This window comes from Streptomyces sp. NPDC054794, assembly GCF_053611585.1.
In genome coordinates this window covers 113,598-171,268 of the sequence record NZ_JBSHAQ010000009.1, presented here as the reverse complement: position 1 = coordinate 171,268, position 57,671 = coordinate 113,598, and the positions used below count along the sequence as shown (strand labels likewise).

General features: G+C 69.7%; 51 protein-coding genes and 2 tRNA genes (1 of these 53 only partly in view). 20 read left to right on the top strand and 33 right to left on the bottom strand.

Translation table 11 applies throughout. The annotated features are described in order from the left end of the window. The 4 genes in view from ACWGKT_RS12260 to ACWGKT_RS12245 are tightly spaced (at most 22 nt apart) and all read right to left on the bottom strand, a layout consistent with a single transcriptional unit that may run on beyond the window. Positions 1 to 346, bottom strand: partial view of an aminodeoxychorismate/anthranilate synthase component II gene (locus ACWGKT_RS12260; RefSeq protein ID WP_235451784.1) — the 5' portion only. 293 nt of this gene lie to the left of the window's left edge; 346 of the gene's 639 nt are visible here — the first part of the coding sequence; its start codon is at positions 344 to 346; its stop codon lies beyond the left edge, outside the window. After that, a complete protein-coding gene (locus ACWGKT_RS12255; RefSeq protein WP_235451783.1) occupies positions 343 to 540 on the bottom strand; it encodes a hypothetical protein in 198 nt (65 codons plus the stop codon). The genes ACWGKT_RS12260 and ACWGKT_RS12255 overlap by 4 nt, the downstream gene beginning before the upstream one ends. Before the next feature lie 16 nt (positions 541 to 556). After that, entirely contained in the window at positions 557 to 1,246 is a 690-nt protein-coding gene (locus ACWGKT_RS12250; protein WP_356146280.1) for a class E sortase, read from the bottom strand. Positions 1,247 to 1,268: 22 nt separating this feature from the next. Continuing rightward, complete coding sequence (locus tag ACWGKT_RS12245; protein ID WP_453273500.1) at positions 1,269 to 2,057, bottom strand: DUF881 domain-containing protein; 789 nt, start codon at positions 2,055 to 2,057, stop codon at positions 1,269 to 1,271. A gap of 141 nt (positions 2,058 to 2,198) precedes the next feature. Here ACWGKT_RS12245 and crgA point away from each other — a divergent pair, with 141 nt between their 5' ends. Then, on the top strand, positions 2,199 to 2,453 hold the full coding sequence (gene crgA / locus ACWGKT_RS12240) for a cell division protein CrgA (protein WP_356146285.1): 255 nt from the start codon (positions 2,199 to 2,201) through the stop codon (positions 2,451 to 2,453). Between the two features lie 272 nt (positions 2,454 to 2,725). Here crgA and ACWGKT_RS12235 read toward each other — a convergent pair whose 3' ends face one another. Continuing rightward, the gene (locus ACWGKT_RS12235) at positions 2,726 to 3,610 is read right to left on the bottom strand and encodes a rhomboid family intramembrane serine protease (RefSeq protein ID WP_453273553.1); all 885 of its coding nucleotides are present in this window, start codon (positions 3,608 to 3,610) and stop codon (positions 2,726 to 2,728) included. A gap of 135 nt (positions 3,611 to 3,745) precedes the next feature. After that, positions 3,746 to 4,279 carry a peptidylprolyl isomerase gene (locus ACWGKT_RS12230; RefSeq protein ID WP_453273499.1) on the bottom strand — a complete coding sequence of 178 codons (534 nt, stop codon included), beginning with the start codon at positions 4,277 to 4,279 and terminating at the stop codon, positions 3,746 to 3,748. A gap of 291 nt (positions 4,280 to 4,570) precedes the next feature. Between ACWGKT_RS12230 and ACWGKT_RS12225 the strand changes: the two genes are divergently transcribed. Then, complete coding sequence (locus ACWGKT_RS12225) at positions 4,571 to 5,266, top strand: DUF5324 family protein (RefSeq protein WP_356146291.1); 696 nt, start codon at positions 4,571 to 4,573, stop codon at positions 5,264 to 5,266. Between the two features lie 77 nt (positions 5,267 to 5,343). Here ACWGKT_RS12225 and ACWGKT_RS12220 read toward each other — a convergent pair whose 3' ends face one another. Both ACWGKT_RS12220 and ACWGKT_RS12215 read right to left on the bottom strand, forming a co-directional pair. Then, positions 5,344 to 6,459: a Ppx/GppA phosphatase family protein gene (locus tag ACWGKT_RS12220; RefSeq protein WP_453273498.1), complete on the bottom strand. Its 1,116-nt coding sequence runs from the start codon at positions 6,457 to 6,459 to the stop codon at positions 5,344 to 5,346. Between the two features lie 501 nt (positions 6,460 to 6,960). After that, positions 6,961 to 7,033, bottom strand: a tRNA-Ala gene (locus ACWGKT_RS12215). A gap of 179 nt (positions 7,034 to 7,212) precedes the next feature. Here ACWGKT_RS12215 and ACWGKT_RS12210 point away from each other — a divergent pair. Next, the gene (locus ACWGKT_RS12210; RefSeq protein ID WP_356146296.1) at positions 7,213 to 7,761 is read left to right on the top strand and encodes a helix-turn-helix domain-containing protein; all 549 of its coding nucleotides are present in this window, start codon (positions 7,213 to 7,215) and stop codon (positions 7,759 to 7,761) included. Positions 7,762 to 7,910: 149 nt separating this feature from the next. Further along, complete coding sequence (locus tag ACWGKT_RS12205; RefSeq protein ID WP_453273497.1) at positions 7,911 to 9,446, top strand: serine/threonine-protein kinase; 1,536 nt, start codon at positions 7,911 to 7,913, stop codon at positions 9,444 to 9,446. Here ACWGKT_RS12205 and ACWGKT_RS12200 read toward each other — a convergent pair. Together ACWGKT_RS12200 and ACWGKT_RS12195 are read right to left on the bottom strand one after the other, a co-directional pair. Then, the gene (locus ACWGKT_RS12200; RefSeq protein ID WP_453273496.1) at positions 9,410 to 10,840 is read right to left on the bottom strand and encodes a hypothetical protein; all 1,431 of its coding nucleotides are present in this window, start codon (positions 10,838 to 10,840) and stop codon (positions 9,410 to 9,412) included. The genes ACWGKT_RS12205 and ACWGKT_RS12200 overlap by 37 nt on opposite strands. 208 nt (positions 10,841 to 11,048) lie before the next feature. After that, entirely contained in the window at positions 11,049 to 11,177 is a 129-nt protein-coding gene (locus ACWGKT_RS12195) for a DLW-39 family protein (protein WP_003999697.1), read from the bottom strand. A 348-nt stretch (positions 11,178 to 11,525) separates the two neighbouring features. Here ACWGKT_RS12195 and ACWGKT_RS12190 point away from each other — a divergent pair, with 348 nt between their 5' ends. From ACWGKT_RS12190 to ACWGKT_RS12180, 3 genes are all read left to right on the top strand, one after another. After that, a complete protein-coding gene (locus ACWGKT_RS12190) occupies positions 11,526 to 11,858 on the top strand; it encodes a DUF6344 domain-containing protein (protein WP_356146304.1) in 333 nt (110 codons plus the stop codon). A 174-nt stretch (positions 11,859 to 12,032) separates the two neighbouring features. After that, positions 12,033 to 12,821 (top strand): GntR family transcriptional regulator, encoded by a 789-nt coding sequence (locus tag ACWGKT_RS12185; protein WP_453273495.1) that lies wholly within the window; start codon positions 12,033 to 12,035, stop codon positions 12,819 to 12,821. 8 nt (positions 12,822 to 12,829) lie between these two features. Beyond that, positions 12,830 to 13,594, top strand: a complete 765-nt coding sequence (locus tag ACWGKT_RS12180; RefSeq protein ID WP_453273494.1) for a glycosyltransferase family 2 protein — start codon at positions 12,830 to 12,832, stop codon at positions 13,592 to 13,594. 9 nt (positions 13,595 to 13,603) lie between these two features. On the opposite strand, the gene ACWGKT_RS12175 is transcribed toward ACWGKT_RS12180, so the two are convergent. Further along, positions 13,604 to 13,816, bottom strand: a complete 213-nt coding sequence (locus ACWGKT_RS12175; RefSeq protein WP_356146312.1) for a ferredoxin — start codon at positions 13,814 to 13,816, stop codon at positions 13,604 to 13,606. 29 nt (positions 13,817 to 13,845) lie between these two features. Then, complete coding sequence (locus tag ACWGKT_RS12170) at positions 13,846 to 15,057, bottom strand: amidohydrolase family protein (RefSeq protein ID WP_235451768.1); 1,212 nt, start codon at positions 15,055 to 15,057, stop codon at positions 13,846 to 13,848. Between the two features lie 170 nt (positions 15,058 to 15,227). Between ACWGKT_RS12170 and ACWGKT_RS12165 the strand changes: the two genes are divergently transcribed. The 3 genes from ACWGKT_RS12165 (at position 15,228) to ACWGKT_RS12155 (ending at position 21,224) form a co-directional block, all read left to right on the top strand. Further along, entirely contained in the window at positions 15,228 to 15,713 is a 486-nt protein-coding gene (locus ACWGKT_RS12165) for a hypothetical protein (protein ID WP_453273493.1), read from the top strand. Between the two features lie 802 nt (positions 15,714 to 16,515). Continuing rightward, positions 16,516 to 20,502 carry an nSTAND1 domain-containing NTPase gene (locus ACWGKT_RS12160; protein WP_453273492.1) on the top strand — a complete coding sequence of 1,329 codons (3,987 nt, stop codon included), beginning with the start codon at positions 16,516 to 16,518 and terminating at the stop codon, positions 20,500 to 20,502. Positions 20,503 to 20,858: 356 nt separating this feature from the next. Next, positions 20,859 to 21,224: a hypothetical protein gene (locus ACWGKT_RS12155; protein WP_453273491.1), complete on the top strand. Its 366-nt coding sequence runs from the start codon at positions 20,859 to 20,861 to the stop codon at positions 21,222 to 21,224. 44 nt (positions 21,225 to 21,268) lie between these two features. Here the strand turns inward: ACWGKT_RS12155 and ACWGKT_RS12150 are convergent, their stop codons facing one another. From ACWGKT_RS12150 to dnaA, 10 genes are all read right to left on the bottom strand, one after another. After that, complete coding sequence (locus ACWGKT_RS12150; protein WP_453273490.1) at positions 21,269 to 21,439, bottom strand: hypothetical protein; 171 nt, start codon at positions 21,437 to 21,439, stop codon at positions 21,269 to 21,271. Positions 21,440 to 21,511: 72 nt separating this feature from the next. After that, positions 21,512 to 21,588 (bottom strand) — tRNA-Ile (locus tag ACWGKT_RS12145). Positions 21,589 to 21,709: 121 nt separating this feature from the next. Further along, positions 21,710 to 22,498, bottom strand: a complete 789-nt coding sequence (locus ACWGKT_RS12140; protein WP_453273489.1) for a DUF3566 domain-containing protein — start codon at positions 22,496 to 22,498, stop codon at positions 21,710 to 21,712. A gap of 18 nt (positions 22,499 to 22,516) precedes the next feature. Next, positions 22,517 to 25,114, bottom strand: coding sequence for a DNA gyrase subunit A (gene gyrA / locus ACWGKT_RS12135; protein ID WP_356146327.1), 2,598 nt, complete (start codon positions 25,112 to 25,114; stop codon positions 22,517 to 22,519). A 42-nt stretch (positions 25,115 to 25,156) separates the two neighbouring features. Beyond that, positions 25,157 to 27,217, bottom strand: coding sequence for a DNA topoisomerase (ATP-hydrolyzing) subunit B (gene gyrB, locus ACWGKT_RS12130; protein WP_453273488.1), 2,061 nt, complete (start codon positions 27,215 to 27,217; stop codon positions 25,157 to 25,159). A 409-nt stretch (positions 27,218 to 27,626) separates the two neighbouring features. Continuing rightward, a complete protein-coding gene (locus ACWGKT_RS12125) occupies positions 27,627 to 28,160 on the bottom strand; it encodes a DUF721 domain-containing protein (RefSeq protein WP_453273487.1) in 534 nt (177 codons plus the stop codon). Next, positions 28,157 to 29,278 (bottom strand): DNA replication/repair protein RecF, encoded by a 1,122-nt coding sequence (recF, locus tag ACWGKT_RS12120; protein ID WP_453273486.1) that lies wholly within the window; start codon positions 29,276 to 29,278, stop codon positions 28,157 to 28,159. The genes ACWGKT_RS12125 and recF overlap by 4 nt, the downstream gene beginning before the upstream one ends. Positions 29,279 to 29,330: 52 nt before the next feature. After that, on the bottom strand, positions 29,331 to 30,206 hold the full coding sequence (gene gnd, locus ACWGKT_RS12115; RefSeq protein WP_356143704.1) for a phosphogluconate dehydrogenase (NAD(+)-dependent, decarboxylating): 876 nt from the start codon (positions 30,204 to 30,206) through the stop codon (positions 29,331 to 29,333). Between the two features lie 149 nt (positions 30,207 to 30,355). After that, the gene (dnaN, locus tag ACWGKT_RS12110) at positions 30,356 to 31,486 is read right to left on the bottom strand and encodes a DNA polymerase III subunit beta (RefSeq protein ID WP_235451758.1); all 1,131 of its coding nucleotides are present in this window, start codon (positions 31,484 to 31,486) and stop codon (positions 30,356 to 30,358) included. A gap of 984 nt (positions 31,487 to 32,470) precedes the next feature. Further along, positions 32,471 to 34,408, bottom strand: coding sequence for a chromosomal replication initiator protein DnaA (dnaA, locus tag ACWGKT_RS12105; RefSeq protein ID WP_453273485.1), 1,938 nt, complete (start codon positions 34,406 to 34,408; stop codon positions 32,471 to 32,473). Between the two features lie 397 nt (positions 34,409 to 34,805). Between dnaA and rpmH the strand changes: the two genes are divergently transcribed. The 9 genes from rpmH (at position 34,806) to ACWGKT_RS12060 (ending at position 41,709) form a co-directional block, all read left to right on the top strand. After that, positions 34,806 to 34,943, top strand: a complete 138-nt coding sequence (rpmH, locus tag ACWGKT_RS12100; protein WP_015659252.1) for a 50S ribosomal protein L34 — start codon at positions 34,806 to 34,808, stop codon at positions 34,941 to 34,943. Positions 34,944 to 34,964: 21 nt separating this feature from the next. Next, positions 34,965 to 35,336 (top strand): ribonuclease P protein component, encoded by a 372-nt coding sequence (gene rnpA / locus ACWGKT_RS12095; protein WP_235451756.1) that lies wholly within the window; start codon positions 34,965 to 34,967, stop codon positions 35,334 to 35,336. Continuing rightward, positions 35,333 to 35,686, top strand: coding sequence for a membrane protein insertion efficiency factor YidD (gene yidD / locus ACWGKT_RS12090; RefSeq protein WP_235451755.1), 354 nt, complete (start codon positions 35,333 to 35,335; stop codon positions 35,684 to 35,686). The genes rnpA and yidD overlap by 4 nt, the downstream gene beginning before the upstream one ends. A 3-nt stretch (positions 35,687 to 35,689) precedes the next feature. Next, positions 35,690 to 36,946: a membrane protein insertase YidC gene (yidC, locus tag ACWGKT_RS12085; RefSeq protein WP_356143699.1), complete on the top strand. Its 1,257-nt coding sequence runs from the start codon at positions 35,690 to 35,692 to the stop codon at positions 36,944 to 36,946. Between the two features lie 15 nt (positions 36,947 to 36,961). Beyond that, positions 36,962 to 37,474 (top strand): Jag family protein, encoded by a 513-nt coding sequence (locus ACWGKT_RS12080; RefSeq protein WP_235451753.1) that lies wholly within the window; start codon positions 36,962 to 36,964, stop codon positions 37,472 to 37,474. Between the two features lie 117 nt (positions 37,475 to 37,591). Further along, a complete protein-coding gene (gene rsmG / locus ACWGKT_RS12075) occupies positions 37,592 to 38,308 on the top strand; it encodes a 16S rRNA (guanine(527)-N(7))-methyltransferase RsmG (protein ID WP_356143696.1) in 717 nt (238 codons plus the stop codon). 262 nt (positions 38,309 to 38,570) lie between these two features. Further along, positions 38,571 to 39,644: a ParA family protein gene (locus tag ACWGKT_RS12070; RefSeq protein WP_453273552.1), complete on the top strand. Its 1,074-nt coding sequence runs from the start codon at positions 38,571 to 38,573 to the stop codon at positions 39,642 to 39,644. Then, positions 39,641 to 40,747, top strand: coding sequence for a ParB/RepB/Spo0J family partition protein (locus ACWGKT_RS12065; RefSeq protein WP_453273484.1), 1,107 nt, complete (start codon positions 39,641 to 39,643; stop codon positions 40,745 to 40,747). The genes ACWGKT_RS12070 and ACWGKT_RS12065 overlap by 4 nt, the downstream gene beginning before the upstream one ends. A 344-nt stretch (positions 40,748 to 41,091) precedes the next feature. Continuing rightward, a complete protein-coding gene (locus ACWGKT_RS12060; RefSeq protein WP_453273483.1) occupies positions 41,092 to 41,709 on the top strand; it encodes a GNAT family N-acetyltransferase in 618 nt (205 codons plus the stop codon). Positions 41,710 to 41,776: 67 nt separating this feature from the next. Here ACWGKT_RS12060 and trxA read toward each other — a convergent pair whose 3' ends face one another. From trxA to ACWGKT_RS12025, 7 genes are all read right to left on the bottom strand, one after another. Beyond that, positions 41,777 to 42,109, bottom strand: a complete 333-nt coding sequence (trxA, locus tag ACWGKT_RS12055) for a thioredoxin (protein ID WP_235451749.1) — start codon at positions 42,107 to 42,109, stop codon at positions 41,777 to 41,779. Between the two features lie 43 nt (positions 42,110 to 42,152). After that, positions 42,153 to 43,121, bottom strand: coding sequence for a thioredoxin-disulfide reductase (gene trxB / locus ACWGKT_RS12050; RefSeq protein WP_453273482.1), 969 nt, complete (start codon positions 43,119 to 43,121; stop codon positions 42,153 to 42,155). 185 nt (positions 43,122 to 43,306) lie between these two features. Then, complete coding sequence (locus ACWGKT_RS12045; protein WP_453273481.1) at positions 43,307 to 44,242, bottom strand: anti-sigma factor family protein; 936 nt, start codon at positions 44,240 to 44,242, stop codon at positions 43,307 to 43,309. Further along, positions 44,239 to 44,964: an RNA polymerase sigma factor SigM gene (gene sigM, locus ACWGKT_RS12040; RefSeq protein WP_453273480.1), complete on the bottom strand. Its 726-nt coding sequence runs from the start codon at positions 44,962 to 44,964 to the stop codon at positions 44,239 to 44,241. Before sigM ends, ACWGKT_RS12045 begins: the two co-directional genes overlap by 4 nt. Before the next feature lie 21 nt (positions 44,965 to 44,985). Beyond that, complete coding sequence (locus ACWGKT_RS12035) at positions 44,986 to 46,680, bottom strand: protein kinase family protein (protein WP_453273479.1); 1,695 nt, start codon at positions 46,678 to 46,680, stop codon at positions 44,986 to 44,988. A 118-nt stretch (positions 46,681 to 46,798) separates the two neighbouring features. After that, the gene (gene murJ / locus ACWGKT_RS12030; RefSeq protein ID WP_453273478.1) at positions 46,799 to 49,192 is read right to left on the bottom strand and encodes a murein biosynthesis integral membrane protein MurJ; all 2,394 of its coding nucleotides are present in this window, start codon (positions 49,190 to 49,192) and stop codon (positions 46,799 to 46,801) included. Positions 49,193 to 49,238: 46 nt separating this feature from the next. After that, entirely contained in the window at positions 49,239 to 51,608 is a 2,370-nt protein-coding gene (locus ACWGKT_RS12025; RefSeq protein WP_453273477.1) for a DUF6049 family protein, read from the bottom strand. 255 nt (positions 51,609 to 51,863) lie between these two features. On the opposite strand from ACWGKT_RS12025, the gene ACWGKT_RS12020 reads away from it, so the two are divergent. Continuing rightward, a complete protein-coding gene (locus tag ACWGKT_RS12020) occupies positions 51,864 to 53,306 on the top strand; it encodes a CCA tRNA nucleotidyltransferase (protein WP_453273476.1) in 1,443 nt (480 codons plus the stop codon). Between the two features lie 102 nt (positions 53,307 to 53,408). Here the strand turns inward: ACWGKT_RS12020 and ACWGKT_RS12015 are convergent, their stop codons facing one another. The 4 genes from ACWGKT_RS12015 to ACWGKT_RS12000 all read right to left on the bottom strand — a co-directional run bounded on the left by ACWGKT_RS12015 (position 53,409) and on the right by ACWGKT_RS12000 (position 57,171). Next, complete coding sequence (locus tag ACWGKT_RS12015; RefSeq protein ID WP_453273475.1) at positions 53,409 to 53,858, bottom strand: LppU/SCO3897 family protein; 450 nt, start codon at positions 53,856 to 53,858, stop codon at positions 53,409 to 53,411. 125 nt (positions 53,859 to 53,983) lie between these two features. Next, positions 53,984 to 55,267, bottom strand: a complete 1,284-nt coding sequence (locus tag ACWGKT_RS12010) for an MFS transporter (RefSeq protein WP_453273474.1) — start codon at positions 55,265 to 55,267, stop codon at positions 53,984 to 53,986. A 94-nt stretch (positions 55,268 to 55,361) separates the two neighbouring features. Then, positions 55,362 to 56,444, bottom strand: a complete 1,083-nt coding sequence (locus tag ACWGKT_RS12005) for an inositol-3-phosphate synthase (protein ID WP_356143672.1) — start codon at positions 56,442 to 56,444, stop codon at positions 55,362 to 55,364. A gap of 43 nt (positions 56,445 to 56,487) precedes the next feature. Beyond that, positions 56,488 to 57,171, bottom strand: coding sequence for a helix-turn-helix transcriptional regulator (locus ACWGKT_RS12000; protein WP_453273473.1), 684 nt, complete (start codon positions 57,169 to 57,171; stop codon positions 56,488 to 56,490). Between the last annotated feature and the right edge of the window lie 500 nt (positions 57,172 to 57,671).

The following is a 57,671-nucleotide window of genomic DNA, read 5'->3' as shown; positions in this document are numbered from 1 at the left end:
CCTTGCCCTCGTGCTCGACCAGCGAGGTCTTGCCGTGCAGCAGCTCCGGGGCGCGGTCCACCACACCGCCGTACGCCACCTGCATCGACTGCATGCCGAGGCAGACGCCGAAGACCGGGACACCCGTGTCGGCGCAGTGGCGGACCATGTCCACGCAGACGCCGGCGTGCTCCGGGGTGCCGGGGCCCGGCGACAGCAGCACGCCGTCGAAGCCGTCCTGGGCGTGCGCCGTCGACACCTCGTCGTTGCGCAGCACCTCGCACTCGGCGCCCAGCTGGTACAGGTACTGGACCAGGTTGAAGACGAAGCTGTCGTAGTTGTCGACGACGAGAATCCGCGCACTCACTGGTTGTCCACCGTCACATCGTTGAAGGGCAGCAGCGGTTCGGCCCACGGGAAGACGTACTGGAACAGGGCGTAGATCACGAACAGGACCAGCACGAGTGCGATCAGCGCCCTCACCCACACGTTGCCCGGCAGATGCCGCCAGATCCAGCCGTACATGCCGTCCCTTCCGTCGTGCCACGGCACCTGACTCACGCCGTACGGCACCAGACTAACGGCGTAGAGCCTTCGGTTTGCCTGTCTCCACAGGCTGTGTGGAGTCCAGATGTGCCCAGACGATCAGCCTGTGGCTGTGCCCCCATTCCGGATCGCACGTGGTCAGGGTGAGATAGCGGCCCGGGCGCGTATACCCCGACTTACGTGGGACAGGGTCGATCACTTCAACGTCGCTCGGAACTGTTTTGTAGGGCCCTTTGTCGATCCGATACGTGAACCAGGTCGTCCCGTCCGTCAGCACCACCGCGTCACCCGGCCGCAGCCTGGGGAAGTCCTTGAACGGATCGCCGTACGTGCGCCGGTGACCGGCGATCGCGAAGTTGCCCCGCTGGCCCAGCCTGGCGGTGCGGGCGTAGTGGGCGAGGCCCTTCTTCAGCACGTCCGTACCGGTGCCTTCGAGCACGGGTTTGTTCCACGTGAAACCGAGCCGCGGGATGTACATGATCGCGAACGGCTTGCCGTAGTGGTACGGCGCCGGCTCCTTGGGAGCGGCCGAGGCTCCGGGGCCACCGACCGTGTGCCCCACACGGCCCTGCGCCCACTGCTGTTGCAACTGGTCGATCTGGTCGTTCATGACGCTGTCGGCCTGCACGCCGGTCCAGAACAGCACGTAGACCACGAACAGCACGATCAGGGTGCCGACGGTGATGCAGAGCTCGCTGACGGTCCTGACGATCACGCGCACCGGCGGCTCCTGGGCGGGCTGGCTACTGCACGGGCTTCGCGTAGTGCAGATCCACTGTGCCCGAGTAGCCGGGCAGAGTCACCGTCCCGTCCTCGGCGACTTTCCAGCCCAGCCCGTAGACGTTGACGTACACCATGTAGTTCTGGATCGCCGGGTTCTTCGCGAGCGCCTTCTGCAGCGCGTCCGGGTCGCCGACGGCCGTGATCTTGTACGGCGGTGAGTAGACCCGGCCCTGGAGGATCAGGGTGTTGCCCACGCAGCGCACCGCGCTGGTGGAGATCAGCCGCTGGTCCATGACCTTGATGCCCCGGGCGCCGCCCTGCCACAGCGCGTTCACCACCGCCTGGAGGTCCTGCTGGTGGATGACGAGGTAGTCGGGCTGCGGCTCGGGGTAGCCGGGGAGTTTGGCGGTGGCGTTCGGCGGGGCGTCGTTCAGCGTGACCGTGATCGCCTTGCCGGTCAGCTTCTGGGTGCCCGCGTTCTTCTCCAGCGCGGCCAGCTTCTTGTCCTGCGCGTCGGTGCTGCCGTCGTCCTGCTCGGCGAGCGACTCCACGTTGTCGCGCAGGGCCGCGTTGGACTCGTCCAGCCCCTTGTTCTTGTGGCTGCGCTCCTGGATCAGGTCGGAGAGCTTCAGCAGCGAGGCGTCCGTACGGATGTCGGTGCCCTTGGCCGTGTTGAAACTCGTGAAGAAGATGAGACCGGCCAGGGCGAAGACGGCACCCGTGAGAACCCGCACCGGCCGGACACGGGGCCTGCGGTCGGGGGCGGTACCCGTTGAATCCGTCCCGGGGGAGTCGGCAGAATTGCTCAACGTACCCTTATCTCCTTCGGCGCCGCGGAAGCACTACGCTAACGGACGCCCGGGGGAGCACTCAGTGTCCCCTTGTACGCTGCCCCGGAGCCCGACCAGTTCCCTGCGCGGCCACGCAGCGCATCGACAGGAGAGACCCTCGTGCCGAAGTCACGTATCCGCAAGAAGGCCGACTACACGCCGCCGCCGGCGAAGCAGACGACCGCGATCAAGCTGAACAACCGTGCCTGGGTCGCGCCCGTCATGCTGGCCATGTTCCTCATCGGTCTGGCCTGGATCGTCGTCTTCTATGTGACCGACGGTTCACTGCCCATCGACCAGCTGGACAACTGGAACATCGTGGTCGGCTTCGGCTTCATCGCGGCGGGATTCGGCGTCTCGACGCAGTGGAAGTAACGACCGCCTGCGGGTGAACACACCTCTGCCCAGGGGTATCCGCTGAGTTATCCACAGCCTCGACGAGATTTCCACAATCTGCTTGGGGAAAAGAAACGACGATCTGTGGATAACCCGCCGGATGTTGACGCCGGTACGACTGACACATCGGCCCGCACAAACCCCTTCGCCCCCTGTCTGACCTGGGAAAACACACCTGAGCGGCAGGGGGCACACCTGTATCCGCACGGTATGCACAAGATCCGCCACAGGCTGTGGACAACGGTTCGATATCAGGTGAGCTGAGCGGTCCTGACGAGGGTCAGAGCCACGGTCACGACCAGGATCAGCGCACAGGTCCCGAACTGGATCAGGGCCCGGTTCTTGCGCGGGGCGTGGACCATGGCGTAGCCCGCCACGACACCCGCGACCAGGCCGCCGATGTGGGCCTGCCACGCGATGCCGCTCCAGCTGAAGGTGAAGATGAGGTTGATCACCAGCAGGGCGATGATCGGGCGCATGTCGTAGTCGAGCCGGCGCAGGAGGATGGCGGTGGCCCCGAAGAGACCCCAGATCGCGCCGGAGGCACCGAGTGAAGCCTGAGACGGCGCGGCCAGCAGATAGGTCAGGGCGCCGCCCGCCAGACCCGAGACCAGGTAGAGCGTGAGATAGCGGGCCCGGCCGAGGGCGGCTTCCAGCGGGCCGCCGATCCACCACAGACTCAGCATGTTGAAGGCGATGTGCCAGATGGCCTCGTGGGTGAACATCGACGTCACCAGGCGGTACCACTCGCCCTCCGCGACACCCATGGTCGGGGTGAAGGGCTTCGGCGGCCACGTGCCGACGAGCAGCAGATGGTCCAGGAGCGAGGACTGGACGCGCACCGCGATGAACACCGCGATGTTGATCCCGATGAGGATCTTGGTGACCAGCCGCGGATCGGCGCTGACCGTGCCGCCCGCGAGCGTACGGGGCTGGGAGGCGGCCGGGGGGTGACCCGTGCCGGAGCCGCCGCGGACGCAGTCGGGGCACTGGAAGCCCACGGAGGCGCTGACCATGCAGTCGGGGCAGATCGGACGGTCACAGCGGGTGCAGTGGACGCCGGTCTCGCGGTCCGGGTGCCGATAGCACACGGGCACGCTCCGGGCGTCCCGTGCGCTGTTCGCGGCCTGGTCCATGAGATCCCCTCGGTGGTCGTGGACGGCGGCGTGCGTCATGACACCGCCCCGCTCATCCTTACGGACGAGCGGGGCGTTTGGTTCCCTCCGGGAGAAACCGGCGAGCCGCCGGACGGCCGGCGCGCACTCCCGGGCTCAGCGGTCGCGCTTTTCGATCACGACCGACTCGATGACGACGTCGTTGACGGGCCGGTCGTTGGGGCGGGTGGTCGGCACGTTGGAGACGGCGTCCACGACCTTCTGGCTGGCCGGGTCGACGACCTCGCCGAAGATGGTGTGCTTGCGGTTCAGCCACGTGGTGGGGCCCATGGTGATGAAGAACTGCGAGCCGTTGGTACCCGGGCCCGCGTTGGCCATGGCGAGCAGGTACGGCTTGTTGAAGGAGAGGTCGGGGTGGAACTCGTCCTCGAACTCGTAACCGGGGCCGCCAATGCCCGTGCCCAGCGGGTCGCCGCCCTGGATCATGAAGCCACTGATCACACGGTGGAAGACGGTGCCGTCGTAGAGCTTGTCCGTGCTCCTCACGCCGGTCGCCGGGTGCTCCCACTCACGCTCACCCTGGGCGAGCTCGACGAAGTTCTTGACCGTCTTCGGCGCGTGGTTCGGAAAGAGCCGGATCTCGATGTCGCCGTGGTTGGTCTTCAGGGTGGCGTAAAGCTGCTCGGCCACGGTGTGCCTTCCGTCGTCCTTGTGTGATCCCACGATCCTCGCACGGCCCGCCTCGCACGTCCCCGGGCCGTGCCCCGACCGGACGCATCCTCACGAATCGCTTGCGGAAAACCGGGCGAGTCCCCTCGCGACGGGAGCGCGCGACGGCGATCCGTGGCATTGTCGTCGACGAGCGCCTTGCCCCGTATTACCCGTATGCCCGCCCTCGGATGCCCCGCCGACGGTTGGCAGGCATGATCCGTAAAAGGGTGGAAAGTCGAATTACCGTACGCCACCGAGGAGGAGGATCCCGTGACCCGCATCGACAGCGTGCGCGCCGCGACCGGCTCGGCGAAGGGCAGCGTGCTGCACGCCGCGGAAGTGGTGGCGCCCTACGCCGACACGGCCAAGGAGCGTGCCGCGCAATACGCGCAAGAGGCACGCGTACGGCTCGCGCCCATGGTGTCGCAGGCCGCCGAACAGGCCCGCGTCCAGTACGACGCCCGTCTCGCGCCGCGTCTGGAACAGGCGCGCTCCCATGTACCGCCGAAGGTCGACCAGGCGGCGCACGACGCCGCCGTCATGACCCGGAAGGCCGCCCAGCAGGCCGCCGACTACTCCCGGCCGAAGATCGAGCAGGCCGTGGCCGCCGCGGGACCGATGCGCGAGGAGGCCGTCGCTCGCGGCGCCGCCGCGCTGGCCGCGCTGCGCGGCCAGGTGACGCCCGAGGAGATCCACAGGCTGGTCCGCAAGCACGAGCGGCGGGCCAAGGCCGGCCGCGTCGTGAAGGTGCTGGCCGTGCTGGGTGCCCTCGCGGGCGGCGCCTTCGTCGTCTGGCAGTGGTGGGACAAGCAGGCCAACCCCGACTGGCTGGTCGAGCCGCCGGCCCCGACCGAGGTGCCCGAGTCCGGCCGGCTGGGCTCGGTGGACAGCAGCCCCCTCGATCCCGAGGTGCAGGCGAAGGAGGCCGAGGAGCGGGCCGCGAAGGACGACAAGAACCGTCCCTGACGTCGGGGGCCGAACGTGAGCGCGGGGCAGGGGACTTGAGGGTCTCCTGCCCCGTGGCGATGTCGCACGGCGATATCTCACAGCGATGTTTCACGTGGAACCGGGGACCGTCCGACGCCCGGCTGGACGGACGGGGTGGTGGCGATACGGAGGGGACCTGACGGGGCGGACGGGGCTGTGACGACCCCGTTGGTCTCCCTGGCCGTGACGGTCTCCGTGCTTCCCACGACCGTGCCGGCCTCGGCGTTCTCCGTGGTCGCCGCCCACCAATCGGCGCCGTCCTCGATGGCGCGCAGCAGGACGCCTTCCCTGATGGCCCAGGGGCAGACGGTGACCCGGCGCAGGCCCATCAGTTTCATGGCGGTGTGCCCGACCAGGGCGCCGGCCAGGCTCTGCGCGGCGCGGGGCGCGGAGATCCCCGGCAGCTGGGCGCGCTCGGCGGCGGGCAGGGCGGCGAGGACGTCGATGGTCTCGCGCAGGTCCTTGCGGAGCATGTGGCGCTGCACGAACGGGCCGTGCCGCCCGGGAGCGGCCCCGCACACGCGCGCCAGCTGCTGGAAGGTGCGTGAGGTCACGGCGGCGGTGCGCGGACCTTCCCAGCGGACCCGGGCGGCGGCGTCTCGCAGCTCGTGACGGACCCTGCGGCGCAGCTCCTTCAGCTCGGCCTGGGCCGGCGGGTCCTGGGCATCCAGGAACTCCCGGGTCAGACGGCTCGCGCCGAGCGGCAGGGAGACGGCGAAGTCGGGCAGCCGGCCGCGCCCGAAGGCCACGTCCAGCGAGCCGCCCCCGATGTCGAGCAGGGCGAGCGGCCCGGCCCGCCAGCCCATCCAACGACGGGCCGCCAGGAAGGTCAACTGGGCCTCCGTCTCCCCGGGCAGGGTGCACATCCGGATGCCCGTCTCCGCCCGGACCCGCTCCAGCACCTCCTGCCGGTTGGGCGCGTTGCGCACCACGGCGGTCGCGAAGGCCAGCGGACCCGTCGCTCTCCATTGCCGGGCGGTGTCGCCCGCCGCGGCCACCGCCTTCACCAGCCGGGAGACCGCGTCCTCCTCGATGGTCCCGTCGGGCCCGAGGTGTTCGGACAGGCGCAGCCGCCACTTCGCCGTGTGCACCGGCAGCGGAACCCCGCCCTCGGCGTCCGCCACCACCAACCGGACCGTGTTCGACCCCGCATCCACCACACTCAGCCGCATGGCCTGGGACTACCCCGTCCACTGCGAAACACCCAAGGGCGCCCGGAGGGCGCGGGAATCGGCCATCCGACGGCACTGGTTTGCTGCCGTAAAACCGTCTGAGCGATCGGTCTGGTGATGGTGTGTCACCGCGAGCCACGGTCGGCGATCGAACCGTTGCAGACGGGACGACAGACAGGAATCGGCCTCCGGCGGCCTACCGGCACCCGGCCCACCGGACCCCCACGGCACCGCGGCCGCGGACCGCCCCGGGCCCGCTCCGGACTACCCCGGGCCTCCCCGGCCCGCCGTGGACCGCCGTGGACGAGGGCCGCTCGCCCGCGGAGCTCCGCGCCCACGTGCGCCGAGCCGCCGCCCGTCCGCCGCGGCCCGACCCCCGCCCACGCCCACGGCCGCCGCGACCTCGCGAACGCACCGGCCACGGGAGCACCGGGGCGGACGCGCTCCGGAACGAAAAACCCCTCCAACCGCGTTTCCGCAGGTCAGAGGGGTATCTGAGAGTGGAGCCTAGGGGAGTCGAACCCCTGACATCTGCCATGCAAAGACAGCGCTCTACCAACTGAGCTAAGGCCCCATGAGGGAAGCCACCGCCGGAAGAACCACACTCCGGAGGACGCCGCAGACCAGACTACCGGGTCACCCCGGGGATCTCGCAAAAAAGTTGGGGGTCCCCGTGGACGACCACTCTCCGTAAGATGCTCGACGTGGTTCGCTAGAGCGAACCACGTTTTGGGGAAGCGATGGGGAGACGCAATGGACGCCGCACAGCAGGAAGCCACCGCAAGAGCGCGGGAGCTGCAGCGGAACTGGTACGGAGAACCGTTGGGGGCGCTCTTCCGTAAGCTCATCGACGATCTTGGTCTCAACCAGGCTCGTCTCGCGGCGGTACTGGGCCTGTCCGCGCCGATGCTCTCGCAGCTGATGAGCGGCCAGCGCGCGAAGATCGGTAATCCCGCCGTGGTCCAGCGGGTTCAGCTGCTGCAGGACCTGGCGGCACAGGTCTCGGACGGGAGCGTCAGCGCGGCCGAGGCGACCGACCGCATGGAGGAGATCAAGAAGTCGCAGGGGGGCTCCGTGCTCAGCAATACCACGCAGACGACGAGCAGTTCGGGGGCGCCCACGGTCAAGCGGGTGGTCCGCGAGATCCAGTCGCTGCTCCGCTCGGTGGCCGCCGCCGGCGACATCATCGACGCGGCCGACACCCTCGCCCCGAGCCATCCGGAACTGGCAGAGTTCCTCCGGGTGTACGGCGCGGGCCGCACCTCCGACGCCGTCACGCACTACCAGTCCCACCAGAGCTGAGTCCCCGTCCGGTCCGTCGGAGGGGGCCCGGCGGACCGGGACCGGGACGAGCGGGGGATGCGCGGGGGCACGGAGGGGTCGTATCGCTCATCACGGGGGAAGCAAGGGGAGGCAAGGGGGTAACCGAGGGGGAGGAGTGACGCACAGCCATGGGTGAGGTCTTCGCCGGCCGGTACGAACTGGTCGACCCGATCGGCCGGGGCGGGGTCGGCGCCGTCTGGCGCGCCTGGGACCACCGCCGCCGCCGCTATGTGGCCGCCAAGGTGCTCCAGCAGCGCGACGCCCACTCGCTCCTGCGCTTCGTACGGGAGCAGGCGCTGCGCATCGACCACCCCCATGTGCTCGCACCGGCCAGCTGGGCCGCCGACGACGACCAGGTCCTGTTCACCATGGACCTGGTCGGCGGCGGTTCGCTGGTCCACCTGATCGGGGACTACGGCCCCCTGCCGCCCTCGTTCGTGTGCCTCCTGCTCGACCAGCTGCTGTCGGGGCTCTCCGCCGTGCACGCCGAAGGTGTGGTGCACCGGGACATCAAGCCCGCCAACATCCTGCTCGAAGCCACCGGTACCGGTCGCCCGCGGCTGCGTCTGTCCGACTTCGGCATCGCGATGCGGCTGGGCGAACCGCGGCTGACGGAGACCAACCTCGTGGTGGGGACGCCCGGTTACCTCGCGCCCGAGCAGATGCTGGGCGCCGAACCGGACTTCCCCGCCGACCTGTTCGCCGTGGGCCTGGTCGCCCTGTATCTCCTGGAGGGCGCCAAACCCGACGCCAAGGCGCTGGTCGAGTACTTCGCCGAACACGGCACACCGGGTGCCCCCAAGGGCATCCCCGAACCGCTGTGGCAGGTCGTGGCCACGCTGCTCCAGCCGGATCCGCATGCGCGCTTCCGCACCGCGACAGGGGCGCGCAAGGCGCTCGCCTCGGCAGTGGAACTGCTCCCGGAGCCCGGCCCCGACGACGAGTTGATCGAGATATTCGACCAACTGGGGCCGCTGCCACCGGGCTTCGCCCCTTCCGGGCCCCTGCAGCGGGCTTCTGGAGTGGATTCGGGAGTGCTCAGGCAGGCGGACGCCGGGGCGGAGATGGGGACGGGGACGGACGACGCTCCGGGTGCAGGGCACGCAATCCCCCGCGCCGGAGGCGACGCCGGGGCGGCGGCCGCCGGCGCGCCGGACACCGGCACGGGAAGCGCCACCGGCACCGGAAGCACCGCCGGGCAGGCGGCAGTTGAGCAGCGGCAGAACACCGGCCCGCGCCACGGCACCGGCCCACAGCCCTCGCCGCCTCAGTCGCCGTCGCTGCCGCCCATGTCCGACACGGGCAGCTTCCCGCTGCCGCCGCCGCAGCCGCCCCTGCCCCGGCACCAGCCGGAAACGCCCACCCCGCAGACGTACGCCCACGCCGTGGAGCACACCTACCCCCTGCGCACGGTCGCTCCCCAACCGCACGGCACGCCCTGGACGCAGGCTCCGACTCCGGCGCCGCAGCAGCAGCAGCAGCAGGGTGATCCCTCCACCGCTTCCTACACCGCGCAGGAAATCCCCCAGCACCCCGCCCGACGCCGCACGCACCGCGCCGCCCGGTCCGCCCGCCCCGGCCCTCCGGCCAAGGCGGCGATCCCGATCCTGCTGCTCGCGCTGGCCTGTTACGCCGTGGGCTTCTGGGCGCTGACCCGCATCTGAGCGTTGGCGCGGCGCCGGGCCGTCACCGTCCACACCAGGAGCACGACGAGCAGCGCGGTGCCGGTCCCGATGCCGCCCACCGCGATCGCCTTCATCGCGCCGCTGTCGTCGCCCGGGGCACCGCCCGAGGCACCGTCCGGAGCGCCGCCCGCCGCGCCCGCCGCAGCCGCCGCCCGGTCCCGGTCCGTCACCTCGAACAGGCCTCGCGGCGCGGACTGCCCGGAGTATCCCGGGGCGGCCTGCGCGGTGCCGCTGACCCGTACCCGCAGCGTCAGCCCGTACGGCCCCTGCCCGAACGTGTCGGCCATCTGCCCGTTGAGGTGCACGACGAGGTAGTAGGCGCCGGCGAAGCGCATGGTCCGCACCTTGTCGATGACCGTGTACCGGTTGCGGTACGCGACCGGCGGCAGGGGATCGACGGCGGCCGCCGTCGGCCGGCCGGAGTAGCTGCGGGCCACGTCGTCGACGTCCGCGCGGACGGGGTTGTACACGGACAGGCCGAGCGCGCCGCTGACATAACCGCCGTCGGCGCTCGAACCGTCCAGTTCGGCGGTGGCGTACAGCTGTTGGCCCCAGTCGACCGGCACCCGGTAGAAGAGCGTCTGTCCGGGCGCGATACCGGTCCGCCAGACGCCTTGTCCCAGCGTCCGTGCCGTGGCGAAGCCCGCTCCGCCGGCGCGGCGCCGCGGCTCGCCGGTGACGGCCTCGGGCGAGGCGGAGTTCCAGACCTCGGGAGCCTTCGTGGGCCCGGTCCGCGCCGGCGGCGGCTCGGTGACCGGCGCGAGCTCCAGGCCCCAGGCGTCCGACCCGGATCCGGTCGCGTCCCGCCGCTCGACCCGTACGTAGTACGTGCCGCCTGCCCGGCAGCTCGCCCTGTTGGTCTCGCGCATCCCGAGCGCCGTGACGGGGCGGGGGCTCAGCCCGGCGCCGAAGCCGGCACTGGTGAGGGAGCAGGGGGCGCCGGCGGCGTTCTGCACCGACACCTTGATGCCGTCGGTGGCGGCGACCTTGGCGTCGGCGGGGGGTACGGCGGTGACCGGGACGTACGCGGTCGAGGTGGCGTCGAGTTCGACGCGGTAGTAGAGCGTGGCGTGGCGCCGGATGGAGCTTCGATAGGTCTCGCCCGGCTTCAGCGCTACGGCGTCGGCGGTGGTCGCCGCCCCGTCGACGGGCCGGTCGTCCTCGTCGTAGGCAAAGGTGCTGTCGTCGTGGGCAAAGGTGCTGTCGTCGTGGGCAAAGGCGCTGTCCCCGTGGGCCGAGGTGCCGGCGCCGTAGGCAGGGGAGCCGCCCAATACACCGGCCGCCGCCGTCGCGCCACTTGTCGGCAGTGTCCCGACCGTGCACAGCACCGCGCCGACCACGGCGGCCCGCCACCACGCCGTACGCCGCCTCATCACGCGTCACCCCTCGTCGTCGTACACCCGCTGCTGTAACCGTGCAGTACCGGAACGTGGCCATCCTGCCCCGCCCGTCCCGGCGCCACCCGCGCATTTCGCGCAGGCGTCCGAAACGCCCGACTCACCCCCGCGGTCCACGCCCCGGGAAACACAAAACCCCGACCGCGAGGGCGGTCGGGGTCTGATCAGATTCCGGTATCGGTACTCACGAACCCGTGGGCACGGAGTCAGTCGCCTCCGTCCACAGATCCTGCTCGGCGCGATCCGCCTGGATCTGGCGGTACACGAGGAGCCCGCCGATGGCGGCCAGTGCGACCAGGAGAAGCTTCTTCACCGCGCGACCTCGTCTTTCCTTGACGTAGGGGACCTCTGGCGCCCGACTATACACACCGACCGATACCCAACGGTGACCTGCGTCGGAGCCCAACTCCCGCCCCGCACCGGCGCCGTGGGCGCGGCCCATGCCGTCCGATCGGAGGGTGATCACACCTCCACGGACGGTCACTTTGCCCTCTCTTCGCTGCATGTCGCCTGATTATCAGAAATTTACGGCCCCCTTCCGTCCATCCGAGTGGTGTTGATCTGAACATCGACGCGCCACGGGCTCAGGTCCACCACTTCGCGGCCCCCATACACATGATGAGCAAAGTACGCAAATCGCCCGACCCGAAAGTGAGGGGCCATGGCCCGGAACAAGGTCATGAAGCTGTGGACCGCCATCGTCACCGCCTTCCTCGCGCTGTGCACGGCGCTGGGACTCGTCACCGCGACCAGCACGACCGCAGTAGCGCAGAGCGAGACACCGCGCAACCGGATCGCGTACCCGACGCTCCCGACGATGGCCCACTGGTCCTGGCCACGGTCCTGGTCCCACGCCATGGCCCTGCCCCCCACGATGAAGCAACGCATCGGAGCCGAGGCCCACGGAAAGTCCCCCAGCTGCCGCCACCGCCCCGACGCCGAGGCCACGGAGGCGGACGTCCCGGCCGAAGTCACGGCACCGCTGACCTGCTGACAGCGGGACGCGACACCCCACGACCACGACGTAACGGCGAACTTGCGTACCAGCGTTACGGACGACGAAGACCCCCGGCCACGGACGGCCGGGGGTCTTCGTACGAGTCGTCAAGATTTCTTGCGGAGTCGTAGGCTGAGGCCACAGTTGTCGCCGACGGAGCGGTGGGCACCAGTGCCGAAGGCCTACGAGGAGATCGCGGACGACCTCCGCCGCTCCATCCGGGACGGCGCGCGCGAGCCCGGTGACCGGCTGCCGTCCGAGGCGGACCTGTCGCGGCACTACGGCCGGAGTCTGCCGACGGTGCAGAGCGCGCTGCGGGTGCTGAGCGAGGAAGGCCTGATCGACAAGCGGCCCGGCCTCGGCACTTTCGTGCGCGGCCCCCGCACCCTCACGGTCCGCGGCAACGGCAGGCATCAGTGGGAGAAGAACCGCGCACGGCAGCACGAGACGGTCCGGGCCCGGACCGGAGTCACCGAGCACGACACGGGTCTGTGCCGTGACGACCTCGTCTTCTCGGCGCGCTACCGCGAGGTCGAGGCGTCCGAGGAGCTGGCCGGCCTATTCGGCGTGGCCGTGGGCACCCCGTTGCTCGAACGGACGTACAGGACCCGCTGCGCGACCGAGACCGCGCCCCTGAACCTCGTCACCTCCTACCTGGTCCGGGACATGATCGCGGCCAACCCCGATCTCCTGGACGAGACGAAGGAACCCTGGCCGGGCGGCACCCAGCACCAGCTCTCCACCGTCGGCATCGAGCTCGACCGGATCGAGGAGCGCTGCACCGCCCGCCCCCCGACGCCGGAGGAGGCGAAGGCCCTGGAGCTGTCCGCGGGCACGTCGGTGATCCTCCTGCGCAAGACCTCGTACGACATAGACGGCCGCGTGGTCGACCTCTCCCTCGTCACGCTGCCCGGCGACCGTACGGAGCTGGTGTTCACCACGTGTCTGGAAAGGTGGTGAGTGCCGCCGTGAACCGGCGCGTCGTCATCGTCACCGCCGTGCACGCCCCCTCGGCCCCGTTCCTGCCGGAGGCGTACAAGTCCCTGTGCGAACAGCGGCTGCCGGACGGCTGGGAGTGGCACTGGCTCGTCCAGGAGGACGGCAGGACGGACGAGGTCCGGCCGTACGTCCCCGACGACGTGCGGGTGACCTTCCGGCAGGGCCGCCAGGGCCGTCCCGGCGGACCCGGCATCGCCCGGACCATCGCCCTGGCGCACGCCGACGGCGAGTACGTCCGGCTCCTGGACGCCGACGACCAGCTCACCCCGGGCGCCCTCGCCCGCGACCTGGCCGTGCTCGAAGCCGATCCCGGCATCGGGTGGACGACGTCCCGGGCGCTGGACCTGCTGCCCGACGGTTCGACGGTGGGCTTCCCGGACGACCCGGACGACGGCCCCGTCGAACGCGGTGCCGTGCTCGACCACTGGCGGGCGCACGGCTTCCTCGCCCAGGTCCACCCCGCGACCCTCTGCGTCCGCCGCGACCTGCTGCTGGCCCTCGGCGGCTGGATGGCCCTGCCCGCCTCCGAGGACACCGGCCTGCTGCTCGCGCTGAACGCCGTGAGCCGGGGCTGGTTCACCCGCGAGGTGGGGCTGCTCTACCGCAAGTGGGAGGGGCAGGTCACCGGGCAGCCCTCGCACGTCGATCCGGTGGAGCGCGAGGCACGCATGGCGGTCGTCGAGGCCAGGGCACGGGCCCTGGCCCGCCTCCACTGGACCTATCCGGCCCGGTGAGCCCGGTGCTCAGCCGTTCCCGGTGATCCTTATGGCCCCGGTGATCCTTATGGCCTGGGACGGGCAGCGCTCGGCCGCCTCGCGCACCAGCGGGTCCTCGCCACTGTCCTCGCGGCCTGCCCGGACGACGCCGTAGTCGTCCTCGAAGGCGAACACGGACGGCGCGCGGTGGGCGCACTCGGCGGAGCCGTAACAGAGGCCGGGGTCGACGGAGACCTTCATGCGTGCTCCCTTCCCAGGGGCGGCCCCGGCTACTCGAAGGGCAGCTCCAGCATGCGGATCGCGTTGCCCCGCAGCAGTTTGTAGGCCACGTCCGGGGACAGGCCACCCACGTGCTCCTGCGCGACGCGCTTGGTTTCCGGCCAGGTGGAGTCGACGTGCGGGTAGTCCGTCTCGAAGGTCGCGTTGTCCACGCCCACGGTCTCGATCGCCTCGATGCCGTGCTTGTCGCGGAAGAAGCAGCAGAAGATCTGCCGGTAGTAGTACGTCGACGGCGGCTCCGGGATCAGGTCCTTCACCCCGCCCCAGGCCCGGTGCTCCTCCCACACGTCGTCGGCGCGCTCCAGGGCGTACGGGATCCAGCCCATCTGGCCCTCGCTGTAGGCGAGTTTGAGCCGCGGGAACTTCACCAGCACCCCGGAGAAGAGAAAGTCCATCATCGACGCCATGGCGTTGTTGAAGCTCAGTGAGGCCTGCACGGCGGGCGGCGCGTCCGGGGAGGCCGCCGGCATCTGCGACGAGGACCCGATGTGCATGTTGACCACGGTCCCGGTCTCCTCGCAGGCCGCGAAGAACGGGTCCCAGTAGCCGGAGTGGATCGACGGCAGCCCCAGGTACGTCGGGATCTCGCTGAAGGTCACGGCCCGTACGCCCCGCTCCGCGTTGCGCCGGATCTCGGCGACGGCCAGGGAGACGTCCCACAGCGGGATGAGGCACAGCGGGATGAGCCGGCCACCACTGTCGCCGCACCACTCCTCGACCATCCAGTCGTTGTAGGCGCGCACGCAGGCCAGGCCGACCTCCTTGTCCTTGGCCTCCGCGAAGGTCTGCCCGCAAAATCGCGGGAACGTGGGGAAGCAGAGCGAGGCCTCGACGTGGTTGATGTCCATGTCCGCCAGCCGCGCCTTCGGGTCCCAGCAGCCCCGCCGCATCTGCTCCCGGGTGATGCCGTCGAGCGTCATCTCGTCACGCGAGAAGCCGACGGCCGCGATGATGCGCTTGTACGGGAAGAGCTCCCCCTCGTACTCCCACCAGTCGGTGATCTGGCCGTCCGGGTCCGTGGAGAACCGGTACTTCCCGCCGATGTACTGAAGGTCGCCGATGCCCGCGGTGAGCGGCTTCGGGCCCCTGTCGCGGTACTTGGCCGGAAGCCACGTCTCGAAGAGGTGCGCGGGCTCGATGACGTGGTCGTCCACGCTGATGACCCTGGGCAGATCCTCCGCGTCCGTCGGGATGGTTGCCATGCCTACCCCCTGTTGTCTGCCGGGACTCCGGTCAATCTGACGGTCCATCAGATTTCAGGCTAGGGGGAGAAGGCGGCCCCAGCAAGGGGCGGACCCTCTCTGGCCTCTTCGCCGCCGGCGTGCCACCCTGCCCGCGCCCGGTGCTCGTCCCGAGAGGTGAGGAGACGGCGATGGCCGAACCCGAAGACGTACGGACCGCGACCTCGGCGCACGCCCTCAGGGCGATCCACGCCGCCCGCGCGCGCAGCGCGCAGGAACGCGCCGCGGCCACCTGCCGGCACGCCGGAATCGGCCCGGACGCGGCCGAGACCGTGCCGAAGAGCCCCGTCGGCCGGGCCGCCCACGCGCTGCTGCTGTCCGCCGCCTCGCTCGACGCCCTCGCCGGCCGGTCCCCCGACCCCGGCGCGGACGCCCGCTGCGCCCGCAACGCGGCCGCAGCGGCTGCCCTGGCGGCCCAGGTCGCCCACGCGACCGCGTCGCCGGACGGCGCCACCGAGGCGACCGAGGCCCTACGCACGGCCCTCGCCGCCTCCCAGGCGGCCGCGATCGCCGCGGGCGGAACGGCGGGCGGCAGGAACACGGCCCTGAACACGGCGGCCGACGAGGCGGAAACACAGGCGGGCAGGGCCGCTCGGGAAGCGGGCTGGACGGGGTGACGGGGGCTGCGCCTCTCGGGAGGGAACCGGTTTGGGTGACGGGGGCTGCACCGCCCGTGAGGCAGACCGGACCGACTGACTGGGGCCTGCGCCGCTCAGAAGACGGACCGAACTCAGTGACGCGAACCTGCACCGCCCGGGAGACAGGCCAGACCAGCTGACTCGGGCCTGCGCCGCTCAGAAGACGGACCGGACCGGCTGACGCAGGCCTGCACCGCTCGGGAGGTCGGCTGGACCCGGTGACGCGCGCGTGCGCCTCTCGGGAAGCGGACCGGATCGGCTGACACCGGCCTGCACCTCCCAGGAGACGGGCCAGACCGGCTGACGCAGACCCTGCGCCTCTCAGGAAGCGCGCCGGACCTGGTGATGTGACCCGGCGCCGTTCGGTACTGGTCCCTCCCCACGTGGGGACCGGTACCGAACGGCGCGGGCGCCGGGGATCCGTGCCGTGATGTGACGGCACGGACCGGGGAGAGGCCGGACCCGTGGTCGGCGGACAGCGGTCCGGCGGGACCGGCTGTCGCACGGGTCCGTCCAGCTCGCGCGACGAGACCCTCGCCACCCCTCTCGTGGCTTCGGCGGAAGCTGTCCGAGAACGAGTGGCGTCGTGCGGCGCCGCGTCGAACGCTGTGCTGGTGGCCTGTCCGGGTGCCGCTCGGCGGAGCGGCGACTGCGTCGAGATCCTGCCAGTTACGGCGCCCCAGGAGGAGGATCCGGTCCCGAAGACACGGGCTTTGCCGCAGGTCAGCCGTATAAAGTGAGTTTTCCGGTCCGGATGTCCAGGTGCGGCGGGAAGTTAGGGGTGGACACCTTGAGTTCCGACTCAGGGACACGCACGGCCTTCGCGGAACGTCTCGCGCTGCTGTACAAGGAGGCCGGCAACCCTCCCCTCAAGCGCGTGGCCGAGGCCGTCGACCGGCTCCACCGGGTCGACGAGCGGGGCCGTCCGGTCCGGGTCTCCGCCCAGCGGATCAGCGACTGGCGGCGGGCGAAGAACGTACCCGCCCAGTTCGCCGCGCTCGCGGCGGTGCTGCACGTCCTGATCCCCCCGGCCCGGCGCGCCCGCCCCACCCCGGTGTCGGCCGGCCTGTACGACCTGACCCAGTGGCAGCGCCTGTGGGAGCGCGCGGTGGCCGACCCCGTGGTCGGCGGAGCGGCGGCCACGGAGGAAGAGGAACACACCCCGGCCGAGCCCACGGCCGTGCCCGGTGTCTGTCCCTACCGCGGGCTGGCCTCCTACCGCCGGCAGGACGCCCGCTGGTTCTTCGGCCGGGAGCGCAGCACGGACGCCCTCGTCGCCCAACTCCGCGCGGTGCGGCGCACGGGCGGCCTCGTCATGCTCGTGGGCGCCTCGGGGGCCGGGAAGTCCTCCCTGCTCAGCGCCGGTCTGCTGCCCGCCGTGCAGCGCGGGGCGCTCGGCGAGGACGAGGGCCCGGCCCGGGTGGTGGTGCAGCTCGTACCGGGGGCGGATCCCCTCGCGGAGCTGACCCGTCTGATCCCCGAACTGGCCGATGCCCTGACCGACCCCGAAGGGGCCGGGTTCGCGGAGGCGGTGCGGAAGGCCGTCACCACCTGGGCCCGGCGCGCGTCGCCCTCCACCGGCCGTCCGGTCCTGATCGTGGACCAGTTCGAGGAGGCGTTCACCCTCTGCTCCGACGAGACGAGCCGACGCACCCTCATACGGCTCCTGCACGCCGCCTGCTCACCCGCCGACCCGGCCGAACAGGCCCCCGTGCTCGCGGTCCTCGGCATACGGGCCGACTTCTACGACCAGTGCCTGCGCCACCCCGAACTCGCCGACGCGCTGCAGCACCGGCACATGGTCCTCGGCCCGTTGACCACGGCCGAGCTGCGCGAGGCGGTGACCGGCCCGGCCAGGGCCGTGGGGGTGGAGCTCGAACCGGGGCTGGCGGAGCTGATCGTCCGCGAGGTGAGCGCCGACGGCCCGCGCGGCGCCCACGACGCGGGCGTGCTGCCGCTCCTGTCCCACGCCCTGCTCGCCACCTGGCAGCGCCGCAAGGCGGGCCGGCTGACGGTGGCCGGCTATCGCGCGGCGGGCGGTATCCAGGGAGCCGTGGCGGCGACCGCCGAGCGTGCCTGGTCCGATCTCGACCCGGCGGCCCGCACGGCCGCCCGTCTGCTGCTGCTCAGGCTGGTCCGGCTCGGCGAGGACACCCAGGCCACCCGGCGCCGGGGTACCCGCCGCCGGCTGGCGGCGGAGTCGACCGACCCGAACAAGACCGAGGAGTCCCTCGAAGCACTGGTCCGCGCCCGTCTGGTGACGCTGGACGCGGAGACCGTGGAGATCACCCACGAGGCGCTGCTGCACGCCTGGCCCCGGCTGCGCGGCTGGATCGACGAGGACCGCAACGGCAACCTACTGCGCCAGCGACTGGAGGAGGACGGCCGGGCCTGGGAGAACTCCGACCGTGACGCGTCCCTGCTCTACCGGGGCTCCCGGCTGGAGCAGGCCCACACCTGGGCGAAGTCGGCCGGGGACACCTTCCTGACCCGCGTCGCGGTCGAGTTCCTGGCCGCCTCGGTCCGGCTGCGCCGGCGCAGCGTCTGGCTCAGCCGGGGCGCGGTGTCGGCGCTGGTCGTCCTGGCGCTGCTGGCCGTCGGCTCGGCGGTGATCGCCCGGCAGCAGCGCGACGACGCCGTGTTCCAGCAGGTGGTCGCCGAGGCCGACCGCGTCCAGTACACGGATCCGTCGCTGTCCGCCCAGCTCGACCTGGTGGCCCACCGGCTGCGGCCCGGGGACGAGGGGACCAACAACCGCCTGGTCTCGATCGTGAACGCGCCGCTGGCCACCCCGCTCCTCGGCCACACCGGCGCCGTCTACCTCACCACGTTCAGCCCGGACGGCCGCCTGCTGGCCACCGCCAGCTACGACCACACCGTCCGCCTGTGGAACGTCGCGGACCCGACCCACCCCACACCGCTGGGCGGGCCCCTGACCGGCCACACCAGCTGGGTGAGCACCGCGGTCTTCAGCCCCGACGGCCACACCCTGGCCAGCGCCTCGGACGACGGCACGGTCCGGCTGTGGGACGTGACCGACCCCGGCCGTCCGCGCCCGCTCGGCGAACCCCTGACCGGCCACGCCGGCACGGTCTATCTGCTCGCCTTCAGCCCGGACGGCCACACCCTCGCGGGCGCCGCCGAGGACCACACCGTCCACCTGTGGGACGTACGCGAGCCGGGCCGGCCGACCGCGCTCGGCAAGCTGACCGGCCACTCGGCCGCCGTGCGCTCCGTGGCGTTCAGCCCCGACGGGCAGACGCTGGCCGCCGGCGGCGACGACAACACGATCCGGCTGTGGAGCGTGGCCGACCCCGCCCACCCGCGGTCCGTCGGCCAGGCGCTGACCGGTCACACGGGCACCGTGCACTCCGTGGCGTTCAGCCCCGACGGCGGCACGCTCGCCAGCGGCAGCGCCGACGACACCATCCGGCTGTGGAAGGTCGCCGACCCCCGGCACGCGACTCGGCTCGGCGCCCCGCTCACCGGTCACACCGGTCCGATCTGGTCGGTGGCCTTCAGCCCCGACGGCACCATGCTCGCCGCCGGCAGCGCGGACAGCACGGCCAGCCTGTGGAACGTACGCAACCCGGCCTATCCCTCGCAGGTCGGCGAGCCCCTCGCGGGCGGCAGCGGCGAGATGTACGCCGTGGGCTTCAGCCCGGACGGGCGCACCCTCGCCACCGGCAGCGGCGACAACAAGGTCCGGCTGTGGTCGATCCCGACGTCGGACATGATCGGCCGCATAGGGGCGTTCCGCCCGGACGGCCGCGTGCTCGCCACGGCCGCCCGCGACGGGCGGGTCCGGCTGTGGGACGTACGCAACCCGGTCCGGCCCGTCCTGCTGAACAGGCCGTTCATGCCCGGGGAGGGCGATCTGCGGTCCCTGGTGTTCTCCCCGGACGGCCGCACCCTCGCGGTGCTGACGGGGAGCCGCGGGGTGCAGCTGTGGGACGTCGGCGATCCGGCCCGCCCCGTCGCCTCCGGCCCGCCGGTCACGCTGCGGACCAGGTTCGCGGGCCCCGACGCGCTGGCGTTCAGCCCGGACGGGCGCACCCTCGCGACCGCCTTCGACGACCGCACCATCCAGCTGTGGAACGTCGGCGACCCCTCCCGTCTCCTCCCGCTGGGCGCGCCGCTCACCGGGCACACGGGGTACGTCGACACCCTCGTCTTCAGCCCGGACGGCGGCACCCTCGCCAGTGGCAGCGCCGACACCACCGTCCGGCTGTGGGACGTGACCGACCCACGTCACACCACGCTGCTCGGCAGGCCCCTCAAGGGGCATCTGGCTCCCGTCAACGCGCTCGCCTACAGCCAGGACGGCCGCACGCTGGCCAGCGGCGGCGACGACGGCACGGTCCGGCTGTGGAACGTCACCGATCCCGCGCGGGCGACCCGGCTGGGCCGCACGCTCACCGGCCACACCGAGGCGGTCGTGTCGCTGACGTTCCGGCAGGACGGCCGCACGCTGGCCAGCGGCGGCAACGACGACACGGTCCGGCTGTGGAACGTCACCGACCCGGCCGACGCCTCCCCAATCGGGCAGTCGATGAGCCCGAACGCCAGGACGGGCAACTTCCTGTCGTTCAGCCCCAACAGCCACCTGCTCGGGGTGTCCAGCGGCGCCGACACCGTCCGGCTGTGGAACCTCGACACCGACCGGGCGATCGACCGCATCTGCTCGATCACCCGGGGCGTCCTCACACCGGAGAAGTGGCACGAGTACCTGCCCCGGCTGTCGTACGAGCCGCCCTGCCCGAAGTGACGGCAGGTACGCGTGGAGCCTTCGCCCCAGACAGCGCTTGCGTGATCCCGATCACAACTCGCCGTCGCAGCCGAGCAGTCGACTCCCGCCGCGGATCCAGCCTTGTTACTGTGGCCACAAGCCCGATCGCTGGTGCATCCCCCGTCGCTAGCGGTCGGGCGTTTTCATGCCCTGAAGCAGTGCCCGCGCCGTCTCCTGCGTGACCGCGGTGACGTGAGGGTCCACCGGTGTCGTGCGGGTCCGACAGAAGCCGCGTCGATCGACCTGCACAGGGATTTCACCCCGACGGGCCGTGATGCGTCCTGGTGCTGTCACGGCCGCATAAGAGAATGCGTCCTGGCATTCCCTTGCTTGTGATGCTGTCCACCCTGGCCGTTCCGGCCTGTCCCACCTCGGAGTCCGCCGAAGACACCCCCGTGACGCTGGAGGTGACGGGGGGCGGCCTCGATATCACAGTGCCGCAGGGACCGGTCGGCCTCGGCTCGGTCACCGTCAGCTCCATCCCGCAGTCGGTCACCGATCAACTCGGCAACGTCACCGTGACCGACCGGCGCGGCGGCACCGCGGGCTGGACCACCACGGCGCAGGCAGCGGACTTCATCGATCCCAGCAACACCACGATCTCGGTCTCCGCGCCGAACTCCAGCACGTTCGCCACCGGAGTCTCCGGCTCCAACTCGGCCACCTGGAACCCGACTGCGGCACCTTGCTCGCCTTCCTGAAGGTGCATCCCAAGGTGGCTCAAACTGGAAGATCCACTCATCGGTTAGCGCGGTCCATCGAAGATGAGCCCCAGCATCACCAGCATCCATGTGATGACCAGCAGGATGAACGCACCAAGGAGGATCCAGCCGCAGGAGGCTCGATCCAGCTTCCCGCGCTCAAAGGGGTCGTCGTACTGGTGGTGACTGCCGCCGAGTCTGTCAGCGTCAGTCATCGCACCTCGTCGGTTGATGTCAGTCATAGATGTCAAAGACCCCCAACCGTGATTGGTTGGGGGTCTTCATGATGGTGGGGCTAACAGGATTTGAACCTGTGGCCTCATCCTTATCAGGGATGCGCTCTAACCAACTGAGCTATAGCCCCGCCGCGCTCTGCGGTGTGTCCCGCGCGCTGACTCCTGAAGATTAGCGCACGACCGGGTCAGTCCCAAAATCGGTTGTCGGGGGGCCGTCAACGGAGGTTTGAACCGCCAGGACGCGGTACGTCACTCGTCCTCGGCCAGGGTCAGCTCGACGCCGCCCACGAAGCCCGCGGAGAGGTTGTAGATGAACGCGCCCAGCGTGGCCAGGGCCGTCGCGAGGACGACGTCGATGACCGCGATGATCGACGTGAACATCAGGACGTGCGGGAGCGAGAGGAACGCCTGGAGGTCGAAGCCGTTCGCCTCGTTCGAACCGGTCGCCTCCGAGATCGTGCCGCCGACCGTCGAGAAGACGCCCATCGCGTCCATGACCATCCACAGCACCGCGGACGCGACGATCGTGCAGATGCCCAGCGCGATGGAGAGCAGGAAGCTCACCTTCATGACCGACCACGGGTCGGCCTTGGCCACGCGCAGCCGCGCCTTGCGGGTGCGGGGCGCGGTCTTCACGCCGGTGCGCGGGCGGCGTACGCCGCCCGCCGGGGTCTGCGCCGGGTAGGCCTGCGGCGGGTGGTAGGGCGCGGCGTGCTGCTGTGCCTGGCGCTCACCGGGCAGCGGCGAGCCGTGCTGCGCCTCGGCGCCCCCGGTCACCGGCTGGGTCTGGGCGCCCGGAGCGGCGGGGCCCGCTCCAGCCGCGTACTGCTGGGTCTGCGAGCCTCGGGTGTCCGTCACGGTTCCCCCTTGGGATCCCTGCTGATGGGGAGAGGGCGAGTCGGTGGGCTTGATCGCCTTCAGTTGGGTCGTGTGTGAGTCCTTCGCCTGCGCGGCGGAGCCACGGCCGTTGCCGTCCGTGTTGTTGCCGGACGACATGCCGGTCGTACCGGCCTGTCCGGCATCCGTGGCTCCGCTCACGCTGACTCACTCCTCGTGCTACTCGGACGAGGGCGCGTCACCCTCGTCCGTGCCGACGGCCGGGCCACCCTCGGCGGTCTCGTCGACGGCGATGTCACCGTCGACCTCCTCCGCCTCGCGACCCGCCTCGGCGTTACGTGCGATACCGACCACGGCATCGCGCTTGCCCAGGTTGATCAGTTGGACGCCCATGGTGTCACGGCCCGTCTCCCTGACCTCGTTGACTCGCGTACGAATCACACCGCCGGACAGCGTGATGGCGAGGATCTCATCGGTCTCCTCGACCACCAGCGCGCCGACGAGCGAGCCGCGGTCCTCCACGATCTTGGCGGCCTTGATGCCCAGGCCACCGCGACCCTGGACGCGGTACTCGTCGACGGGGGTCCGCTTCGCGTACCCGCCGTCCGTGGCAGTGAACACGAACGTACCGGGTCGAACAACATTCATCGAGAGAAGTTCATCGCCCTCACGGAAACTCATGCCCTTGACACCCGAGGTGGCACGGCCCATCGGCCGCAGGGACTCGTCCGTGGCAGTGAACCTGATCGACTGCGCCTTCTTGCTGATCAGCAGCAGATCGTCATCGGCCGAAACGAGCTCGGCTCCGATCAGTTCGTCGTCGGAACCGTCCTCCCGCTCCCGCAGGTTGATGGCGATGACACCACCCGAGCGCGGGGAGTCGTAGTCCTTCAGCGACGTCTTCTTGACCAGGCCCGCCTTGGTGGCCAGCACCAGGTACGGCGCCGCCTCGTAGTCGCGGATCGCGAGGATCTCGGCGATCGCCTCGTCCGGCTGGAAGGCGAGCAGGTTGGCCACGTGCTGGCCGCGCGCGTCCCGGCCGGCGTCGGGCAGCTCGTACGCCTTCGCCCGGTACACCCGGCCCTTGTTCGTGAAGAACAGCAGCCAGTGGTGCGTGGTGGAGACGAAGAAGTGGTCGACGATGTCGTCTTCCTTCAGCTTCGTGCCGCGCACGCCCTTGCCGCCGCGCTTCTGCGCCCGGTAGTCGTCCGTCTTGGTGCGCTTCACGTAGCCGCCGCGCGAGACGGTGACGACGATGTCCTCCTCGGCGATCAGGTCCTCGATGGACATGTCACCGTCGTAGGGCACCAGCATCGTCTTGCGGTCGTCGCCGTACTTCTCGACGATCGCGGCCAGCTCCTCGCTGACGATGCCGCGCTGGCGGACCGGCGAGGCCAGGATCGCGTTGTACTCGGTGATCTTCGCCTGGAGCTCGTCGTGCTCCTGGATGATCTTCTGGCGCTCCAGGGCGGCCAGTCGCCGCAGCTGCATCTCCAGGATGGCGTTGGCCTGGATCTCGTCGATCTCCAGGAGCTCCATCAGGCCCGTACGCGCGATCTCGACCGTGTCGCTGGCCCGGATCAGCGCGATGACCTCGTCGATGGCGTCCAGCGCCTTCAGCAGACCGCGCAGGATGTGCGCGCGCTCCTCGGCCTTGCGCAGCCTGAAGCGCGTCCGGCGGACGACGACCTCGATCTGGTGCGTCACCCAGTGGCGGATGAACGCGTCCAGGGACAGCGTGCGCGGCACGCCGTCGACCAGCGCCAGCATGTTGGCGCCGAAGTTCGTCTGCAGGTCGGTGTGCTTGTACAGGTTGTTCAGGACGACCTTGGCGACCGCGTCCCGCTTCAGGACGATCACCAGGCGCTGGCCCGTACGGGACGACGTCTCGTCGCGGACGTCCGCGATGCCACCGATCTTGCCGTCCTTCACCAGGTCGGCGATCTTCTGCGCGAGGTTGTCGGGGTTGACCTGGTAGGGCAGCTCCGTGACCACCAGGCACTGGCGGTTCTGGATCTCCTCGACCTCGACGACCGCGCGCATGGTGATCGAGCCACGGCCCGTGCGGTAGGCCTCCTCGATGCCCTTGCGGCCCACGACGAGCGCGCCGGTCGGGAAGTCGGGGCCCTTGATGCGCTCGATCAGCGCGTCCAGGAGCTCCTCGTGCGAGGCCTCCGGGTTCTCCAGGCACCATTGGGCGCCGGCCGCGACCTCGCGCAGGTTGTGCGACGGGATGTTGGTCGCCATGCCGACCGCGATACCGGCGGAGCCGTTGATCAGCAGGTTCGGGAAGCGGGAGGGCAGGACGGTCGGCTCCTGGGAGCGGCCGTCGTAGTTGTCCGTGAAGTCGACGGTCTCCTCGTCGATGTCGCGGACCATCTCCATCGACAGCGGCGCCATCTTGCACTCGGTGTAGCGCATGGCGGCCGCCGGGTCGTTGCCCGGGGAGCCGAAGTTGCCGTTGGAGTCGACGAGCGGCATCCGCATCGCCCACGGCTGCGCGAGGCGGACCAGCGCGTCGTAGATCGAGGAGTCGCCGTGCGGGTGGTAGTTGCCCATGACGTCGCCGACCACGCGGGCGCACTTGTAGAAGCCGCGCTCGGGGCGGTAGCCGCCGTCGTACATGGCGTACAGGACGCGCCGGTGGACGGGCTTGAGACCGTCGCGGACGTCGGGCAGCGCACGGGACACGATGACGGACATCGCGTAGTCGAGGTACGAGCGCTGCATCTCCGTTTCGAGCCCGACGGGCTCGACGCGCACGGTGATCTCGGCGCCCTCGGTCTCAGGAGTGTCTGGAGTGTTCTCGTCGGCCATTGCTGGTGAAGATCCTTCCTGGTGCGGTCAGCTGAGACCGACTCAGATGTCGAGGAAGCGGACGTCCTTGGCGTTGCGCTGGATGAACGCGCGGCGGGCCTCGACGTCCTCGCCCATGAGGACCGAGAACAGGTCGTCGGCCTGGGCGGCGTCGTCGAGGGTGACCTGGCCGAGGACGCGGTGCTCGATGTCCATGGTGGTCACGCGCAGCTCCTCGGCGTTCATCTCGCCGAGACCCTTGAAGCGCTGGATCGAGTCCTCCTTGATGCGCTTGCCGCGCTGGCGGCCCATCTCGATCAGCGCGTCGCGCTCGCGGTCGGAGTACGCGTACTCGACCTCGTCCCGGCCCCACTTGATCTTGTAGAGCGGGGGACGGGACAGGTACACGTGCCCCTTCTCCACCAGGTCCCGCATGAAGCGGAACAGGAAGGTCAGCAGCAGGGTGTTGATGTGCTGGCCGTCGACGTCGGCGTCCGCCATCAGGATGATCTTGTGATAGCGGAGCTTCTCGATGTCGAAGTCCTCGTGCACGCCCGTGCCGAAGGCGGAGATCAGCGCCTGGATCTCCTGGTTCTGCAGGATCTTGTCGATCCGCGCCTTCTCGACGTTGAGGATCTTGCCTCGGATCGGGAGGATCGCCTGGTACTGCGGGTTGCGGCCGGACTTGGCCGAGCCGCCGGCGGAGTCACCCTCGACGATGAAGATCTCGCACTTGGTCGGGTCGTTGGACTGGCAGTCCGAGAGCTTGCCCGGCAGGGACGCGCTCTCCAGCAGACCCTTGCGGCGGGTGAGGTCACGGGCCTTGCGGGCCGCCACGCGCGCGGTGGCCGCCTGGATGCCCTTGCGGACGATGTCCGCCGCCTCGTTCGGGTTGCGGTCCAGCCAGTCGTTGAGGTGCTCGTAGACCGCCTTCTGGACGAAGGTCTTCGCCTCCGTGTTGCCCAGCTTGGTCTTGGTCTGGCCCTCGAACTGGGGCTCGCTCAGCTTGACCGAGATGATCGCGGTCAGACCCTCACGGATGTCGTCACCGGTGAGGTTGTCGTCCTTCTCGCGCAGCAGCTTCTTGTCGCGCGCGTACTTGTTGATCAGCGAGGTCAGGGCCGCGCGGAAGCCCTCCTCGTGCGTACCGCCCTCGTGGGTGTGGATGATGTTGGCGAAGGAGTACACGCCCTCGCTGTAGCCGCTGTTCCACTGCATCGCGACTTCGAGGGACAGGCTCTTGTCCTTGTCCTCGCCCTCGAGGTCGATCACGGTGGGGTGGACCGCGTCTCCCTTGCGGGAGTTGAGGTACTTCACGAAGTCGACGATGCCGCCCTCGTAGTGGTACGTGACGGTCTTGACCTCGTCCTTCTCGTCCGCACCCGCCTCGTCCGCCCCGGCGGTGGCCTTCGCCGACTCGCGCTCGTCAGTGAGTTTGATGGTCAAACCCTTGTTGAGGAACGCCATCTCCTGGAAGCGCCGCGAGAGCGTCTCGAAGGAGTACTCGGTGGTCTCGAAGATGTCCGGGTCGGCCCAGAAGGTGACCGAGGTGCCGGTCTCGTCCGTGGCCTCGTGCTGGGCGAGGGGGGCCGTCGGGACGCCGAGCTTGTAGTCCTGCGTCCAGCGGTGGCCGTCCGTCCTGATCTCGACGGACACCTTGGTCGACAGGGCGTTCACGACGGAGACGCCGACGCCGTGCAGACCGCCGGAGACCGCGTAACCGCCGCCGCCGAACTTGCCGCCCGCGTGCAGCACGGTCAGCACGACCTCGACGGCCGGCTTGCCCTCGGAGGGCACGATGCCCACCGGGATGCCTCGGCCGTTGTCGACGACCCGGACGCCGCCGTCGGCGAGGATCGTGACGTCGATCGTGTCCGCGTGGCCGGCCAGCGCCTCGTCGACGGAGTTGTCCACGACCTCGTACACCAGGTGGTGCAGACCGCGCTCGCCGGTGGAGCCGATGTACATACCGGGTCGCTTGCGGACCGCGTCCAGCCCTTCGAGGACGGTGATGGCGCTGGCGTCGTACGAGGTGGTGACCTCGCCGTTCGACGAGTTCACCGCGCCGTCGGCGCTGGCGTCGGTGGACGGGATGTTCTCGTTGGGGTTGCCGGAATCGGCCACGAAGCGCCCTTTCTGGCACTGGCACAGCACGAGCCTGGCTCCTGGGGGCGCCCCCTTTGGGGGAGGTTGCCGGAGCGGCTGCGGCATGTTGCGTTGGTAAGCCTTGATCAGCGTTGCTCAGCTTTTCCCGGACGGTCCCCACGAGTGGGGCGGGATTGGCTTCCAGTCTACCGGTAGCGCCGACAGTGATGGGGGTTTGCCGGTACCTGAGTCCCCATGTGCCGCCCTGAACCGGTCCCGATTGGGTCCCGATATACGGATGGGGGCTCCAAGAGGCTCACAGCGGCACTCAGCGCTTCGGGCTGTCAACCCTTGGCTACTCCGGGGTCAGGTCCGGATTCGCAACCGCGTGCGGTTGTACGCCGGGGGCACAAGCAGGTCTCACGCAGGCCTCGCCGCGTGACGTACATCACCCGTAGGTGTCGCCGAGACCCGTGCTTCCAGGGGCGCGCAAGGGGCCGTAGCGGCGGGTGGGGCCACTGGGACCGTGCACCTTGATCACCCGCACCGTGCCGTGTCCGAGGTCCTCGTTGAGCCGGGCGACCAGCGCGGGGGCCAGCAGCCGCAGCTGCGTGGCCCACGCCGTGGAGTCGCACTGCACGACCAGCACCCGCTCGTCCTCGTCGTACCGCTGCGGCACGCAGTGCTTGGCGAGGTCCTCCCCGACGATCTGCGGCCAGCGGCCCATGACCCCGCCCACCGCGGCCGGGGTCTCCCAGCCCCGCTCGGTGATCAGCCGGTTGATCGCGGAGCCGAGCGCCATCGGGTCGCGCCCGTCGGCGCGCGCGCCGGAGCGCAGGCCGCCGCGGCGCGCCTGCTTCTTCTGCTGCGCCGCGTCCCCACGCGCGCGTGCCTGCTCCCGCGCCGCGCGCAGCGCCACGCGCGCGAGATCGACACCGGACGGCTCCGGCGCCTTCCCGGGGGTGGGTTCCTGGCCGCTCATACGCGCTCCACCGTCCCCTCGGACACCACGTACCGCGCCCCGGTGAGGACGTGCGGTACGTCGTCGCCGACCGCGGCGGTCACCAGCACCTGCTCACCGGGCGCGACCAGCTCGGCCAGCCGCTCCCGGCGGCGGGCGTCCAGCTCGGCGAAGACGTCGTCGAGGATCAGCACCGGCTCGTTGCCCTCCGCGCGCAGCAGGTCGTACGACGCCAGCCGCAGCGCCAGCGCGTACGACCACGACTCGCCGTGGGAGGCATAGCCCTTGGCGGGCAGCTGACCGAGCTTGAGCACCAGATCGTCCCGGTGCGGGCCGACGAGCGTGACGCCCCGCTCGATCTCCTGCTTGCGGGCCTCGGCGAGCGCGGCCATCAGCTGGGCGTACAGATCCTCGCGCGTGTGGGCCTCACCGGGCGCCGACGGCTTGTACTCCAGGGCGACGGGACCGCCGCCCGGAGCCAGCTGCTCGTACGCCTTGTCGGCCAGCGGCTGGATCGCGGCGATCAGGTCCAGGCGCTGGGCGAGCAGCTCGGCGCCCGCCCGCGCGAGGTGCTGGTCCCACACGTCGAGCGTGGACAGATCCATCGAGCGCCCACCGTGCCGGCGGGCCAGCGCGGCCGTCTTCAGCAGCGTGTTGCGCTGCTTGAGCACCCGCTCGTAGTCGGAGCGCACGCCCGCCATGCGCGGGGAGCGGGCGGTGATCAGCTCGTCCAGGAGGCGCCGCCGCTCACCGGGGTCGCCCTTGACCAGGGCGAGGTCCTCGGGCGCGAACAGCACGGTCCGTACGATCCCCAGCACGTCACGCGGTCTGACCTGCGAGGACCTGTTGATCCGGGCGCGGTTGGCCTTGCCGGGGTTCAACTCCAGCTCGACCAGCTGCTGCCGCTCGCCCTGCCTGACCTGCGCCCGGATGATCGCCCGGTCGGCGCCCATGCGGACCAGGGGGGCGTCGGAGGCGACGCGGTGGCTGCCGAGGGTGGCGAGGTAGCCGATCGCCTCGACGAGGTTGGTCTTCCCCTGCCCGTTCGGGCCGACGAAGGCGGTGACGCCCGGGTCGAGCGGGACCTCGACCCGGGCGTACGAGCGGAAGTCGGCCAGCGACAGATGCGTGACGTGCATGGTCGTTCGCCGACCTCCCCCAGGGTTGTGGATCGCTGGGCGACCCTGTGGATTACTTCTTCTCTACGGCGTGGCCGCCGAACTGGTTGCGCAGCGCGGCGATCATCTTCATCTGCGGCGAGTCCTCCTGACGGGAGGCGAACCGCGCGAACAGCGAGGCGGTGATCGCGGGCAGCGGCACCGCGTTGTCTATGGCGGCCTCCACAGTCCACCGGCCCTCGCCGGAGTCCTGTGCATAACCCTTCAGCTGCTCCAGGTGCTCGTCCTCGTCGAGGGCGTTCACCGCGAGGTCGAGCAGCCAGGAGCGGATGACCGTGCCCTCCTGCCAGGAGCGGAAGACCTCGCGGACGTCCGTGACGGAGTCGACCTTCTCCAGGAGCTCCCAGCCCTCGGCGTAGGCCTGCATCATCGCGTACTCGATGCCGTTGTGGACCATCTTCGCGAAGTGCCCCGCGCCGACCTTGCCGGCGTGCACCGCGCCGAAGTCACCCTCCGGCTTGAGCGCGTCGAAGACCGGCCGCACCTTGGCGACGTTCTCCGCGTCGCCGCCGTACATCAGCGCGTAGCCGTTCTCCAGGCCCCAGACGCCGCCGGAGACGCCGCAGTCGACGAAGCCGATGCCCTGGGCGGCCAGCTCCTCGGCGTGCTTCTCGTCGTCCGTCCAGCGGGAGTTGCCGCCGTCCACGACCACGTCACCGGGCTCCAGGAGCTTGGCGAGCTCGTCGATCGTGGTCTGGGTGGCCTCGCCGGCCGGGACCATCACCCAGACCACGCGGGGGCCGGAGAGCTTGCCCACAAGCTCTTCCAGGCTGTGGACATCGGCGAGGTCCGCGTTGCGGTCGTACCCGATGACGGTGTGGCCGGCGCGGCGGATCCGCTCGCGCATGTTGCCGCCCATCTTGCCGAGGCCGACGAGACCGAGCTCCATCAGTTGGTTCCTTAGGTTGCTGTGTGACGTGTGCGGCACGTTCGTACCTGCGTCCGAGCCTAAACCCGGACGCTCACGCACATCTGTGGGCATACGCGCTCATGCGTATGCCCTCACCTGCGGGTTCGTCCGACGGAGGGCGGCCCGGCTCAGCCGCTGAGGCGGACCGGCATGATCAGGTACTTGTAGGCGTCGTCCGCCTCCGCGTCCACCGCGGGCTTGCCGCTGAGCAGCGCGGGCTTGGTGGACGTGGTGAACGACAGCTGGGCCACCGGGGAGTCGATGGCGCTCAGGCCGTCCAGCAGGAAGGTCGGGTTGAAGGCGATCGAGATGTCGTCGCCGTCCAGCTGCGCGTCGACCCTTTCCACAGCCTGTGCGTCGTCGCTGGAGCCGGCCTCCAGGATGAGCACGCCCTGCTCGAAGCTCAGCCGCACCGGGGTGTTCCGCTCGGCGACCAGGGCCACACGCTTGACGGCCTCCACGAAGGGGGCGGTCTCGATCACGGCGACGGAGTTGAACTCGGTCGGGAACAGCGTGCGGTACTTCGGGAGGTCGCCCTCCAGCAGGCGGGTCGTCGTCCGCCGTCCGGCGCCCTCGAAACCGATCAGGCCCTCGCCCGCGCCCGAACCGGACAGCGCCAGGATCACGCTGTCGCCGCTGGTGAGCGCCTTGGCCGTGTCCAGGAGCGTCTTGGCGGGCACCAGGGCGACCGCGGAGGCGTCCGGGTTCTCCGGCTTCCACAGGAACTCGCGGACCGCGAAGCGGTAGCGGTCGGTGGAGGCCAGGGTGACCGTGTCGCCCTCGATCTCGATGCGCACACCGGTGAGGACGGGCAGCGTGTCGTCACGGCCGGCGGCGATGGCGACCTGCTGGACGGCGGAGGAGAAGACCTCGCCGGGGACGGTGCCGGTCGCGTTCGGCATCTGGGGCAGCGCCGGGTACTCCTCCACGGGCAGGGTGTGGAGGGTGAAGCGCGAGGAGCCGCAGACCACCGTCGCCCGTACACCGTCTGTGGAAATCTCGACCGGGCGGTTGGGGAGAGCACGGCAGATGTCGGCGAGCAGGCGGCCGGAGACGAGGACCGTGCCCTCCTCCTCGACCTCCGCGTCGACGGAGACGCGCGCGGAGACCTCGTAGTCGAAGCTCGACAGGCTCAGCTGCCCTTCCTCGGCCTTCAGCAGGAGGCCGGCGAGGACAGGCGCCGGCGGACGGGCCGGAAGGCTGCGTGCCGCCCAGGCCACTGCCTCCGCGAGTACGTCGCGTTCCACCCGGATCTTCACCGTAAGCCGCCTCCTGCTGTTGCTTCTGAGCCCTACGACCCGGTGTCACCGCCCACTGCGACGGGCAGAACACCGGGGACCAGTCTGACGCACCGCACTGACAGTAGGTGCCTGTCGGGGTCAAGTCGTGCCGAGGGGCGGTCGGGCTCGAAACAGCGAGTTGTGCACAGGCCCCGCTTCGAAACGGATTCCGCACTCTCTCTGGTCGGGAGTAGTAGTAGGGCCTGTGGATACCGTGGATAACCACGTTTGCCCAGCTCAGCGCGGAAATTTTGTCCACCGACCCTGTGGGTGACGCCGGTGGACAACTGGGGGTCTCTGTGGAGAACAAGAAGTTCTGCACACTCCACCCACAGCCCGAGGGCACTTCTCCCCAGCTGCGTCCCCAGGTTTACCCACGTTTCCCACACCCCAACCAGGCACCTTGGTGTGACGGCTTTCACTCGACGCGGTGATCAGGTACGTCGCGTTGCCGAACAGTGGACAGGCATGTGGAGAAGACCCGGTTCACTGGGGACAACCGCCCCCAGCCTGTGGGCTACCGGTGGACAACTTCGTGCACAGCCTGTGGATCTCCGCTTTGTCCACAGTCTGTGGAGATCCTTCGTCCACGATTCCACAGGGTCCTGAGCTGGGCTGACAGCTCCTCAACAGCCAGCCTGTGGACGGAGATCGGGACAACTTCACAGTCCCCAGGATGTGGACGGAAGAAAGTCACCGAATCTGTGGAGAGCGGCCGTAACCCTTCAGGTATTCGAACAGCCGGTGGCCGCGGAACGACGGGTCGCTCCGCGGGAGAGCGGCGGAGGAAGGGCGGCGGCGGGCCTCGGAAAGGGCCAGGGACGCCCTCCCGGGGCTACGGGACGGCCTCGCGGAGGGACGACCGGACGTGTGCCGGCGCGGCGGCGGGCGTCGTGCCGGAACGACCGAGGGCGCCTCCGGGATCTGTTCCCGGAGGCGCCCTCAGTGCCCGTGCCTGGGCCGTCAGCCGTTCTTGATGCGGTTGGTCAGCTCGGTGACCTGGTTGTAGATGGAGCGCCGCTCGGCCATCAGCGCGCGGATCTTGCGGTCGGCGTGCATGACGGTCGTGTGGTCGCGGCCGCCGAACTGTGCGCCGATCTTCGGCAGCGACAGATCGGTGAGCTCACGGCACAGGTACATGGCGATCTGCCGGGCCGTGACCAGCTGGCGGCCGCGCGAGCTGCCGCACAGGTCCTCGACCGTGAGACCGAAGTAGTCGGCCGTCGCCGCCATGATGGCCGTCGCGGTGATCTCCGGCGTCGAGTCCTCGCCGCCGGGGATCAGGTCCTTGAGGACGATCTCGGTCAGGCCCAGGTCCACCGGCTGCCGGTTCAGCGACGCGAACGCCGTCACCCGGATCAGCGCGCCCTCCAGCTCGCGGATGTTGCGTGAGATGCGGGAGGCGATGAACTCCAGCACCTCCGGCGGGGCGTTGAGCTGCTCCTGCACCGCCTTCTTGCGCAGGATCGCGATCCGCGTCTCCAGCTCGGGCGGCTGGACGTCGGTGATCAGACCCCACTCGAAACGGTTCCGCAGCCGGTCCTCCAGCGTCACCAGCTGCTTGGGCGGCCGGTCGCTGGAGAGCACGATCTGCTTGTTGGCGTTGTGGAGCGTGTTGAAGGTGTGGAAGAACTCCTCCTGCGTCGACTCCTTGTCCGCCAGGAACTGGATGTCGTCCACGAGAAGGATGTCCATCTCGCGGTAGCGCTTGCGGAAGCTGTCGCCCTTGCCGTCGCGGATGGAGTTGATGAACTCGTTGGTGAATTCCTCGGAGCTCACGTAGCGCACGCGCGTGCCCGGGTAGAGGCTGCGCGCGTAGTGCCCGATCGCGTGCAGCAGGTGCGTCTTGCCGAGGCCCGACTCCCCGTAGATGAAGAGGGGGTTGTACGCCTTGGCGGGCGCCTCGGCGACGGCGACCGCGGCCGCGTGCGCGAAGCGGTTGGACGCGCCGATCACGAACGTGTCGAAGAGGTACTTCGGGTTCAGCCGCGCGGTCGGCTCACCGGGACCGGCAGCCGGCGCGGGCTGCGCGGCCGACGGGCCGGGCGTCGGCCCGCCGGTGCCCCCCGGACCGCCGCGGTGCCCATGACCGGGGCCGGACGGCGGCTCGGGCAGCTCGCGGCGGGACGGGTCGCGCTGGTCGTAGTCGACGCGGGACGGGTCGTACTCGGAGCGCTGGCCGTCGTACGACGGACGCTCCATCGGCTGCGGCCGGTAGTCCTGGCTCGGGGAGCCGTACACGTCGTTCCCCGGCCCGTACGCGTCCTGCGACGGCGTCCGGTAGGAGTCCCGCGACGGCGAGCCGTAGGAGTCCTGGGACGGCGAGGCGTAGGGGTCGCGCTCGGGGAAGCCGAGCCGCTGCTGCTGCCAGCTGTACTCGTCCTGCTGGGGCCGGTACTCGTCCTGCTGCGGCCGCGGCCAGGCGCCGGGCTCAGGGCGCTGGTACTCGGAGGGGTAGGCGGGCCGGGCCGTGGGGAGTTGGTCGGCGCGGGACGCCGGGTCGCCGCCCTGGTGCTGGTCGGCGCGGTGACGGCCGTATCCCTCGTACTGCCCGGAGGGGAGTTCGGGCTCCTCGTAGCGCGGCTTCGGCAGAACCTGGGGCGCCGGCGGGGCCGGGGGCTCGCCGGCGGAGTCGTCGACGGTGATCGCGATGCGGATCGGGCGGCCGCACTCCCGGCTCAGGGTCTCGCTGACGATCGGGGCGAGACGGCCCTCCAGTACGCCCTTCGCAAATTCGTTCGGTACGGCGAGCAGGGCGGTGTCCGCGACCAGCGCGAGCGGCTGGCAGCGCCGGATCCAGTGCTCGTCCTTCGACTCGACACCCTGACCGCGACCCTCTCCGAGGAGCTGCTCCAGTACTCGTGGCCACACTGCGGCAAGATCGGCAGGTACGTCAGCCACAGGGCACGCTCTCTCACAGGTCCCACGAACGTGTGGTTGTGGGACGGATCGGGATGTAAATCGGGTGGACGGCCGGGAGGAACCCCGCTCGGCCGGGGATAAGGGAACGAATCGGAGTCCAGCCACGGTAGTCAGCGCGGCGGGTGCGGTTCAAGTTGTTGTCCCCAGCCTGTGGATAGTGTCTCTCCGTGACCCCCGGTTTGACCGGATGGCGTAGCCCCGCGTACCGTAACCAGGTCGAGTTGTCGATGGCTGCTGCCGCCTGCCTCCGATGGGCACAGATCACTGAAGGTGATCGGGAAGCGGTGCACTCGGGCGTGACGCGAGCTACTCGTGGGCGCACGGTGACAGCCAGGACGGCACCCCGCCACCACCGATTGATTTCTGGAGCCCCCGAGTGAGCAAGCGCACTTTCCAGCCGAACAACCGTCGTCGGGCGAAGACCCACGGCTTCCGCCTGCGGATGCGTACCCGTGCGGGCCGCGCGATTCTCGCGAACCGTCGTGCCAAGGGTCGCGCCAGCCTGTCCGCCTGATCCCGATCAGGTCATGACGTCGTGCTGCCCACCGAGAACCGGCTGAGGCGGCGCGAGGACTTCGCGACCGCGGTACGACGAGGGCGCCGGGCAGGCCGCCCGCTCCTCGTCGTCCACTTTCGTAGCGGTGCCACGGACCCGCACGCGCCAGGGGAGAGCGCTCCCCCGACGCGTGCGGGTTTCGTCGTGAGCAAGGCAGTGGGTGGCGCGGTCGTACGCAATGCGGTGAAGCGCAGACTGCGCCATCTGATGCGTGACCGAGTCGCCCTGTTTCCCCCCGGTAGCCTGGTAGTCGTACGGGCGCTACCCGGAGCGGGCGACGCCGACCATGCACAACTGGCCCAAGACCTCGATGCCGCCCTTCAACGGCTACTGGGAGGGGGCGCGCGATGAAGTACCCGCTGCTGGCACTGATCAAGCTGTACCAGTGGACGATCAGCCCGTTGTTGGGCCCGGTGTGCAAGTACTACCCGTCGTGTTCGCACTACGGGTACACGGCCATCGACCGACACGGTGCGATCAAGGGAACGGCACTCACTGCCTGGCGCATCCTCCGGTGCAATCCGTGGTCGCTCGGCGGTGTGGACCATGTTCCGCCGCGTAAGCGCCCGCGGTGGCACGAAATGCTGCGCGACGCCTGGCGTGCACGCAAGGGCGGGCCCTCCGCCGCCGAATCGGCCATCGAAGAGATTCCGTCTTCGAGCCCGGCCGCAGAGACCCCGTCCCATGCCCAAGGAGCATGATTAGTGGACACGATTGCCAGCCTCTTCAGCTTCATCACGACACCCGTCTCCTGGGTCATCGTCCAGTTCCACGCGGTGTACGGCGCCATCTTCGGCCCCGACACCGGATGGGCCTGGGGCCTGTCCATCGTGTCCCTGGTGATTCTGATTCGTATCTGCCTGATCCCGCTCTTCGTGAAGCAGATCAAGGCGACCCGGGCCATGCAGACGCTGCAGCCCGAGATGAAGAAGATCCAGGAGCGCTACAAGAACGACAAGCAGCGCCAGTCCGAAGAGATGATGAAGCTGTACAAGGACGCGGGCACCAACCCGCTCTCCTCGTGCCTTCCCATCCTGGCGCAGTCCCCGTTCTTCTTCGCCCTGTACCACGTGCTCAACGGCATCGCCTCGGGCGACACCGTCGGGGTCATCAACCAGAGCCTGCTGGAGAGCGCGCAGAAGGCGCACATCTTCGGTGCTCCGCTGGCCTCGAAGTTCCTGGACAGCGCTGACACGGCCGCCAAGCTCGGCGCCTCGCTGACGGACATCCGCGTCGTCACCGCCATCATGATCGTCCTGATGTCGGGGTCGCAGTTCTACACGCAGCGTCAGCTGATGACGAAGAACGTCGACACGACGGTGAAGACCCCGTTCATGCAGCAGCAGAAGATGCTGATGTACGTCTTCCCGATCATGTTCGCCTTCTTCGGCATCCGCTTCCCGGTCGGTGTCCTCGTCTACTGGCTGACCACCAACGTGTGGACCATGGGCCAGCAGATGTACGTCATCCACAACAACCCCACCCCGGGTTCCAAGGCCCAGGCCGCTTACCTGGAGCGCCTGACCAAGCACGTCACGAGCCACGGCAAGACCCGCCGGCGGAGTGAGAAGACCATCGTCAAGGCGATCGTCGCCAAGGGCCGTGACCGCAACGACGCCGAGCGTCAGTTCATCAACGCCCTGAGCAAGGCCGGCCTCGCGGCCCAGGCCGACGGCACCGTGGTGAAGGGCGAAGCCCAGGCCGCCGCCCAGACCGAGGACGGTGCGGCAGCCCCCAGGCGCCAGCAGCCCAAGCGTCAGACCAAGTCGCAGCGTCAGTCCGGTGGCCTGAAGCAGGCCGATGACTCCACGCCGACGACGTCGCTGGAGAAGTCCGATGAGCCGCAGGACGCCAAGCCCGCCGCTCAGGAGCCTTCGAAGTCCGGCTCCGGTGCCCGCAGCAAGGCCCAGTCCGGTCAGCGCAAGGGGCCGCAGCGGCCCAAGTCCCCGTCCAAGAAGTAAGAAGGAGTCCATCCCGTGACGGAAGGCACCACCTCCGCCGCTGCCGAGGGTGCAGACACCCTGTCCCGCCTGGAGCAGGAGGGCGAGATCGCGGCGGACTACCTTGAGGGTCTGCTGGACATCGCCGACCTCGACGGCGATATCGACATGGACGTCGAGGCCGACCGTGCCTCTGTGTCGATCATCAGCGACACGGGCGGCCGTGACCTGCAGAAGCTGGTCGGCCGTGACGGCGAGGTGCTGGAGGCGCTGCAGGAGCTGACGCGCCTGGCCGTGCACCGGGAGACCGGCGACCGCAGTCGGCTGATGCTGGACATCGCGGGCTACCGCGCCAAGAAGCGCGCCGAGCTGTCCGAGCTGGGCGCCAAGGCCGCCGCCGACGTCAAGAACACCGGTGAGCCCGTGAAGCTCAAGCCGATGACCCCGTTCGAGCGCAAGGTCGTGCACGACGCGGTCAAGGCCGCGGGGCTGCGCAGCGAGTCGGAGGGCGAGGAGCCGCAGCGCTTCGTCGTCGTACTTCCCGCTTGATCGGTCCCTTACGATCCACCGGCCCCGTCTGCCCGCAGGCGGGGCCGAACTTTGTCAGCCTGGTAGTTCTGGTGGTCGACGCTCGGTGCGTCGGCGCTGTACGGAAGGACGGTCCCCGTGACGGAGGCAGCGGAGCTCCCCCCTGCGCCCGAGCAGGCGCGGGAAGTGTTTGGCGATCGCTTCGCCGATGCGGTCCGCTACGCGGAGCTGCTCGCCGTGGCGGGCGTGCAGCGCGGTCTGATCGGCCCACGCGAAGTGCCCCGTCTGTGGGAGCGCCATCTACTGAACTGCGCGGTGCTCTCGGAGGTCGTCCCCGAGGGGGTGACCGTGTGCGACGTCGGCTCGGGAGCCGGGCTGCCGGGGATTCCCCTGGCCCTCGTCCGGGAGGACCTGAAGATCACCTTGCTGGAACCGCTGCTGCGGCGTACCAACTTCCTCACCGAGGTCGTCGAGCTGCTGGGCCTGGATCACGTCACCGTCGTGCGTGGTCGCGCCGAGGAGGTCATGGGTACGCTGCCGCCGGTGCATGTGGTGACCGCGCGGGCCGTGGCTCCGCTGGACCGGTTGGCCACCTGGGGAATCCCGCTGTTGCGCCCGTACGGCGAGATGCTGGCGCTCAAGGGGGACACCGCCGAGGAGGAGCTCAAGAGCGCGGCTACCGCGCTGAGCAAGCTCGGAGCGGTGGAGACGTCCGTCCTGCACGTCGGTGAGGGTATCGTCGATCCTCTGTCCACGGTGGTGCGGGTCGAGGTCGGGGAGAGCCCCGGTGGTGTGAGGTTCGCCGCAAAGCGGGCGAAGGCCGCCCGTACGGGGCGCACGCGCCGCCGGCGTTGAGCGCTCCGTTTGAGACGTACTCCACACAAGCTGTCAAACCTACGCATCCCGGAGTGTCGCGAAGACCGAGCAGCGGCCGCTGTGCATCGTGTTTCACGTGAAACGTCGCTCACTGCTGCACGGCATCATCAGCCGCGGCCGCGCCGCCGCCGAACCACGCGACCGCAGGCCTCTTGGGTCACTCGGAGAGGCAACAGAGTTGTCCACAGAGGTGGATTTCTCCACAGAACAACAGGCCTCACTGGTTCACGACCCCGAAGACATGGGAGGCTCTGTTCATTGCGAGCCTGAAGTCGAGGAGAGTGAATCCGTGCGGTCCGACGCCAACATCGCGGGACCGATGACCGATCCGGTCCCCGGTCCCCGTACCGAGTCGATGGGGGCGGATGTTTCACGTGAAACACCGCCTCCGATGGACGACACTCCCATCGGTCGTGCTGCCCAACTGGCCGTGGAGGCTCTGGGCCGTGCCGGCGAAGGCCTTCCACGTCCCGAGCAGACCCGGGTCATCGTGGTCGCCAACCAGAAGGGCGGCGTCGGCAAGACGACGACTACGGTCAACCTCGCCGCTTCGCTGGCTCTCCATGGCGCCCGTGTCCTGGTGATCGACCTCGACCCGCAGGGCAACGCGTCCACTGCCCTGGGGATCGACCATCACGCCGAAGTGCCATCCATCTACGACGTATTGGTCGAGAGCAGGCCCCTGTCCGAGGTCGTCCAGCCGGTCCCCGATGTCGAAGGTCTCTTCTGCGCCCCCGCCACGATCGATCTCGCCGGTGCGGAGATCGAGCTGGTGTCCCTGGTGGCGCGAGAGAGCCGGCTTGAGAGGGCCATTCAGGCCTACGAGCAGCCGCTGGACTACATCCTCATCGACTGCCCGCCCTCGCTCGGCCTGCTGACGGTCAACGCACTCGTGGCGGGCCAGGAGGTCCTCATCCCGATCCAGTGCGAGTACTACGCGCTGGAGGGCCTGGGGCAGCTGCTGCGCAACGTCGACCTGGTGCGCGGTCACCTCAACCCGGCCCTGCACGTGTCGACCATCCTGCTCACCATGTACGACGGTCGTACGCGTCTTGCCTCCCAGGTCGCGGACGAGGTACGAAGTCACTTCGGCGACGAGGTCCTGCGGACGAGCATTCCCCGGTCGGTCCGTATCTCCGAGGCGCCGAGCTATGGGCAGACGGTGCTGACTTACGATCCTGGATCGAGTGGTGCCCTCTCCTACCTTGAGGCGGCACGAGAAATCGCGCTGAAGGGCGTCGGTGTCAGCTACGACCCGACACAGGCCCACATCGGCGCCCAGAGCAACCCGAGCATGGTGGAGGGGATTCAGTGAGCGAGCGACGGAGGGGTTTGGGTCGTGGACTCGGCGCACTGATCCCCGCTGCCCCGACCGAGAAGACCCCGGCTTCGGCCCCCTTGGGGAGCGCTGCGTCCGCTGCTCCCGTGGCGGTCCCGGCTCCGGTGCTGACGACCGATCGTGGGGTCGCAGCGGCCAAGGTGGCCACGCTGCCGTCCGTGGTGCAGGAGACCGAGGAGGTGTCGGTGAACGGCGTCGTGGAGGCGCCTGCGTCCCCCATGGGCGCCCACTTCGCCGAGATCGCCCTCGACTCCATCACGCCGAACCCGCGCCAGCCGCGTGAGGTCTTCGACGAGGACGCTCTGCAGGAGCTGGTCACCTCCATCAAGGAGGTCGGCCTTCTCCAGCCCGTCGTCGTACGGCAGCTCGGCCCCGCCCGCTACGAGCTCATCATGGGCGAGCGGCGCTGGCGGGCCTGCCGCGAGGCCGGCCTCGAAGCCATCCCGGCGATCGTGCGGGCCACGGACGACGAGAAGCTCCTTCTGGACGCCCTGCTGGAGAACCTGCACCGCGCCCAGCTGAACCCGCTGGAAGAGGCCGCCGCCTACGACCAGCTGCTGAAGGACTTCAACTGCACGCACGACCAGCTGGCGGACCGCATCGGCCGGTCCCGGCCGCAGGTCTCGAACACCCTGCGTCTGCTGAAGCTCTCGCCGGCGGTCCAGCGCCGCGTCGCCGCCGGTGTGCTGTCCGCCGGTCACGCGCGGGCTCTGCTCTCCGTCGAGGACTCGGAGGAGCAGGACCGGCTGGCCCACCGCATCGTGGCCGAGGGACTCTCGGTGCGCGCCGTCGAGGAGATCGTGACCCTGATGGGCTCGCGTCCCCAGACGGCACAGCGCTCCAAGGGGCCGCGTGCCGGTGCCCGGGTGTCCCCGGCGCTGAACGAGCTCGCGACGCGTCTGTCGGACCGCTTCGAGACCCGGGTGAAGGTCGACCTCGGTCAGAAGAAGGGCAAGATCACCGTCGAGTTCGCTTCCATGGAAGACCTGGAGCGGATCCTCGGCTCCCTCGCCCCGGGCGAGGGACCGGTCCTGCAGAAGGGCCTGCACGAGGGGCAGACGGAGGAGTCCGAGGACTGAGCCTCGGTCGGCTCTGATCGGTCCACGCCGAACGGCTTCGCCCGATCGGCCGGAGGAGAGCGGATTGTGTCCGGTGTGTACCGGAACACGGTCCGCTCTTTGCTTTTAGTCGGTATCGATGGAATCGCTTGGTGGATACGATGCGAGCGGGTATGGCGCATCCACCTGGCAGCATCCTCTGAGTGGGAGGCGGGGGCCATGCGATCGATGAGCCGCACCGGACTGGTGGGGGCGGGCCTCGGGCTGGGCGCGGTCGGCGGGTTCGTCGGCAGTCTGCTCAGAGAGCGCAGCGCACTGACAGCCGCTCGCGGGGCCGCGGGCAAAGGAAGCGAGGAACAGCCTTCATGGGGCGCCGGCTCGTACCGCTCACGCTGGACAACCTTCAGGACCTTCCCAACCGCTGTCGCTCGTGTGTCTTCTGGGAGCTCGACCCCGTCAGCGGCGAGGCCGCGGTAAGGGCGGGTACACCCGCCCTGGAGAAGGAGTCCTGGATCTCCGCGGTCCTGCTGGACTGGGGTTCCTGCGGCCGTGTGGTCTACGTCGACGACGCACCGGTGGGCTTCGTGCTCTACGCCCCACCTGCCTACGTTCCCCGCTCCACGGCGTTCCCCACGAGCCCCGTCTCATCGGACGCCGTACAGCTGATCACCGGCTTCATCCTGCCCGGCTATCAGGGCCAGGGGCTCGGCCGGGTGATGGTCCAGACTGTGGCCAAGGACCTGCTGCGACGCGGCTTCAAGGCCATCGAGGCATTCGGTGACGCCCGCTGGAAGGAGCTCGCCTGTCTGCTGCCCGCCGACCACCTCCTGGCCGTGGGCTTCAAGACCGTCCGGCAGCATCCCAAGCATCCGCGGCTGCGGTTGGAGCTGCGATCGACGCTCTCCTGGAAGGAAGACGTGGAGCTGGCGATCGACCGGCTGCTGGGAGCCGTACAGAAGGAACCGGCGCTCCGCCCCCTCTAGGCCGTAGCCCCTCAAAGCGAATGGGCCAACCCGACCGGGTTGGCCCATTCGTGTTTCACGTGAAACGTCACTCGGCGATGAACTCCGCCAGGTCGCGCTCGATCGCGGCCTTGGGCTTGGCGCCGACGATGGTCTTCGCGACCTCGCCGCCCTGGTACACGTTCAGGGTCGGGATGGACATGACGCCGTACTTGGCAGCCGTACCCGGGTTCTCGTCGATGTTGAGCTTGACGATCTCGATCTTGTCGCCGTGCTCGGCCGCGATGGCCTCCAGCGAGGGAGCGATCTGGCGGCACGGACCGCACCAGGCGGCCCAGAAGTCCACCAGGACGGGCTTGTCGCTCTTGAGGACGTCCTGCTCGAAGGAATCGTCGGTCACATTCTTCAGGGTGCCGGCCACGGCGGGCTCCTTAACTTGATCGTGCGGTGAGGCGGAAGGGGGGTCAGACAGAGGTCTTCTCGGGCTCGGCGTTCTCCTCGTCCGCCAGGGCAGAGAGGAAACGCTCGGCGTCGAGAGCGGCGGAGCAGCCGGTGCCGGCCGCGGTGATCGCCTGGCGGTAGGTGTGGTCGACCACGTCACCGGCGGCGAAGACACCCGTGAGGTTGGTGCGGGTGGAGGGCGAGGCGACCTTCAGGTAGCCCTCCTCGTCCAGGTCGAGCTGGCCCTTGAACAGCTCGGTGCGCGGGTCGTGGCCGATCGCGATGAACAGACCCGTCACCGGCAGGTCGGAGAGCTCACCGGTCTTGACGTTGCGGAGCTTGAGACCGGACAGCTTCTGCTCGCCCTGGACCTCCGCGACCTCGCTGTCCCAGACGAACTTGATCTTCGGGTCGGCGAAGGCGCGCTCCTGCATCGCCTTGGAGGCGCGCAGGCTGGCCCGGCGGTGGACGATCGTCACGGACTTGGCGAACCGCGAGAGGAAGGTGGCTTCCTCCATCGCGGTGTCACCGCCACCGATCACGGCGATGTCCTGGTCCTTGAAGAAGAAGCCGTCACAGGTGGCACACCAGGAGACACCACGGCCGGAGAGCGCGTCCTCGTTCGGCAGGCCCAGCTTGCGGTGCTGCGAGCCGGTGGTGACGATGACGGCCTTCGCCTTGTGGACCGTGCCCGCGGTGTCCGTGACGGTCTTGATCTCACCGGTCAGGTCGACGGAGACGACGTCGTCGGGGACCAGCTCTGCGCCGAAGCGCTCGGCCTGGGCGCGCATGTTGTCCATGAGGTCGGGGCCCATGATGCCGTCGCGGAAGCCCGGGAAGTTCTCCACCTCGGTGGTGTTCATCAGGGCACCGCCCGCCGTGACAGCCCCCTCGAACACCAGAGGCTTCAGCGACGCGCGCGCGGTGTAGAGCGCCGCCGTGTAGCCGGCGGGCCCGGAGCCGATGATGATCACGTTACGGACGTCGCTCACGGCTTGATTCCTCGTCTCTGCTCTGTGTCAGTCGACAGGTGCGAGTCCCTTCCGGGACTCTCACCCCACCCAACGGATCCTACGGGGCCCGCATTCCCGCTGTGTCCGGGCGCACGGGGGACGTCACACCGCACGGATATCCGGCTGGGGACGAGGGAAAGGAAGCCGCGCTGCGGGGACCCGGATCAGGGGCGTGCGAAGGACTGCTTCAGTAGTACCTTGCCGGGCGAGACGGGCTGCTGGTTCATGCAGGCGGCGTCGACGACGTAGGCGGTGACCCGGGTGGTGTCCTTGGCATCGGGCAGCACGACGAGGTACGCCTCCTTCCCGTCGTACATCCCCGTCTTGGCGCCGAGGACCTCACCCTTGCCGTTGAGGCCGTCCCGGACACAGTCCGGGATCGGGACGGAGGGCTGGATCAGGGTGTTCGCGGTCGCCGTCGATCCTGGGCCGTCCGTCTCGGACTCGATGCCCACGTGCGGCCTGTGGCTGCCGGAAGCGCGCGGCGAGCTCTTCCTCGTGGTCAGGAGATCCGTGACCTGCCCCTTGAGGGGGCTGCCGGAAAAGGTGGCGCTGGTCTGCTCGCCGTGTGCCGTCGTATGGGACGTGTCGTCGCTCAGGGACTGCAGGAACAGCGTTCCGGCCCCCAGGACGGCAGCGGTGAGGACGGCGCCCAGGACGGCCGTCCTGCGGCGGCGGCCGCGGCCCCGATCCTTGCGCCCCGGGCCGGTGGTCGCGTGCGGACGTCCGGCAGGCCGGTCGACCGGAGCCGATGTTTCACGTGAAACATGAGCATCGGCGTTCTCGGCGGACAGCCCGGAGGGAGCGGAGACCGAGGCCGGTGCGTCCACGGACTCCGGCGCGGTGGCGCTCAGCAGCGCCTCGGCGGCGAGGGCGGCATCGATACGGCTCGCGATGTCGGCGGGCATGGGCGCCGGGCCCGGGATGGTGCCCAGCAGGCCCCGGATCTCCTCCAGAGAGGCATGGACGTCCGTGCACAGTTCGCACTCGTCCAGATGACGCCGTACCTCGCTGCTGCGAGTGGGCGGGAGCAGGCCTTCGGTGAGGTCGGAGATCTCGGCGACGTCCGGGTGTCCGGTCGTGTCCGTCGTGGAAGTCACGCTCGCCCACCTCCGCCCTTCACTGCGGCTGAATCGCTCGGCCCTGTCCCGTGTGAACCTCCGTGGTGAGGTTCCGCTGCCGGTGGGACGGATGTCCCCGGCGCCCGGTTCCGTGCCGGGTCCTCCTTCTTCTCGTCACCGGAGATTTCCGGCCGTAGATGGGAGATGAGTGGGAGCAGTTTCGCTCTGCCACGAGCGCAGCGGCTCTTCACCGTGCCCGTCGGGACGTCGAGGATGTGGGCCGCCTCGGCGACGGGGTAGCCCTGCATGTCCACCAGGACGAGGGCCGCCCGCTGGTCGTGCGGAAGGGTGCCCAGGGCTTCCAGGAGCTGGCGGTGCAGATCGTTGCGCTCGGCGGGTGCCTCGGCCGACTCGTGCGGCTCCAGCAGCTGCTCCAGACGCTCGGTGTCGTCCACGGGAGCCGTCTTCCGGGAGGCCGCCTTGCGGGCGCGGTCCAGGCAGGCGTTCACCGTGATCCGGTGCAGCCAGGTCGTGACGGCCGACTGGCCCCGGAAGGTGTGGGCTGCCCGGTACGCGGACACGAGGGCGTCCTGGACCGCGTCAGCGGCCTCCTCCCGGTCCCCCAGCGTCCGCAGCGCCACTGCCCAGAGCCGATCCCGGTGCCTCCGCACGATCTCACCGAAGGCGTCGGGATCCCCCTCGACGTGACGGGCGAGCAGATCCTCGTCCTTTGCGTCGCCGTATCCGGCGGCATCTGCCATCGGCCCCTCCCTGGGGGCAACCTAGCTGGTCACCTTGATGTCCGCCACTCTGCCCCGGTAGGTGCCCTCGTCGGGCTGCAAGGGCAGCTTGGTGAGCCACACCAGGAGGTACCGGGTCTTGACGGTCTTGCCGGGCTTGAGCACCACCGACTGCCCCGACCCCTGGGCCACCTGTGTGAAGGAGTCGAACGACGTGGGCCGGGAGGTCGCGTCCGGGCCCGCGGAACGGAGCTCGACCGCCGTGTCCCCCATGAAGGTGACTGCCACCTTGCCGACGTCCTGGACCTTGCCGAGGTCCAGGACGATGCCGAGGCCCGGCTTCAGGTTGCCGAAGTTCGCACCCTTGTAGAAGTCCGTCTGCCAGTACGTCGCCGTGCTGCCGTCGTAGACCTTGCTTATGTCGGCCGGCTTCTCGGACTGGTCCCCGAACGGGTCGAAGTCGTGGGCACCTGCGATGGCGATCGGCTGACTGGCCGGCTTCTTCGGGGTCTTGTCGCCGCCGTCCGACGTCTGCGTCTTGTTCGTGTCGTCGGACTTGTTGCTCTGGTTCATCAGGGCGTCCGCGAGCTGCCAGCTGCCGAGGCCCAGAGCGGCGATCAGGAGGGCGGAGACCGCCCACTTGAGGGCCTTGCCCGTCCGGCTCTGCAGCGGCGGCGGAGGGGGCGTGAGGGGCTGCGTGACGCCGGGGTGCGGTGCCGTGCGGCCGTACGTGCCCTGCTGGTACGTCGTGCGCTGGTACTCCGGCGGTGCCGTGAACGCCGGCTCCGGCGGGCGGATGCGCGGCATCTCGCCGATCGCCTTCACCAGCTCCTCCGGCGTGGTGCACGCGGACTCGTGCCGGGAGGCGGTGGCGCCGTCGTTGACAAGCGCGCGCATCGCGAGCTCGGACAGGCCGCGGTGGACACCCGCACGCACCTGGTCCGGCGCGATGAGCCCGATGTCCTTGGGCAGTCCGGACAGGCCGTAGGCGTCGCTCTCGTACGGCCACCGCTGGGTCAGCGCGGCGTACAGCAGGGCGCCGATCGCCTCGGTGTCGGCGCGCTGGGGGGTGTCGGAGCTGATGCCGCGCAGCGCGGCGTTCACGGCCAGGCCGCGGATCCGCCACTGACCGGTCGAAGCCCGCAGTACGGCATTGGGGTTGAGGCGCAGATGTGCGAGGCCCTCGCGATGGGCGGCGGCCATGGCGGAGGACACCTGGCTCACCATCTGGTAGGCGTCGTGCGGCTCCATCGTCCCGGAGGAGAGCAGGGTGCTCAACTCGGTCGCGTCGGGCAGCCACTCGTGGACGACATAGACGAGGTCGTTCTCCTCGACGGCATCCAGGACCTGGACGAAGCGCGGGTCGCCCAGCAGCGCGGAGGACCGGGCCGCGGCCAGTACCGAACGCGCCCGCACGTGTTCCGCGGGCAGGACATGGACGCCTACGGCGCGACGGAGTTTCTCGTCGACCGCGCGCCAACTGCTGAATCCGTCCAGACGGGTGACGCACTCCTCCAGGCGGTAGCGCCTGGCGAGCTTGTGACCACTGTGCAGTTCGGGAGGTGAGGCCGTACCGGGACCGTCCGTCCCGCCGCTCCCCTGTGCCTCGTCGCTGTCCGTGTCCCGCTCCGGGTTCTGGGCCACCCCGTCGGCCGTGGACTGGTCCGCCTTGGCGGTCAGCGGCTCGTCACCGCTGTTGTCTGCCACGTCGACGGCAGCCGTGCTCCGTTCCGCCACCGTCGTCCCTGCCTCCCCATCCGTTGCACGCTGTCCGACGCCGAAACCAATTGTGCCCACAGTCTGCCGCTATGCACGACACGCGGCGGCGGACGATGGTTGTGCGCTTACCCCCGCCTCAGCGCCCCAGACGCCCGCGCACCATGCCGACGAGGGAGTTGAGCTCCTCGATGCGCATGCGGCGCGCCGCGACGAAGAAGATGCCGAGCAGGAGCGCTCCGCCGACCACCAGCGCCGCGAAGGAGCCGATGACGCCCTGACCGAGGCTGTGTCCGATCCCGTAGCACGCCGCGCCACTGAGCAGGGCGGCCGGGACCGAGGCGATGCACAGCCGGGCGTACGTCCGCAGCACCCGGGAGCCGTCGAGGTCGCCGCCCAGCCGCTTGCTCAGGCGCTTCCAGGCGACGCCCACGCCGATCGCGTAGGCGAGGCCGTACGCGGCGGCCATGCCGATCACCGCCCAGCGGGCCGGGAGCAGGAAGTAACAGAGCGCCGAGGCGGCCGCGTTGACCGCGGCCACGATGACGGTGTTGTAGAAGGGCGTGCGCGTGTCCTCGTAGGCGTAGAAGGCCCGCAGGACGACGTACTGCACGGAGTACGGGACCAGGCCGAGGCCGAAGGCCATCAGCATGAAGCCCATGTTGGTCGCCTCGGAGGTGCCCGAGGAGCCGAAGATCAGCGTGCACATCGGGATGCCGAGGGCCAGGAAGCCGAACGCGATGGGCACGATCGCCACCGCGGTCGTCCGCAGTCCCTGCGAGATGTCGTCGCGGACCGCGCCCGCGTCGTCCTCGGCCGCCGAGCGCGAGATGCGCGGCAGCAGGGCCGCCATCAGCGAGACCGTGATGATGGCCTGCGGCAGGCCCCAGATCAGCTGGGCGTTGGCGTAGGCGGCGAAGCCGGTGCCGTCGACGGGCGATGCCTTGCCGGCCGCGGTGGACAGCTGGGAGACGACGAGTGCGCCCGCCTGGTTGGCGAGGACGAACAGGATGGTCCACTTGGCGAGCGTGGCCGCCTTGCCGAGGCCGTGACCGCGCCAGTCGAAGCGCAGGCGCAGCCGGAAGCCGGTCTCCCGCAGGTACGGGATCATCGCCAGGGCCTGGACGACGAGGCCGAGCAGCACGCCGATGCCGAGGAGCCGCTGGCCCTCCGGCGGGATGTTCGTGACCTTCATCCCGGAGTTGGCGGCGCTGCCGTACACCCAGATGAACATGCCGAGCGTGACGATGATGACGATGTTGTTGAGGACCGGAGTCCACATCATCGCGCCGAACTTGCCGCGGGCGTTGAGGATCTGACCCATCACCACGTGGATGCCCATGAAGAAGATCGAGGGCAGGAAGTAGCGGACGAAGGTGACACCGACCTCGTTGGCGGCCGGATTGCTGGCGACCGAGTTGGACAGCAGCCGGATCAGCAGCGGGGCGGCCACGATCGCGAGGGCGGTGAGGGCGCCCAGCGCCACCATCACCAGCGTCAGCAGCCGGTTGGCGTACGCCTCGCCGCCGTCCTCGTCCTCCTTCATGGCCCGCACGAGCTGCGGCACGAAGACGGAGTTGAGACCGCCGCCGACGGTCAGGATGTAGATCATCGTCGGCAGCTGGTAGGCCACCTGGAAGGTGTCACCGAGCAGGCCGACGCCCAGCGCGGAGACGATCAGCGCGGAGCGGATGAAGCCGGTGAGCCGGGAGACCATCGTGCCCGCCGCCATCACGGCGCTGGACTTCAGCAGGCCCGAGGCCCGCCCGCCCTTCCTCGCCGCGGGCGCGGCGTGGGCGGCGGGAGCGGACGTGGCGTCGGAGGAGGGGGACGGGGCGGACGGTGGCACCGACGCGGGGCCGCCGGGACCACCGGGACCACCCGGCGAGGGCGCGCTCGCGGGATGAGGGGCAGCGGCCTGCGGAGCCGGCGCGTGCTGCTCAGGCATGTGGTGAGGAGCCGCGTACTGCTGCTGCGGGGCGGCCGGGTACTGGCCCACAGGGCCCTGGGCGCCACCTGGCGCGGCGGCGGGACCCGGTACCGCGCGGGGATCGGCGGGCGGGAGTCCGCCGCCCTGCTGCTGGTCCCGGAAGAGGTGCGCGAAGGCGTCCGGCTCGTGGTGCTCCTCGCCGGAGTGCGTGACCAGGTCGTCGACGCCCACGAACTGGGTCGTACGGGGGTTGTCGCCGTACGGCAGGTAGTTCGTCGGCCGCTCGGGCTCCGGCGGCGGGGTCTGGGCCCACACGTGCGGGTCGGGGGCGTAGGACGACTGCTCCGGCTGCCCGTACAGCGGCTGCTGCGGCGGGTACGTGCCCGGGGGCGGCGGGGGGTGCGAGGCACGGTCGTACAGCGCCTCGGCGACCGGGTCCTGGGCGGAGAGGTCGTGCGCCCGGTAGGGGTCCTGGTCGTAGGCGTCCTGGAGGTACATGTCCGCCGCGTGCTGCGGCGGTACCTGGCCAGGCTCGGGAGCCGGCTCGGGGTAGCCCGAGCCGGCCGCGGCCTGGCCGCGGTCACCGTCGTACGGCGCGTTCATGGTTACCCCACCTCATCGTCCCCGGGCCCACCGGCCACGACATCGCTCAACGGTCCACTCTCTCACCCGTCCCGGACGGGTCGACGCTTTCCGGTGCGGTGTCCGGTGTCGGGTCACTCGGCTGCTCCGGGTCGTCTGCCCCGGACGCGGCGTCCGACTCTTCCTTCGGACGATCCGAGGGGGCTTCGGGGTTCTGCGGACCGTCCGTGTCCTGTCCGGACTCGTCGGGACCGTCCTCGGACGCCTCCCGGGCGGCCGCGCGCTTGCGCTGGGTGTACATCCGGAAGCCGGCGAGGACAAGCAGCAGGACACCGCCGCCGATGACCAGCATCACGGTGGGCGTGACCTCGGTCACCTTCACGTCGAACCTGACCGGTGCGCCGTACTCCTGGCCGTCCTGCGTGAACAGCTGGGCGATCACCGTCACGCGGCCGTTGGCGTTGGCCGAGGTGGTGAACTTCACCGACTGGCTGTGCCCGCCGGAGACGGTGACGGGCTGCTCGTCGTAGGGCTGGCCGCCGATCTCCAGACGGGTCGGCATGGTCGAGGTGAGCCGCAGGACGAGGTGGTCGACGCCCTGGACCAGGTTGTTCTGGACGGTCACCGGGATGGTGGCGCTGCGGCCGGACAGCTTCGTCTCGGACTTGTCGATCAGCTTGACCTGGTCGGCCAGTTGGTCGAGATACGTCTCCACGCCCAGCCGGAACCGGTCCGCCTCGACGATCCGGCCCCGCCACGCCGTGGACATCTCACGGTTCATGGCCCGCCCGAAGGGGGTGACCACCCGGGACTCGTCGGTGAGGATCACCTGGAAGTTGTCGAGCTTGTCCTGCGTCCGCGCGATCTGCTCGAAGGCCGCCCGGGGCAGCTCCTGCTTGCGCAGCGACGAGGGGTACGCGGAGGTGGAGGGGATCCGCGTGGTCGCGCCCGGGTCGGGCTTGGCCTTGGCGGTCGAGGTGAGCTCCTGGGACAGCGTCCAGTTGTTGTCCTGGAGCGCCGTGATCCCCTGGGCCATCGCCTGGGCCTGGCTGGCCGACGGCATGCGCTGCGGGGCGACGACGATGCTGCGCTGCTGGTCCGTCTGGAGGTTCAGCGCCAGACTCTGGGCCAGGAACCGCTGGACGGCGAGGGTGGCCGAGCCCGCCTTCGTCAGGTCGCCCTCGAACGCCTCGGACAGCCGAGCGTCCGCCACGACCGCGCTCGTACCGCCACCGATCGGGCGGGCCGCGGAGGGCGTGTAGGACAGACCGCCGGTCTCCTGGAGGCTGTCGCTGCGGGCGATCACCTTGTCGGCGCCCGCGGAGGTGGCGACCTTGATGATCGAGGGGTCCACCGCGCCGTCCACGGGCCAGGCGAAGTCCGTGCTCGGTGTGACGTGGAGCACGGTCCTGACGGTGGTGGCCGCGACGTCGGTGGCGTCCTTGAGGTGACTCAGGGAGCCGGTGACGCTGGTGCCGTTGTGGGCGAGGGAGGCGAGGTCCGGGTCGGCGAAGGGCAGGGCGACGACCTCCTTGTCCGCCACGGCCTTCTGCAGGTCGGCCAGGAACTGCTTGGCCACCGCCTGGTGCGTGCCGGCCGTCGTGGTGTCGTTGTCGCCCTGGAGGCGGTAGCTGCGGGTCATCGCGTCCACGGAGGCCAGCAGGTCGGGATCGATCACCCAGGTGACGTCGAGTTCCCTGCCCAGCGCCAGCATCTGCGCCAGGCGACCGCCCGGGGAGATGTCCTTGGCGAGGTCGTCGTTGAGGAAGACCGGCGTCTGCTGCTCACCGGCGCCCGTCTTCGCCGTCATGTGGACGGTGGAGATGAGCGGCCACAGGTACGTCGCCTTCGTCTTGGTGTCCGCCTCTTCCGGCTGCCACGGCAGGAAGGTCCGCTGGATGCCCAGCACCTGCTCCCACGGCTGTGCGGCGGTCTGGCCGGACAGCGAGACACCGAACTCGTAGACACCGTCCTGGCCGAGGTCGAGCTTGTCGACCGGGACGGAGATGCTGAAATGCTGGGCGACGCCCGGGGCGAGCTTGGCGAACTTCTCGACGTACTTGCCGCCCACCTCGTTGCCGACGGAGGCCTGCAGATCGTCGGAGCGCCGGGCGATGCCGTCGATGGCCGAGCGGGTGCCCAGCGGGGCGCCCACACGCAGCCCCACGTGGGCGCCGGTGACCGACTGCTTGCCGTTGTTGGTCACCGTGCCGGAGACGGTCAGCGTGTCCCCGTCCGTGGGGACGTTCGGGCTGAGCGTGTCCAGGGAGACGGAGACCGGGTCGGAGTCCGAGGAAGCGGCCTGCGCCGACGTCGCGGCGGGCAGCTGGAGTATGCCGGCCAGCAGAGGGGCTCCGGCGAGGAGTGCTCCGGCCCGCCGCAGCCAGCGGCGGGCAGGTGAGGGACTCGTCCCCAGGAAGTCTGCCGCCTCGGCCACGCGCTCGCCCGTCCCTCGTCGTCAGTGGTCGTCGGAATGTGCGTCCCCGCATGGTAACGAGGTGCGCTGAGGGGAAGTGCCGCGGTCCGCCCCACAAGATCGGGGGGACACCGGCGGTCCGCCCCGTATGTTCATTATCAAGGGGAAAGCCGCCCTAAAGCACTGTGATGTGGCTTATGGCGGTACGGGACGAGAAGTGCGTGCAGGTTTAATGGGGGCGCTCCCGGCCGGGCGGGCCACGTACCCTCTTCTGTTGTGCCGAACGCCAACGAAGAGACTTCCTCTGCCCTGAGCCAGGTGCAGCAGCGCGCGGTGAGCGAGCTGCTGCGGGTGGCCCCCGTCGCCGACGACCTCGCCCGCCGTTTCCAGGAGGCCGGGTTCTCGCTCGCCCTGGTCGGCGGCTCGGTCCGGGACGCGCTGCTCGGCCGGCTCGGCAACGACCTGGACTTCACCACCGACGCCCGTCCCGAGGCCGTACTGAAGATCGTGCGGCCGTGGGCGGACGCGGTGTGGGAGGTCGGGATCGCCTTCGGCACCGTCGGCGCGCAGAAGGACGGCTACCAGATCGAGGTCACGACCTACCGCTCCGAGGCGTACGACCGCACCTCGCGCAAGCCGGAGGTCTCGTACGGCGACTCCATCGAGGAAGATCTCGTCCGGCGTGACTTCACCGTCAACGCGATGGCCGTGGCCCTGCCGGAGAAGGATTTCATCGATCCGCACGGTGGCCTTGAGGATCTGGCGGCGCGGGTGCTGCGCACCCCGGGCACGCCCGAGGAGTCCTTCTCGGACGACCCCCTGCGGATGATGCGGGCCGCCCGCTTCGCCGCCCAGCTCGACTTCGAGGTGGCTCCCGAGGTCGTCGCGGCGATGAAGGACATGGCCGGTCGCCTTGAGATCGTCTCGGCGGAGCGCATCCGTGACGAACTGAACAAGCTGATCCTGTCCTCGAACCCGAGCAAGGGCCTCGCGCTCCTGGTCGACACCGACCTGGCCGCCCATGTGCTGCCCGAGCTGCCGGCGCTGCGCCTGGAGAGCGACGAGCACCACCGGCACAAGGATGTGTACGAGCACACGCTGATCGTCCTGGAGCAGGCGATCGCCCTGGAGGAGGACGGTCCCGACCTGACGCTCCGCCTGGCCGCGCTGCTGCACGACATCGGTAAGCCGCGCACCCGTCGCTTCGAGAAGGACGGCCGCGTCTCGTTCCACCACCACGAGGTGGTCGGGGCGAAGATGACCAAGAAGCGCATGACGGCGTTGAAGTACTCCAACGAACTGGTGAAGGACGTCTCGCACTTGGTGGAACTCCACCTGCGCTTCCACGGCTACGGCACGGGCGAGTGGACGGACTCCGCGGTTCGGCGCTATGTGCGTGACGCCGGCCCGCTGCTCACCCGCCTCCACAAGCTGACCCGCTCCGACTGCACCACGCGCAACAAGCGCAAGGCGGCGGCGCTGTCGCGGGCGTACGACGGCCTTGAGGATCGCATCGCCGAGCTCCAGCAGCAGGAGGAACTCGACGCGATCCGCCCGGACCTCGACGGCAACCAGATCATGGACATCCTGGGCGTCGGCCCCGGCCCGGTGGTGGGCAAGGCCTACAAGCACATGCTGGAGCTCCGTCTGGAACACGGGCCCATGGAGCACGACGCCGCGGTGGCGGCGCTCAAGGAGTGGTGGGCCGAGCAGCGCTGAGGCCACGAAAAACGGGGTCATGTTTCACGTGAAACATGACCCCGGGCAGAGTGCACCGAGGGGGATGTTTCACGTGAAACATCCCCCTCGGCATGGGTGGCGCTACTTGTTGTCCCCGAGGCAGAGGACGAACGAGTCGCTGCCTTCCTTCCACTCAAGGGCCGCGGTCGTCCCCTTCACCGACTGGCAGGCGAGCTGGGACACGCTGGTGCTGCCGTCCTTCTTGAGCACCTTGTAGTCCGCCTTGGAGTCGCTGCAGTCCAGCTGCTTGATCTCCGGGGAGGTGTCGCTTCCCGTGTTCGTCAGGCAGTCGCCGACAGCCAGCTTCTTGCTGTCGTCGTCGTTGTTCAGGTAGTAGCCACCTGCCACGACGGCGAGACCGAGGATGATGCCGCCTATGCGCAGGTACTGCCTGACGCTCCGCTTCGGCTTCTGCGGCGGCATCGGAGCGGTCGGGGCGCCGGGCTGGGGCGGGTAGGGCGCCTGACCCTGCTGGGGGTAGCCGCCCTGCGGCGGGTACGGAGCCTGGCCCTGGGGCGGCGGAGTCGTCACTTGGGGGTCCCCCTAGAACGTGGGTGCGCATGGCGCGAGATAAGACCCACGTAAGTTAGCGGCTCCCACTGACAACTCTGTAACCCAGGGGGACTCTGTTTCTTTGATGTGACACTTACCAGAGTTCAAACGGTGCCATAGCCACCGCTATTGCCACCTTCAACTGTCATGAAGGTGGCCACCGCCGCATAGACGACGGCGACCGTGATCACCAGAACCGTCGAGCGGCCGTCCGGGGGGAGCATCAGGGCGGCCACCGCCGCGGCGCCGACGAAGGCGACGTTGAAGAGGACGTCGTACACGGAGAAGATCCGGCCCCGGAAGGCGTCGTCCACGCAGGACTGGACGATCGTGTCCGTGGAGATCTTCGCTCCCTGGGTGGTCAGGCCCAGGACGAAGGCGGCGATCAGCATGGGGGCGGTGGCGAAGGGCAGACCGAGGGCGGGTTCCAGGATCGCGGCCGCCGCGGCGCACACAGCGATCCAGCGGCGTGGACCGAGCCGGCCCGCCGCCCAGGGCGTCACGACGGCCGCCATGAGGAAGCCGGCCCCCGAGAGCGCCAACGCCACTCCCAGGAGGCGGAGCCCCTCGTCGGGGCTCGAGGAGAGGGCGTACCGGCAGAGCATCAGCACCATGACCAACAGCGCGCCGTAGCAGAAGCGCATCAGGGTCATCGCGAACAGCGCCCACGCGGCCTCCCGGCGTTCCGGTCCGGCGAGGTGCCGTATGCCCGACACGAGGTCGCGTGCGGTCCCCACGAGCGCCGCACGCAGCCGTGGACGCAGCATGGCCTGGTCCGGGCCCAGCAGTTCCGGGCGCATGGTGAGCGACGCGAGCGCCGCACCCAGATAGAGGAGAGCGGCGAGCAGTACGACGACCGCGTCGGTGTCCGCCACCACCAGACGTACAGCCAGGGCGAGCCCGCCGCCGGCGGTCGCGGCGAGCGTTCCGGCGGTCGGGGACACGGAGTTGGCCATCACCAGCCGCTCGGCGTCCACCACCCGCGGCAGGGCGGCGGACAGACCCGCGAGGACGAACCGGTTGACGGCGGTCACGCACAGCGCTGAGAGATAGAAGAGCCAGTCCGGGACCGAGGCGACCATCAGCACGGCGGTCGCCACCGCCATCACCGCACGCAGCAGGTTGCCGTAGAGGAAGACCTGACGACGCCGCCAGCGGTCCAGCAGGACGCCCGCGAAAGGTCCGACGAGGGAGTACGGAAGCAGCAGCACCGCCATCGCCGAGGCGATCGCGGTGGGCGAGGTCTGTTTCTCGGGGGAGAAGACGACGTACGTGGCGAGAGCGATCTGGTAGACGCCGTCGGCGCCCTGGGAGAGCAGGCGTACGGAGAGCAGGCGTCGGAAGTCCCTGAGGCGCAGCAGGACGCGCAGGTCGCGGACGACAGGCATGAGGCACAGCCTCACACACGGGGAGGGTCCCCGGGTCGTAGAACCCGGGGACCCTCACAGCCCTGGCAGGAGCGTTCTCGGACGAGCGCCGGATTTAGCGCTCGACCTCGCCGCGGATGAACTTCTCGACGTTCTCGCGGGCCTCGTCGTCGAAGTACTGGACCGGCGGGGACTTCATGAAGTACGAGGAGGCCGAGAGGATCGGGCCGCCGATGCCGCGGTCCTTGGCGATCTTCGCGGCGCGCACGGCGTCGATGATGACACCCGCGGAGTTCGGGGAGTCCCAGACCTCCAGCTTGTACTCCAGGTTCAGCGGGACGTCACCGAAGGCGCGACCCTCCAGGCGGACGTAGGCCCACTTGCGGTCGTCCAGCCAGGCCACGTAGTCCGACGGGCCGATGTGGACGTTCTTCTCGCCCAGCTCACGGTCGGGGATCTGGGAGGTGACGGCCTGCGTCTTGGAGATCTTCTTGGACTCCAGGCGCTCGCGCTCGAGCATGTTCTTGAAGTCCATGTTGCCGCCGACGTTCAGCTGCATCGTGCGGTCCAGGATGACACCCCGGTCCTCGAACAGCTTCGCCATGACGCGGTGCGTGATGGTGGCGCCGACCTGCGACTTGATGTCGTCACCGACGATCGGCACGCCCGCCTCGGTGAACTTGTCCGCCCACTCCTTGGTGCCGGCGATGAAGACCGGGAGGGCGTTGACGAAGGCGACCTTGGCGTCGATGGCGCACTGGGCGTAGAACTTCGCCGCGTCCTCGGAGCCGACGGGCAGGTAGCAGACGAGGACGTCGACCTGCTTGTCCTTCAGGACCTGGACGACGTCGACCGGCTCGGCCTCGGACTCCTCGATGGTCTGGCGGTAGTACTTGCCGAGGCCGTCGAGGGTGTGGCCGCGCTGGACGGTGACACCGGTGTTGGGCACGTCGCAGATCTTGATGGTGTTGTTCTCGGAGGCGCCGATGGCGTCCGCGAGGTCGAGGCCGACCTTCTTCGCGTCGACGTCGAAGGCGGCGACGAAGTCGACGTCACGCACGTGGTAGTCGCCGAACTGCACGTGCATCAGGCCGGGGACCTTGGACGCCGCGTCGGCGTCCTTGTAGTACTCGACTCCCTGCACCAGCGACGCGGCGCAGTTGCCGACGCCGACGATGGCTACGCGAACCGAACCCATTCCGGTTGCTCCCTGTGTGTACGAGTGAGGCCCTGAGTGGGCTTCACGTGGCGGTGTCGCCGGGCGTATCCGTCCCAGGGGTGTCCCCGGGACGGGGCAGGCCGCCCGTCGCTCCATTGGTGGTGTCCTGCTGAGCGGACCCCCCGGAAGCGGAACCCTTGAGGTCCCTCCCGGCCCGCTCGCTCTCGATGAGCTCGTTCAGCCAGCGCACTTCGCGCTCCACGGACTCCATCCCGTGGCGCTGGAGCTCAAGCGTGTAGTCGTCGAGGCGCTCCCGGGTGCGTGCCAGCGAGGCGCGCATCTTTTCGAGGCGCTCCTCCAGCCGGCTGCGGCGGCCCTCCAGTACGCGCATGCGTACGTCGCGTGACGTCTGCCCGAAGAAGGCGAAGCGGGCGGCGAAGTGCTCGTCCTCGTACGCGTCGGGGCCCGTCTGCGAGAGCAGTTCCTCGAAGTGTTCCTTACCATCCGCGGTCAATCGGTAGACGATCTTCGCGCGGCGCCCCGCGAGGGGGGCGGCGTGGGCGTCCTCGTGGGAGCTCCCCGTTTCCTCGATCAACCAGCCGTTGGCGACCAGCGTCTTGAGGCAGGGGTAGAGCGTCCCGTAGCTGAACGCACGGAATACGCCCAGTGACGTATTGAGTCGTTTGCGCAGCTCATAGCCGTGCATGGGTGATTCGCGGAGAAGGCCGAGTACGGCGAACTCAAGAATCCCGGCCCGCCGGCTCATGGTCGCCTCCTCTCGCCCTTATCTCGCGCTGATGTATCGACTCGATACATCACGACGATAGAACGGCCTTCCGGATGCGACAAGAGGGGGGACGGTGAACGGGATCACATCACCGATTCGTGGGAGGTGAGTTGCCCGATTTGGGGTGAAGTTCGGAGCTAGGCAGGTTTTGACGGTGCGTAGTCTGTGCGGCATGGATACCGCCGGGAACCAAGTGACGCCTGGGGGCGTCCTCGTCCCCGGTGCAGTACGGGTGAATGCAGAACCGACCACATCCGTACTTCGGGGGGACCGGAAACCAGCCGCCGTTTCCAGGCGCGCACGGGTGCGCCTGCCCGAGGAGTAATCGTTCGATGAGCGAGCACCGTCGCAAACCGCCGCAGCCGCAGGGAGGCGGACGTGCCGCGGCCCGACGCGGCCAGTCGTCCGGCTCGTCCCCCGGCCGCCGCGCGGCACCGCGAGGCGCCACCGGGTCTCCTTCCGACTCCTACGGGTCGGAC

Coding starts and splice junctions, on each gene's coding strand:
- ACWGKT_RS12170 (WP_235451768.1), bottom strand. CDS start 15,057: ATGGCAACCATCCCGACGGACGCGGAGGATCTGCCCAGGGTCATCAGC.
- recF (WP_453273486.1), bottom strand. CDS start 29,278: ATGCACGTCACGCATCTGTCGCTGGCCGACTTCCGCTCGTACGCCCGG.
- ACWGKT_RS12235 (WP_453273553.1), bottom strand. CDS start 3,610: ATGGACCAGGCCGCGAACAGCGCACGGGACGCCCGGAGCGTGCCCGTG.
- ACWGKT_RS12220 (WP_453273498.1), bottom strand. CDS start 6,459: ATGCGGCTGAGTGTGGTGGATGCGGGGTCGAACACGGTCCGGTTGGTG.
- ACWGKT_RS12060 (WP_453273483.1), top strand. CDS start 41,092: ATGGGGCGCCGGCTCGTACCGCTCACGCTGGACAACCTTCAGGACCTT.
- ACWGKT_RS12005 (WP_356143672.1), bottom strand. CDS start 56,444: ATGGGTTCGGTTCGCGTAGCCATCGTCGGCGTCGGCAACTGCGCCGCG.
- ACWGKT_RS12165 (WP_453273493.1), top strand. CDS start 15,228: ATGGCCGAACCCGAAGACGTACGGACCGCGACCTCGGCGCACGCCCTC.
- yidD (WP_235451755.1), top strand. CDS start 35,333: ATGAAGTACCCGCTGCTGGCACTGATCAAGCTGTACCAGTGGACGATC.
- ACWGKT_RS12000 (WP_453273473.1), bottom strand. CDS start 57,171: ATGAGCCGGCGGGCCGGGATTCTTGAGTTCGCCGTACTCGGCCTTCTC.
- ACWGKT_RS12070 (WP_453273552.1), top strand. CDS start 38,571: ATGGGAGGCTCTGTTCATTGCGAGCCTGAAGTCGAGGAGAGTGAATCC.
- gnd (WP_356143704.1), bottom strand. CDS start 30,206: ATGGAGCTCGGTCTCGTCGGCCTCGGCAAGATGGGCGGCAACATGCGC.
- ACWGKT_RS12010 (WP_453273474.1), bottom strand. CDS start 55,267: ATGCCTGTCGTCCGCGACCTGCGCGTCCTGCTGCGCCTCAGGGACTTC.
- ACWGKT_RS12155 (WP_453273491.1), top strand. CDS start 20,859: ATGCTGTCCACCCTGGCCGTTCCGGCCTGTCCCACCTCGGAGTCCGCC.
- ACWGKT_RS12125 (WP_453273487.1), bottom strand. CDS start 28,160: ATGAGCGGCCAGGAACCCACCCCCGGGAAGGCGCCGGAGCCGTCCGGT.
- ACWGKT_RS12205 (WP_453273497.1), top strand. CDS start 7,911: ATGGGTGAGGTCTTCGCCGGCCGGTACGAACTGGTCGACCCGATCGGC.
- murJ (WP_453273478.1), bottom strand. CDS start 49,192: ATGAACGCGCCGTACGACGGTGACCGCGGCCAGGCCGCGGCCGGCTCG.
- ACWGKT_RS12150 (WP_453273490.1), bottom strand. CDS start 21,439: ATGACTGACGCTGACAGACTCGGCGGCAGTCACCACCAGTACGACGAC.
- gyrA (WP_356146327.1), bottom strand. CDS start 25,114: ATGGCCGACGAGAACACTCCAGACACTCCTGAGACCGAGGGCGCCGAG.
- ACWGKT_RS12175 (WP_356146312.1), bottom strand. CDS start 13,816: ATGAAGGTCTCCGTCGACCCCGGCCTCTGTTACGGCTCCGCCGAGTGC.
- ACWGKT_RS12210 (WP_356146296.1), top strand. CDS start 7,213: ATGGACGCCGCACAGCAGGAAGCCACCGCAAGAGCGCGGGAGCTGCAG.
- ACWGKT_RS12190 (WP_356146304.1), top strand. CDS start 11,526: ATGGCCCGGAACAAGGTCATGAAGCTGTGGACCGCCATCGTCACCGCC.
- ACWGKT_RS12200 (WP_453273496.1), bottom strand. CDS start 10,840: ATGAGGCGGCGTACGGCGTGGTGGCGGGCCGCCGTGGTCGGCGCGGTG.
- sigM (WP_453273480.1), bottom strand. CDS start 44,964: ATGGCAGATGCCGCCGGATACGGCGACGCAAAGGACGAGGATCTGCTC.